General features: G+C 55.4%; 43 protein-coding genes, 1 tRNA gene and 1 pseudogene (1 of these 45 cut by a window edge). 29 read left to right on the top strand and 16 right to left on the bottom strand.

The genetic code is table 11. From position 1 onward, the window contains the following. The 7 genes in view from dpdF to dpdD are tightly spaced (at most 12 nt apart) and all read left to right on the top strand, a layout consistent with a single transcriptional unit that may run on beyond the window. A protein-coding gene (gene dpdF, locus IMQ56_RS12435; protein WP_023295843.1) for a protein DpdF crosses the window boundary here: on the top strand, positions 1-1,415 show its 3' portion. 1,066 nt of this gene lie to the left of the window's left edge; the window shows 1,415 of its 2,481 coding nt (coding positions 1,067-2,481); its start codon lies beyond the left edge, outside the window; the stop codon is at positions 1,413-1,415. After that, positions 1,399-2,271, top strand: a complete 873-nt coding sequence (gene dpdG / locus IMQ56_RS12430) for a protein DpdG (protein ID WP_023295842.1) — start codon at positions 1,399-1,401, stop codon at positions 2,269-2,271. Before dpdF ends, dpdG begins: the two co-directional genes overlap by 17 nt. After that, positions 2,268-5,423 (top strand): protein DpdH, encoded by a 3,156-nt coding sequence (gene dpdH, locus IMQ56_RS12425; RefSeq protein ID WP_023295841.1) that lies wholly within the window; start codon positions 2,268-2,270, stop codon positions 5,421-5,423. The genes dpdG and dpdH overlap by 4 nt, the downstream gene beginning before the upstream one ends. After that, positions 5,420-6,241: a hypothetical protein gene (locus IMQ56_RS12420; protein WP_023295840.1), complete on the top strand. Its 822-nt coding sequence runs from the start codon at positions 5,420-5,422 to the stop codon at positions 6,239-6,241. The genes dpdH and IMQ56_RS12420 overlap by 4 nt, the downstream gene beginning before the upstream one ends. Before the next feature lie 4 nt (positions 6,242-6,245). Then, positions 6,246-10,676 (top strand): protein DpdJ, encoded by a 4,431-nt coding sequence (dpdJ, locus tag IMQ56_RS12415; RefSeq protein ID WP_023295839.1) that lies wholly within the window; start codon positions 6,246-6,248, stop codon positions 10,674-10,676. Between the two features lie 12 nt (positions 10,677-10,688). Further along, a complete protein-coding gene (gene dpdK / locus IMQ56_RS12410; RefSeq protein WP_016538299.1) occupies positions 10,689-11,219 on the top strand; it encodes a phospholipase D-like domain-containing protein DpdK in 531 nt (176 codons plus the stop codon). Next, a complete protein-coding gene (gene dpdD, locus IMQ56_RS12405; protein WP_154054704.1) occupies positions 11,212-13,401 on the top strand; it encodes a protein DpdD in 2,190 nt (729 codons plus the stop codon). The genes dpdK and dpdD overlap by 8 nt, the downstream gene beginning before the upstream one ends. A 29-nt stretch (positions 13,402-13,430) precedes the next feature. Here dpdD and dbpB read toward each other — a convergent pair whose 3' ends face one another. The 7 genes from dbpB to rraB all read right to left on the bottom strand — a co-directional run bounded on the left by dbpB (position 13,431) and on the right by rraB (position 19,690). Then, positions 13,431-14,558: a DGQHR domain-containing protein DpdB gene (dbpB, locus tag IMQ56_RS12400; RefSeq protein ID WP_023295837.1), complete on the bottom strand. Its 1,128-nt coding sequence runs from the start codon at positions 14,556-14,558 to the stop codon at positions 13,431-13,433. After that, positions 14,555-15,805: a tRNA-guanine transglycosylase DpdA gene (gene dpdA / locus IMQ56_RS12395; protein WP_032682229.1), complete on the bottom strand. Its 1,251-nt coding sequence runs from the start codon at positions 15,803-15,805 to the stop codon at positions 14,555-14,557. Before dpdA ends, dbpB begins: the two co-directional genes overlap by 4 nt. Positions 15,806-15,878: 73 nt before the next feature. Beyond that, complete coding sequence (locus IMQ56_RS12390; RefSeq protein WP_023295835.1) at positions 15,879-16,835, bottom strand: hypothetical protein; 957 nt, start codon at positions 16,833-16,835, stop codon at positions 15,879-15,881. Positions 16,836-17,515: 680 nt separating this feature from the next. Then, a tRNA-Leu gene (locus tag IMQ56_RS12385) sits at positions 17,516-17,600 on the bottom strand. 106 nt (positions 17,601-17,706) lie between these two features. Continuing rightward, the gene (locus IMQ56_RS12380) at positions 17,707-18,429 is read right to left on the bottom strand and encodes a topoisomerase II (protein WP_196064033.1); all 723 of its coding nucleotides are present in this window, start codon (positions 18,427-18,429) and stop codon (positions 17,707-17,709) included. A gap of 30 nt (positions 18,430-18,459) precedes the next feature. Next, complete coding sequence (gene miaE / locus IMQ56_RS12375; RefSeq protein ID WP_047732909.1) at positions 18,460-19,218, bottom strand: tRNA isopentenyl-2-thiomethyl-A-37 hydroxylase MiaE; 759 nt, start codon at positions 19,216-19,218, stop codon at positions 18,460-18,462. Positions 19,219-19,264: 46 nt separating this feature from the next. Next, positions 19,265-19,690: a ribonuclease E inhibitor RraB gene (gene rraB / locus IMQ56_RS12370; protein ID WP_015572533.1), complete on the bottom strand. Its 426-nt coding sequence runs from the start codon at positions 19,688-19,690 to the stop codon at positions 19,265-19,267. A gap of 99 nt (positions 19,691-19,789) precedes the next feature. Here rraB and IMQ56_RS23010 point away from each other — a divergent pair, with 99 nt between their 5' ends. From IMQ56_RS23010 to xynR, 3 genes are all read left to right on the top strand, one after another. After that, positions 19,790-19,885, top strand: a complete 96-nt coding sequence (locus IMQ56_RS23010) for a hypothetical protein (protein WP_213014347.1) — start codon at positions 19,790-19,792, stop codon at positions 19,883-19,885. Beyond that, positions 19,855-20,859, top strand: coding sequence for an ornithine carbamoyltransferase (gene argF, locus IMQ56_RS12365; RefSeq protein ID WP_196064032.1), 1,005 nt, complete (start codon positions 19,855-19,857; stop codon positions 20,857-20,859). Before IMQ56_RS23010 ends, argF (IMQ56_RS12365) begins: the two co-directional genes overlap by 31 nt. A gap of 213 nt (positions 20,860-21,072) precedes the next feature. Beyond that, on the top strand, positions 21,073-21,831 hold the full coding sequence (gene xynR / locus IMQ56_RS12360) for a DNA-binding transcriptional repressor XynR (RefSeq protein WP_032652348.1): 759 nt from the start codon (positions 21,073-21,075) through the stop codon (positions 21,829-21,831). Between the two features lie 4 nt (positions 21,832-21,835). Here xynR and IMQ56_RS12355 read toward each other — a convergent pair whose 3' ends face one another. The 5 genes from IMQ56_RS12355 to IMQ56_RS12335 all read right to left on the bottom strand — a co-directional run bounded on the left by IMQ56_RS12355 (position 21,836) and on the right by IMQ56_RS12335 (position 28,646). Beyond that, positions 21,836-23,446, bottom strand: coding sequence for a glycoside hydrolase family 43 protein (locus IMQ56_RS12355; protein ID WP_047728157.1), 1,611 nt, complete (start codon positions 23,444-23,446; stop codon positions 21,836-21,838). A gap of 11 nt (positions 23,447-23,457) precedes the next feature. Beyond that, positions 23,458-24,840 carry an MFS transporter gene (locus tag IMQ56_RS12350; RefSeq protein WP_047728155.1) on the bottom strand — a complete coding sequence of 461 codons (1,383 nt, stop codon included), beginning with the start codon at positions 24,838-24,840 and terminating at the stop codon, positions 23,458-23,460. 226 nt (positions 24,841-25,066) lie between these two features. After that, positions 25,067-27,034, bottom strand: a complete 1,968-nt coding sequence (yagF, locus tag IMQ56_RS12345) for a xylonate dehydratase YagF (RefSeq protein ID WP_047728150.1) — start codon at positions 27,032-27,034, stop codon at positions 25,067-25,069. 14 nt (positions 27,035-27,048) lie between these two features. Beyond that, complete coding sequence (yagE, locus tag IMQ56_RS12340) at positions 27,049-27,957, bottom strand: 2-keto-3-deoxygluconate aldolase (protein WP_023302991.1); 909 nt, start codon at positions 27,955-27,957, stop codon at positions 27,049-27,051. Positions 27,958-28,193: 236 nt separating this feature from the next. Next, a complete protein-coding gene (locus IMQ56_RS12335; protein WP_032647053.1) occupies positions 28,194-28,646 on the bottom strand; it encodes a YhcH/YjgK/YiaL family protein in 453 nt (150 codons plus the stop codon). A gap of 675 nt (positions 28,647-29,321) precedes the next feature. On the opposite strand from IMQ56_RS12335, the gene arcA reads away from it, so the two are divergent. The 5 genes from arcA to IMQ56_RS12310 all read left to right on the top strand — a co-directional run bounded on the left by arcA (position 29,322) and on the right by IMQ56_RS12310 (position 34,598). Continuing rightward, positions 29,322-30,542, top strand: coding sequence for an arginine deiminase (gene arcA, locus IMQ56_RS12330; protein ID WP_017383903.1), 1,221 nt, complete (start codon positions 29,322-29,324; stop codon positions 30,540-30,542). 10 nt (positions 30,543-30,552) lie between these two features. After that, a complete protein-coding gene (gene arcC / locus IMQ56_RS12325; protein WP_039271906.1) occupies positions 30,553-31,464 on the top strand; it encodes a carbamate kinase in 912 nt (303 codons plus the stop codon). Between the two features lie 119 nt (positions 31,465-31,583). Further along, the gene (gene argF, locus IMQ56_RS12320) at positions 31,584-32,588 is read left to right on the top strand and encodes an ornithine carbamoyltransferase (protein WP_003863360.1); all 1,005 of its coding nucleotides are present in this window, start codon (positions 31,584-31,586) and stop codon (positions 32,586-32,588) included. 46 nt (positions 32,589-32,634) lie between these two features. Beyond that, positions 32,635-34,038, top strand: a complete 1,404-nt coding sequence (locus IMQ56_RS12315; RefSeq protein ID WP_003863365.1) for a YfcC family protein — start codon at positions 32,635-32,637, stop codon at positions 34,036-34,038. 80 nt (positions 34,039-34,118) lie between these two features. Further along, the gene (locus IMQ56_RS12310; RefSeq protein WP_003863366.1) at positions 34,119-34,598 is read left to right on the top strand and encodes an ArgR family transcriptional regulator; all 480 of its coding nucleotides are present in this window, start codon (positions 34,119-34,121) and stop codon (positions 34,596-34,598) included. Here the strand turns inward: IMQ56_RS12310 and IMQ56_RS12305 are convergent. Further along, positions 34,595-34,719 (bottom strand): annotated as a pseudogene (locus IMQ56_RS12305) (hypothetical protein). The gene IMQ56_RS12310 and the pseudogene IMQ56_RS12305 overlap by 4 nt on opposite strands. Here IMQ56_RS12305 and IMQ56_RS12300 point away from each other — a divergent pair. From IMQ56_RS12300 to gbpA, 5 genes are all read left to right on the top strand, one after another. After that, a complete protein-coding gene (locus IMQ56_RS12300; protein ID WP_071524139.1) occupies positions 34,699-34,803 on the top strand; it encodes a pyrBI operon leader peptide in 105 nt (34 codons plus the stop codon). The pseudogene IMQ56_RS12305 and the gene IMQ56_RS12300 sit on opposite strands and share 21 nt — an antisense overlap. Before the next feature lie 34 nt (positions 34,804-34,837). Next, complete coding sequence (pyrB, locus tag IMQ56_RS12295) at positions 34,838-35,770, top strand: aspartate carbamoyltransferase (RefSeq protein ID WP_003863368.1); 933 nt, start codon at positions 34,838-34,840, stop codon at positions 35,768-35,770. A gap of 12 nt (positions 35,771-35,782) precedes the next feature. Beyond that, complete coding sequence (gene pyrI, locus IMQ56_RS12290; protein ID WP_003863370.1) at positions 35,783-36,244, top strand: aspartate carbamoyltransferase regulatory subunit; 462 nt, start codon at positions 35,783-35,785, stop codon at positions 36,242-36,244. 73 nt (positions 36,245-36,317) lie between these two features. Further along, positions 36,318-36,704, top strand: coding sequence for a 2-iminobutanoate/2-iminopropanoate deaminase (ridA, locus tag IMQ56_RS12285; RefSeq protein WP_003863373.1), 387 nt, complete (start codon positions 36,318-36,320; stop codon positions 36,702-36,704). A gap of 137 nt (positions 36,705-36,841) precedes the next feature. Further along, positions 36,842-38,290, top strand: coding sequence for an N-acetylglucosamine-binding protein GbpA (gene gbpA / locus IMQ56_RS12280; RefSeq protein WP_196064031.1), 1,449 nt, complete (start codon positions 36,842-36,844; stop codon positions 38,288-38,290). Positions 38,291-38,375: 85 nt separating this feature from the next. Here the strand turns inward: gbpA and IMQ56_RS12275 are convergent, their stop codons facing one another. Both IMQ56_RS12275 and mgtA read right to left on the bottom strand, forming a co-directional pair. Further along, positions 38,376-40,760, bottom strand: coding sequence for a family 20 glycosylhydrolase (locus tag IMQ56_RS12275; protein WP_196064030.1), 2,385 nt, complete (start codon positions 40,758-40,760; stop codon positions 38,376-38,378). A gap of 202 nt (positions 40,761-40,962) precedes the next feature. Next, positions 40,963-43,671: a magnesium-translocating P-type ATPase gene (mgtA, locus tag IMQ56_RS12270; protein WP_032620944.1), complete on the bottom strand. Its 2,709-nt coding sequence runs from the start codon at positions 43,669-43,671 to the stop codon at positions 40,963-40,965. A 385-nt stretch (positions 43,672-44,056) separates the two neighbouring features. On the opposite strand from mgtA, the gene treR reads away from it, so the two are divergent. The 4 genes from treR to IMQ56_RS12250 all read left to right on the top strand — a co-directional run bounded on the left by treR (position 44,057) and on the right by IMQ56_RS12250 (position 49,138). Then, positions 44,057-45,004, top strand: coding sequence for a trehalose operon repressor TreR (gene treR / locus IMQ56_RS12265; RefSeq protein ID WP_017383908.1), 948 nt, complete (start codon positions 44,057-44,059; stop codon positions 45,002-45,004). A 127-nt stretch (positions 45,005-45,131) separates the two neighbouring features. Further along, entirely contained in the window at positions 45,132-46,550 is a 1,419-nt protein-coding gene (gene treB / locus IMQ56_RS12260; protein ID WP_020480548.1) for a PTS trehalose transporter subunit IIBC, read from the top strand. A 51-nt stretch (positions 46,551-46,601) separates the two neighbouring features. Further along, a complete protein-coding gene (treC, locus tag IMQ56_RS12255; RefSeq protein WP_047726452.1) occupies positions 46,602-48,257 on the top strand; it encodes an alpha,alpha-phosphotrehalase in 1,656 nt (551 codons plus the stop codon). A gap of 134 nt (positions 48,258-48,391) precedes the next feature. Then, entirely contained in the window at positions 48,392-49,138 is a 747-nt protein-coding gene (locus IMQ56_RS12250; protein WP_017694639.1) for an oligogalacturonate-specific porin KdgM family protein, read from the top strand. A gap of 8 nt (positions 49,139-49,146) precedes the next feature. Here IMQ56_RS12250 and IMQ56_RS12245 read toward each other — a convergent pair whose 3' ends face one another. Then, positions 49,147-49,806: a MurR/RpiR family transcriptional regulator gene (locus IMQ56_RS12245; RefSeq protein WP_015572516.1), complete on the bottom strand. Its 660-nt coding sequence runs from the start codon at positions 49,804-49,806 to the stop codon at positions 49,147-49,149. A 179-nt stretch (positions 49,807-49,985) separates the two neighbouring features. On the opposite strand from IMQ56_RS12245, the gene IMQ56_RS12240 reads away from it, so the two are divergent. From IMQ56_RS12240 to nrdG, 5 genes are all read left to right on the top strand, one after another. Beyond that, the gene (locus IMQ56_RS12240) at positions 49,986-51,383 is read left to right on the top strand and encodes a fructose-specific PTS transporter subunit EIIC (protein ID WP_150390774.1); all 1,398 of its coding nucleotides are present in this window, start codon (positions 49,986-49,988) and stop codon (positions 51,381-51,383) included. Between the two features lie 11 nt (positions 51,384-51,394). Beyond that, a complete protein-coding gene (locus IMQ56_RS12235) occupies positions 51,395-53,992 on the top strand; it encodes a glycoside hydrolase family 38 C-terminal domain-containing protein (RefSeq protein WP_196064029.1) in 2,598 nt (865 codons plus the stop codon). 1 nt (position 53,993) lies between these two features. Further along, positions 53,994-54,566: a PTS sugar transporter subunit IIA gene (locus IMQ56_RS12230; protein ID WP_017694643.1), complete on the top strand. Its 573-nt coding sequence runs from the start codon at positions 53,994-53,996 to the stop codon at positions 54,564-54,566. Between the two features lie 368 nt (positions 54,567-54,934). Next, positions 54,935-57,073 (top strand): anaerobic ribonucleoside-triphosphate reductase, encoded by a 2,139-nt coding sequence (nrdD, locus tag IMQ56_RS12225; protein WP_015572514.1) that lies wholly within the window; start codon positions 54,935-54,937, stop codon positions 57,071-57,073. Positions 57,074-57,178: 105 nt separating this feature from the next. Then, on the top strand, positions 57,179-57,643 hold the full coding sequence (gene nrdG / locus IMQ56_RS12220) for an anaerobic ribonucleoside-triphosphate reductase-activating protein (protein ID WP_023302982.1): 465 nt from the start codon (positions 57,179-57,181) through the stop codon (positions 57,641-57,643). The last annotated feature ends 28 nt before the right edge of the window (positions 57,644-57,671 follow it).

Here is a 57,671-nt window from a genome sequence, read left to right as displayed (position 1 = left end):
CCACCCCTGGTGCGCATCAGCAGCGCGTGGAGCAGTTGCTAATGACGCTCCCACGCCCGCTCATCCTCTATTGCACCACGAAGGAAGAAGCGGAAAACTGGCATCTCCGACTTCAGCAACAGCAATACCAGCGTGTTGGCCTGTTCCATGGCGACACGGAAACCCTAGCTCGCAAAAAACTGATTTCACAATGGGCAAGCGACCAACTGGACATCATGGTTGCCACCTCGGCGTTTGGGGTAGGAATGAATAAAAGCAACGTCCGTTCGGTCATTCATGCCGCCATTCCGGAAAATATCGATCGCTATTATCAGGAATGTGGACGCGCCGGGCGTGATGGCAAAGCCTGCCAGGCGCATCTGGTCTGGCATAGTGCGCAAATGGAGACGGCAGAAAGCCTTTCGGTTGAAAAACTTATCAGCGTCGAAAAAGGCTACCAGCGTTGGATGGCCATGTTTAAGCGGTACCAGCCCAGCGACATCGCCAGTTACAGCATCTCACTGGATACTAAACCCGATCATATCGACTATCAGGGCGATCGAAATCAAGCCTGGAACCGCAGAACCTTACTATTGATGCAGCGCACCGGGCTGATTGAGCTGGTGTTCGCAGCCCCTGAGCTGCCAGAAAACCTGCGAAAAGATGAAGAAGAAAACGCTCAGGCAGTTCACGACTGGTTTGCCCAGTATTACAACAAAGTGCATATTCGCCACTGCAACGACTCGCACCACTCTGAAGAGTATTGGAACACCTTTGTTGATAGGGCCCGCCAAGAAGAACTAGCTAAGCGCCGCGCGGCATTTACCTTGTTAAAAACGTGGATCCTCGACCCTCGACCTCCCCTGTGCCAGATACTAAGAAAATTTTATATTTATCAGCACCATGCGCCAGAAATCACTTGCGGCGGATGCCCGGGGTGTCGGGCTCAGGGTAAAGGCGCGTTCTCCCCAACAGTTGGGGCCGATGTGGAAATTATACGAGCGACGCCGAAGAAACGAGCGCGCTTCGCTGGTGCCGTCAGGAAAGTGTATTACACCGATGAACTGGAAATGAGGGCTCTTCTATCAGAACTCCGCGTACCGCTTCGTCAGTTGATCGGCTCTGGCGATTACGAGACCATCCGAGCAGATAAGGCCGATTTCAGGCATCTGGAACGCGCCTTGGATTCCATCTCTCGCTTCTGGTGCGTGCAAAAACTTGCTGCACCCACTTCGGACAGTGCGGAAATTGTGATTGTGTCTAACACTGCCACTGCGCTACCGGACCTACCGGCCTCGCGATATGAACGCATCATCATCGCCCCGCAGCACCTGGCCGATCCGCAGCATCCTTACAGAAAATGGTGGGAAAGCGCAGGCAACGCGCAACCCCTGGACACTTTTATCAGGCAACTACAGCATGTCAATCATCAATAACGCAAACCCAGGAAGCAGCCTGGTGCTGATCCCCTTATTTGATCGCATTGTACAAAATGCCCAGGCACCGCTTTCCCCGGAAGCGGTTGTGGCTCGCTATCGGCCCAATAACCTGCCCGCTAACGATAACGCTTGGGGAAAAATCAGAGAGAACCTCGCCTTTTGGTGCCGACTGGGACTCTGGCCTATGGAAGAAGAGAGGATTCTGCCGCAGCCCAATGAGACTCGTCCGCTCTATCAGCGCGTGCTGCAATGCACCATTGATGCCTGCAAAGAAAAAGGTATCGCTGAAGGTAAGGAATGTGAACCATTGTGGCGAGTGCTAACCTGTTTGATGAATCTTCAGCAGCACTCATTAGGCGGCAAGGAACCGCTGGCCCCAAATATCATCACTGAAAAACTGCAAAGATGGCTTCCAACCGAAACCGTTAACTCCAATACCGAAAAGCTGGTCAGGGAATATGGACGCTATTTGGGCTTTCTGGAACTAGCGCCGGACCAGAACTACTATACCGATCCAACCCGGGCGATTCAGTGCTTTTTGCCGCAGATTTTTGGCGAACAAAATAGCCTCTCCATTAAAACCTTCATGGCCAATATGGCTGAAGTGATGCCAATGATGGACGGCGGTGAATTCCGGGTAAAAATGCAGGAGATCATGAGCGAACGCAACTGGTCTGCTCCGGAAGGTAAAAATATCAGCACCAGCACATCACTTGCGCTGCGTCGCTTGGAAATCGACCAGAAAATTCAGCTGATCGTTGGGAGCGATGACGCCGCATCATTATCGCTACAATTGCCCAATGGTGAGATTCGCCCAGTCAGCCAGGTCCGTCTCAGGGAGGCCGCACAATGAGTATCATGAACTACTGGCCGTCACTTGAAAATATCGAGCAGTGCATCCGTAACGAAGCCGAAGAGTTGCAGGATGATGTACTACTAGCGGTACATGAGCCAATGGTGCTTACCCGTCGTGATGTTAACAACAATCAGGTAGCCCTCCGCGACGAAGACATGTTTACACAACTGCTCACCACCGAGCGGGCTATCCCACTCATCGGCCGTTCAGGGATGGGGAAATCACATCTGGTGCGCTGGCTTGACTGTCGTCTAAAAAGCCATCTGCATGCAAACGGCGAACTGGCACAGTGGGAAATTGTCCGTATTCCGAAAAACGCCAGCCTGCGTCAGGTTCTGCTGCTGATCCTGAAAAATCTGCACGGTGGAATTTTTGATGACGCGCGTAAGCGTGTTGATGATGTGGCTGAACAACACTCCGCTAAAGATCTCGCTGATCTGATGCTGACCATGATGTCTCATCAATTAGAAAGCATGTATAACGAAGCGATGAAGATCGGCCAAGATTACGAATCGCAAGGGAAAGAGATCCCGGCAGATCTTCTGAACCGACTCGAAGCCATCATTGAAGAAGTCGAAAACGGCATTGGCAACCTGATTACTGACCCTAACTTTAAGCTGAATCTGCTCAAACAAGATCATTGCCTCTATAAACGCGCCAGTCGAATGAGCGATGGGCTTAAAGAGGAGGATGAGGATCACGATAATTACGAACTGGCACCCGCCGATCTCTTTTTCCAAGACAACATAGATGACCTGTCGTCGCTTGCTCGTGAATATATTCGACACTCGCGTATTGATGAACATGATAATGAAAAAGCCCGCATTCAGGCTGTAAGCGTTCTGAATGAAGCGATGCATGCGGCGTTAAAATCACTATTTGCCAAACTCTTTACATTCAACGGCGGTAACTTCCAGGAGTTGTTCCAGCAGATTCGCCGTGAGTTGCTCGCACAAGATCGCCGCCTTGTGATCTTGGTGGAAGATATGGCAGCTATTTCGGCCATTGAAGATGTACTGATTGACAGTCTGATCGAAGAAGGCATGCGTGATGGAGTGAAAACACTATGCCCGGTGCATTCGGTTATTGCCGTTACCGATAACTATCCGGGCTACAAACGCCGTCAGGAAACGCTGATGACACGAGCGGGCTACGAGTGGATCATTGAGCACACCGACAGAGACAACAACGAAGGGCGTATTGTGTCACTGTGCGGTCGTTATCTGAATGCAGCGCGCCATGGCGCAACGGCGCTGAAGCAGTCGCGGGCGCAAAACCAGGCAAATTGGCCGACTGTCTGGCAAGACGAAGAAAAGCCGGAATGGTTGGCGGACTTTGGTATGACAGACAAACAGCAAGTTCCGCTGTTCCCGTTTAACCGCGAAGCTATCCGTGCGCTGGCTGATAAAAACTGCCGTGACAGCAGCGGCCAACTGACTTTTAACCCACGAATTGTGATTAACCGTATCCTGCTGGATATTTTGCGTGATTGCCGTGTTGAGGCAGAGCGCGGGCTATTTCCACCGCCGAACCTTGCAGGAATTGACGTTGGCACAGAAATACTTCACAACATCAATCAGTTAACCAGAAACAGAGTTACCAGTGCAGCGTCATTGACCGCACTTTGGAGCTATGGCTGCGACTCTTGGGAAAAAGTCTGCAATCAACTGCCGCCGGGAGTAGCAAAAGCTTTTGGTCTCACTGAGTTGGCCGAACGTATTAACGGTAAAATTTCTGCCCCACCAGCAGGAGGCAACGATGATGAAAAACTTAACAAACCAACCGGTATTACAGTTCCTGAACCTAAACCTGAACCGAAATCTGAGCTAGCTTTCATCAAACATCTCAAAGCCTGGGTCGATGAAAAAACCGTTTTACCTCAATTAATTGCCAGTGATCTGCGCGCAGGACTTAACAATTGCTATGAACTCTATGCCCAAGTGGAATTTTCCAGTATGGCAGAGCGACCTTCACTGATTGAGCGTAATCCTTTGATTAGCCTGCCACTGGCGGCTTCAGATCCCTCGAACGCTATTGTGAAATTCTATGAACTCAAAGACCTCAACGATCCGCTACGCAGGATAGAGATCTACAACGTGTCGCTGGCGATTTTGCGTATCCAGCATTACGCCAACTTAAGCGAAGGGCTTAGCTACCCTGAAGCTATGGAAGACTACGCCCACTATGAAAACTTTGCCAGTTGGTGGGTGCCGCAGACCGCGGAGATTGCAATCAACCATGCCCGGGCGCGGAAACTGAAGCCTGCGCTGCGTAATCATTACCAAAAAGCGCTGCTGTTGGGCCTGTTGACTGGCAAAGAAAATCCGACGGAGCTCATTGATGCACTTTGCCTGACGCAGAAAGGCGTCGGTCGAACTGAGGGTAAGAATCAAGGACGAACAATCAAAACAAGCCCATCCGATCTCTGTTTCTACGGACTCGAGGCCAACCAGAAACCACATTCCAGCATAAAAGTGGCTGAAGCCCGGCAGGCAGCACTTCAGGGGTGGGACGACGCCCGCGACGCATGGCTTTCTCTGGTTGCCGTCCCTGAATTAAGTTCCGGGCTCACCTCAGTCCGAGCACTTGAAGCCGAAGTGGTAACCTCCGCGTTGCGAGAGATCCAGAAGGAACCGCTTGGAGCGGATGTGCAGCGTGCGGCAGAGACAGCCCGCAAAGAGATCGCATCAACTATCGAAAATGCACAACTCTTTGAAAATATAAAAAATCAGGATGACTTCATTGCCCTTCTCGATGAGTGGCAGATGTTTATCGAAGCGGTACGCACCCAATATTACCCTTCGGAATCCGAGCAGATCAGAAACTCATCATGGTTGCTGGGTGAAATTGAAGCATTAAGAGTAGACGCAGAGGCCAGCCTGAACACGCTGCTCACGCTTAATTCCCTCGTCAGACAGAAAGATGCCTTCATGCTGTGGCATGACATTTCCCATCTGGATGGTGATTACGTCAGCCGTATCGGTAACCTTCTTGCGCAATGGCAGAATATTCAATCGAAAATCAGCTTTACGCTACAGCAGATAAACAGTAAGGGTGACGCACCGAAACTGAAAAATGCCTGCACGCTAGTAGAAGAGCGACTGAAAAATCTGGCGGCTGATATCAGCGCCTCTGGAGTGAATGAATGAGTACATTACGCCAACAGCTTGCAGAGATGCAGAAGCAACTGGATTTAAGCGTCCAAGCAAGTAAAGCCACGCAGATTATTGAGAAATGCGGCGTAGTGCTCTCAAAAACTGACACCGTCGCTGGGCATTATTGTCGCCTTAAATACCAGTACCCGGCCCTACAACTTCTGCCGCCTGAACTGAGGGTCAGTTGGAGAGAAGATCAACGAAATGAACTCAAAAATGTGGTTAACGGTGTCAATAACTTGCTGTCTCAGTGGAGACGCTGGCTGAATAATCAGACCCAAGTAGCTGCCGATACGCAAGCCTCGGATGAACCGCTGGATGGAGTGGTCGCAACGCAGGAACCTACAGCATATGACATCATTCAGAATGACTCCCTGACCAACTGCGTGAGCCAGGCGCTCAGCCTGCACCGCACTCTGAGCGACCAGCTGAAAAACGCATGGGAAGAGTGGCAACAAATCCTGCATCAGCAGATTCAGGTAGACAGCAAAACCCTCGATGCTCAGCAGAAACTCGAGAAACTGAAAGAGATTGCTGACGAATACCTAAGCCTGCGCGACAAGTTTGACACCTTGATCCAACCTTTGCCTGAGAACGGCGAGAGCGTGACAAAGATCCGGGCAATGGCGGAGCACCTGAACACCCTGCGCGGCATGATGAAAACTGACTGGCCAGAAGCGGTGCAGAACTTCCTTGATCGCATCAATGGCCCGCAGCGAAACAAACCAACGCTGAGCGCATTGACAACAGAAGTGTTTGAGTGGCTTCGAGATGAAGACATGTTGGAAGACTTTGTGATTACAAGGAAATAGTGACATGACTGTTGAGGATATAAGTCGTCTGCATGCGGCGCTGGACGTGCTCGAAGGGCGCGAAGCCGAGTTGCTAGTCTGGGGAGACACGGAAGGTGCCTTTACGGATGCGGATATTCTGTCCCTGTTTGCCCACCATTTTCCTGATGATAATGGCAAAGTGCTAATGCAGGATCTTCAAGACGCCGCGATGTTATTTAGCATCCCCAATACTCAGGGAATGAGGCTTTATCGCACTCGTATGGCGGAATCTGTTCATCTGTTTCGCCATCAGCGCCAGTGGTTTCGCGGCCAGCAGTTGAATCGCACGCGGTCGCTGGTGGCTGACTATCGTTTTATACGCCGCCCGCGCAGTTACCCGGCAAGGATACATCCGGCTGAAGAGGTACTGAATCAATGGTCCGACGTTGAGTGGATGAACGACATTAAACGTCAGGCCCTGCAAACGCTTATCGGTGATTTCTCCATAGCCGGTTTTCAGTCCAAGGCGACGGCGCGCATCCTGAGGGCATGGGATTTTCACAGCCGCCACCCACACGCCAAAGAAGCAACCGCCACCATCGTATGTGCTGGCACTGGCAGCGGTAAAACCCTGGCGTTTTATCTGCCTGCTCTAACGTCACTTATCAACGATCTGCAACGCGATTGCTCGGCGCGGGTTCGCTCACTGGCTCTTTATCCGCGTAAAGAGTTGCTTAAAGATCAGTTTATGGAGACTTGGGTAAAATGCCGTGAAGTGGATACCCAGGCACAGAAACTTTCAGGGCGAAAAATCCGCATTGGCTCATTCTTTGGCGATACGCCGTACAGCATCCAGTACGTTGATAAAGACAAAGATCTTCCTTTTGATCTGCTACGCTGCAGCACTCCAAAATGCCAAGGCGAAATGCGCTGGAAAGCGGAAGATATCCGTCAGGGCAAAGAGATCTTGCGCTGTACGCACTGCACGCACAGCGTGGGTGAAGATGAAGTGGTGCTCACCCGCGTCTCATTGATGAATAACCCACCGGATATTTTGTTTACCACCACTGAAATGCTCAACCAGCATCTAGGCAACAACAAGGCCAGCCATCTGTTCGGCGTCGGCATGAACGTAATTGCACCGCCGGTAGTTTTGCTCGATGAGGTCCATACCTATTCAGGCAACAGCGGCGCGCAAACTGCCTATCTACTTCGCCGCTGGATGCAACTGGCGCGCTGCCGCCCGCATTTTGTTGGCCTCTCGGCAACGTTGAGCGATGCTGAGCGGTTCTTCGCAGACTTGGTAGGAGCCAACAAAAAACATGTCATGCTCATTGAGCCCGCTTTCCAGGAGATGGTAGACGAAGGGGCTGAATATCTGTTGGCATTGCGGGGCGATCCCGTTTCGCAAACGGCTCTGCTCTCAACCACCATCCAAACCAGTATGCTGGCACGCCGGATTATGGATACCCGCAAAGCCGCGTCGCACGGCACCTGGGGTCGCAAAGCCTTCGTCTTTACCGACGATCTTGATATCAATAACCGCCTCTACCACCAGCTTTGCGATGCCGAAGGGTGGCGTACGCGCGGACAACAACTTCTGCCTAACGAAACTCCGCTCGCAGCTCAGCGTAACGAAAACAGTGGTGCTCTCGACGCATTGACCCTTGCCGGTCAAAATTGGCGAATGGTGATCGATATAGGGCATCCTCTTGATGGTCACGATCGTGCCATAGTGGCGCGGACATCCAGCCAGGACGCTGGAGTCAATCCTAAAGCCGACATTGTCGTAGCAACCGCCTCGCTGGAAGTCGGCTTTAACGATCCTTCAGTCGGGGTAGTGATTCAGCATAAAGCACCGCGCAATGTCGCCTCTTATCTGCAACGCAAAGGCCGTGCCGGGCGTTCAAGAACCATGCGCCCCTGGATGGTGGTCGTGCTGTCAGAATTCGGTCGCGATCGCGTGGTGTACCAACGTTATGAGGAGTTGGTGACACCGGAAATCAAGGGCCAGTCGCTTCCTCTAGGCAATATCCATATCCAGAAAATGCAGGCAGCGATGGCAACTCTGGACTGGCTAAGCATGAAGATCCCTGGCAGTAACATCTGGTCATTGTTGAACAATCCGCCCAAAAGCAAAGAGCAGCAAGGGCATCTAGAGCGCATACTCACTTTGATTTCCGCCGTGCTGGAAAAGAATGTCTCTCAGCAGGAACTGGAACAATACTTATTCTACGCGCTCAAAATAACCGAGCCGCAACTTCAGCGCGTTATGTGGTCTCCGCCGCGCTCTATCATGATGGAGATGCTCCCGACCTTGAAGCGCCAATTGACCACCCGGTGGTCGCTGATGGGTATTCCCGGCGCAGACAGATCGATGGGGCGTTCACCACTACCTTCGTTTATTCCAGCAGCCCTCTTCAGTGAGTTGAACTTGCCTGAACTGAGCATCCAGCTTGAACGCCGCTTTGCGAAATATGAAAATCTGCCATTTATTCAAGGCCTGAAGGAGTTTGCACCGGGCCGCATCTCCAAGCGCTACGCCATTTATTCGGATCTGGAAGCCGATTGGCTGGTGCCAAACAATTTTGTGCCGCAACTGAACCAGGTTTCAGACGTCGATTTCGAGATCAACGAGGCATTTGGTGATACCTGGCAGCCGGAGTGTCTGGTAACCCTTGCGGATGCATCGCAGCTAAAAGTCATTCGTCCTCTGCAAATTCTTACCCGAGCTCTTGATTTCAAACAGAATCTGACGGAGAAGAGTAATTCTCAGTTGACGTGGCACACTCACTTTTCCGCAGATGCCCATGCCGAAGCGATGGCGATCCCCGCGGGGCCATGGAGCACAGTGTTGCGGTCCGCCACGTTTTATACACATCAACATATGACCCCCCTTGAGCTGACGCGTTATGCCACCGCCGCCAGCGCTTCGCTGCGGAGTAAAAGCAAACAGCAGGCCTGGGTGAATTTTAGATGGGTCGAAAACGGTCACCCGGTCGCAGTTGGTGCCCGCCAGTGGGTGGATGGCATGAAGTTGAGTTTTACGCTGCCTTCCGCACTGCATCAGCAGGTCATGAATGATACAAAGTTAGCCGGGTCTCTCAGAACGCTCTATTTCCGCCACTGTATTAGCAGTGAAGCTCGTTTTGAATATGACAGTTTCACCGCGGACTGGATCTACGAGTGCTATATAGCGGCGCTGACCAAAGAAATTGTCAGCAGCACAGACCTCGCGGATGCAATTCACGCTCTGCGCACGCCGGAGGGCAGAGAGTCGCTGGCGACAATTGCCGATTCGCTGTTCCAGGCCGAAAATATTTTTGAAAACAACGAAGATGGAGAGGGCTCAGCGGAGCGCCAGGAGCTACAGCAGCAGTTGAGGAGCCTGTTCAACGAGCCGGAACTGCTTGCAATGCTTGATACGCATAGCGCCGTGTTAACTGACGACCTCAGCCAAAATGCCTCTTTTTGCCAGTGGCTCCAGACGTTGTTGATAAGCACCTTCTCAGGTGCCGTAAAACAGACCAGCCATATGTTGCTGCCTGAGGTGGACGACAGAGGATTGCTTGTTGACGCCGTTCTTGATGGGGAGCAACTCGATATCTGGCTCACCGAATCAGAGCCTGGGGGCTGCGGGATTATCACCCGCCTCGAAGAAGCGTTCCACGGCGATCCGGTCGCCCTGCTGAATCTGTTTATTCGTAGCTTTGCCGCCAGCGACTACGAGCAGATCGATGACGATCTCTTCGAACTGCTCTCGCGACTCCCTTCAAACACCACATTGCAGCAGACGCTGAACGATTTACGCTTGGCGGAGAGTCATCATGATCGTCGGGTTGCGAATGTAAACCTACGTACTGAGCTAAAAAAACAAGGATTTGCGCTTTCTCACAGCTTTATGTCTGTGCTGCATACCCGCATCCTTCGCCCTGGCAGCCAGCTTTCTCACGATCGGCGCTTGCTGGACTATCTGCGCGAATGGCGGGCGCTGGAGGCCAAAGCCGGTTATGAAATTAACCTGAACATTTTTGCCCATACTCAGGCAATTCAGGAACTTCCCGGAGCGAACGTCACAAAAATTTTCGAACGTTTTTGCCAGATTCAGGGCATGCTGTGGCAGCGTGGCAATACTATCCGCCAGTCGATACTCAGCTACTACAACCCCTTTGATAACGGGCCAAAACTCACGGAAAGGCTGCTGCTCAGCACCTTGTTCTGGCAACCTGCGACGCAGATTGATTTGACAGACAGCGACTGGCTTTCGCAGATCCACACGGCGATCTCTCGCGAAGGGTTTGCTGAATTACTGATCCCCCGGGAAGCCCGCCAACAGGTGGTACAGACCGTATCCGCGTTACAACTGGTACCTGTCGATTATTTCGGCCTGCACCTCTACCCGAGAATTGGGGCCGTCGACTATCGAGGCGGCAACATCGTGTTGCGAGTCGAACTGGCTGAAGCCCTGCAGTAAGGAGAACGATGAATGGAAGAGCAACGACAAATATTTCTCCATGGACCTCTCGGACAGCGACAACTGAGGGAAGTACTGAGTGCGCAGTTCAGTGGGCTTATCCTGTACCCTGAACTCATCTGGCTGATCTCGCCATGGATGAGCGATTTTGACGTCATTGATAATCGCGGGGGGCAATGGAGTTTTCTTGATCCGTCGTGGGGTGCCAGAATGGTCAGTTTCCAGGAGCTTCTGGCGACGGCAGTGAATAACGGCTGTCCACTCAGGATAGTCACTCGCCCGGACACGCTTAACAAAGTGTTCGTTGAGCGACTGCAGGCAAGACTTTCGCCGAATCATGATATGCAATGCTCCTATTATGAGAACCTACATGCCAAAGGCATGTTAACAAAGCACTTCTTTCTGAAAGGTTCGATGAACTATACCTGGAGCGGTGCGAACCTTAACGATGAGCATTTGCTGTTCTCCAGCAACAAAACCCTCATTTCTGACGCACTGATTGAATTCGGTGGACAATATACCTTCGGTGACAGTGATGAATAATATCCCCTCTTGGATTAGGGCCTTCTTTGGCGAAAGCAATTTGCTCAGCCTTGATAAACTGCTAAGCGACTCCCCCGGTGCTTACGCGCCTGAGCAGAAAAATGCGCTGTTGCCTCTTGTGGAGAGCGCGCTTGACGGTGAATGGCCCATTATTCTGCCTTGGTGCGACCGCCAACACTGGGTTTTCTTCGCGATGGCAGAAGATGAGCGCACCCTGCAGGAACTCACCAAAGTTATCAATGCCCGGCTTGGTTCAGCTGACGTTGAGCCCGACCGCCGAATTTACTTGAGTCCGACTTCTGGCCCGACTTTTACGGCAGAAACCGCATTGCTCGAACATAGCCCAGCAGGGTTTATTCGTATTGAGTTGCTGGAAGGTAAACGTGAGGATAAGCAGGCAAAAACGCGGGTTTTTGCCGCCCTGAAAGAGTTGATTGACCTGTTCCGAAAGCGTCCATCTCTCGTTCGCACCCGCAAGCGCCCGTTTGGTCGTATCCTTAGCGATTTCATGCTGGCAACAAATCAAAAAGAGGTGGAGGCCAGCAATGACTTTCTGCAAGAACTGCGTGATAACGGTCTGCTCTCCAAACGCAATCTACTGCTACTTGAGCTTCAGCAGGCCGGGAAATGGCAAAATTGGGATGCCCTGCTAAACCACCAAGACCTGCCAGATCTGATCAGAGGGCGCATTCCCTCGTCGCTGACCAGAATGCTACTTGCCGCTTATCAGCACCGCTATCTGGGCCATGATGCCCTTAGCTACACGCAGGAGACGCCATCGGCTTTGCGCCCAGCCTTCCTTGCCCTCCAACCGCTTTTTACGCAGGTTCCACTGCTAGGAAGCGAGGAAGGGGAAATTAACTCTTGGAGAAGTTGGGCGATTGGCGTGGCGCTGGTGGGTGAACAAAACCTGCTCAGCATGATACCTGACACGCTGAAATCAGGATGGCTTCAGGAATTACAGCACTGGGCCGAACTCAAGAGCACCGCGTACGATACTCCAGCCTCATCTCCTGTCTCGTTGTCGCTGCCGCCAACAACACTTGAATCTCTGGCCAGTTATCTACAAACGTCGTTGACAGCCACAGCCGAAACGCTAGGGAGCTATGCTGAGATGCTCAGCAAGATAGATCCACAACTGTATGAGCAAGCTCAGAAAACCCCTCTTCTAAAAACGCTGATTGAGAGCATCAACCGGCTTACTGCCGCGAGCATCACCGGCTGGGACAACTGGTTCTCGCGCCTGCGCGAACCCGATGCCGATAGAAACGCTCTGATGCAAATTGTCGCGCTGGAGAGCGAGCATTGGCCAGTCGCCTCCTTCCAAGAATCGGCTTTTGTTCACCTGCTGGCGCAGGATTTTCCGCCGCATGCCTTTTCAACACTACGCAACGCCATGCCCGCCTTTATCGAGTGGCTGGGGAAAAACCAGCTGCAATTGCAGAGTACAACATGGCTGAAATGGATGGATGTTCTGGCGATGGAACAAAGCGTCAGTCCGGCGGACATCAAACTGGCGACCCTAGCAACCGAATATTTCCTGCAAGGTCCTCTCACCCTGGCTGAATACCAGAATTTTGTTGCTACATTGCAACTCATTATTGAGCGCTGCAGTTCACTTAAAAATCTGACCTCGCTTGAAGAGATGATCGAACTGTTTCTTGATGCACCGGAGCACGATAACGCCACACGAAACGCGCTATGGATGGATATTCAGACTTTTGCCGTTGGTGTATGGCCGCGCCTCGATCACTCAACCCGAGCCATCATGCGTAGTCTGGCCATCAACGTATTGGGCAATGGTGCTGATTCAGCGTTTCCTCCGGAACCGGCACGAAGCGATGATAGCGAGCCTGAAACACTTCCGGATCTCTCGGGCAAACGTGTCGCCATTTATACCCTGACAGAAGGAGCTGCTCGCCGGGCCAAGGGGATGATTGAAGTGTTGTTTCAGGGGATCAGAGTAGATGTGAATCATGACCATAACGCAACGGATAAGCTGGTCAATTTAGCAAAACAGGCTGATTACTTTATTTTTGCCGCTGCGAGCGCAAAACATCAGGCACTGTATGCGATAACGCCTCATCGTCGCGATCTCATTTATCCTGAAGGTAAAGGTGCTGGTTCGATTCTCAATGCCTTTGTTGCACGTCTTCAACAACCCATGAGTATTGACGTATAAAAAATAAGGGGCATTCGCCCCTTATTTTTTTAGATGTTTGCGTTTGCCGTCTTTATATAGCTGGTTACAAGATAATCAGTAACCAAAGATATATCTTTTGAAAGATTTTGCAGTTCATTCCATTTACGAACAATAGGCTGACCATCAACATCTGTGCCGAAGTTCCACACGCCACTACTCCATGCACAAAGCGGCTTAATACGGTTTAACTCTTCGACAAAACGAGTATAGGAAGGGATCTCAGTCCAGCCTGGTTCACCTTTATAGTCCTGATGAACCTGATCGATTTCATCCATCAAACTGCCAAGCGCAAGAATACCAACGCCATGTAGCAAGCGGGAATAACGAGGCTTTTTATCCCAGTCATCAGTAAACACAGTTTCCACAGCCGACCAGAAGTTATTCAGCAGTTTCACCATCTTCCCTTCATCCCCCAACCCTGTCGCAGGGTCACGAAAGCGATACAATGCTCCCTCACGAAGACTGGCATCGATCATTTTGATCATCGAGTTGTCAGCAATAACCCCATCAGGGTTGGTCGCCGTTTTGATGCGCCCTGCAAGTGGACCTTCGCCGAAGTTCAGTCGTTGAGTTAGCAGTGAAGGAAACTTACGCATTTGCAGATCGGATGGCAAACGACCGTGGGTATGCGGTGCCAGTTCGTATAACAACGTTTTGGGCAACGGTTTTGTGGAGTTAACCAGCATGAACTGTTCACGCTGTTCTTCTGCATCATTAGCGATAAATGCAGATACCGGCATCATAAACGAGTCTATTTCCGCATCCCGCAAAGCAGCGGTACGTTGTTGACCATCCACTATAAATCCTGGCTTCTCAAAATCCTTATCTTCGGAGAAAGGTATTACCAGATGCCCCATGTCGCCATTATCTGTAAGTGGTTCAAAACGCACACGCTTATCAAAAGCGATAATCACCGGGTTTGGTATCATCGGGTTTGAGCTCTCAATATAGCGCTGAATTTCGCGAATATGGTTACGTACTTCTGGACGCTGATAGCCAACCAAATTCTCTTCGCCGCGACGAATACGCGAAATCGCTGCAATTTTGCTGATCTGTTTACCTTCTATCGCAAGGCTATAGAGTTGCCTCTCCTCACCCTGTCGGATTCGCAGGGCGGGAACACGATATTCACTCATGACAGTTCCTCTGAGCGTAATGACAATGTGTGCTGTAAACGGTTGTACAACACCTGAATATTATGGAAACCGCGGCGACGGTTACGTTCTGCTCCGCGGAAAATGATGACGTTGATACCGATAGCCTGGCAAATATTGCATTGGCACTGTTTCCAAGGACGTTCACCCAGTGTGCGTTCATAATCCGCACGGATTTTATCGGCCTCTTTTTCACCTGAATGCAGGCGTTCATAAGCCAGTACTGCCTCAAGAGTTTTCTCAAGGGACAAAGCCCCTTTATCGTATTCGAACAGGGCATTCATGGCATCCTTTTCCAGATGCCGAGCAATATCCTGATCGATCACACCAGATTTTATTTTGCGGCTTAAACTTGGATTCGCATCAAACTGAGGGACTCGCACAGCGGTATAGGCCGGGCCATCAGGCGTATGATAGTTATTTTTTCGATCTTTAAAGGCCTGCTGAAGCGGTGTAGTCGAGTCAATACTGGTCACACCAAACTTGATAAAGTCGGCGAAACTCTCTGGACGAGCAATACCTAACAAGTGAACACGTGTATCACTTTTCAGCAGTGGCTTAATCTCTTCGAGAGTTTCAAGGATCTGCGCCGTTTTCAACGGCACCATCCCCCCCATGGTGATATTTTTGTATCCCATGGCCAGCAGAGCCTCTACTGACTGACGGTAGGAGGTTTTGCTCCATCCATGTGCAACGCCAAAGGCGGTGAAACAGGACTTTTGAGACTTGTTTAAAAACTCTTGAGCCAAGGTCAGCGTGATATCCTGACGTCGACGACATTCAGCCAACACTTCTCCACTGAATATCTCACCAGGTTTCTCATAGCCAAAAACAATATGATCAAGAGAAACACCATGGTTAAATCGGGAGGTTTCGTAGAATTCAATGACCTCTTCCACTCGGTATGGCGGCACATCTTGGTTAACATAGGTGAAGGCTCCGCAATCACCCATAGTTTCCATACTTTCCGGCAAGCGGAAGAAGTGCTTCATGCCATTACGGAAGTAGCGTAAGCGCTGGGCTCGCGTATATTTACTTTCTCCACTGCCAAGGCCGTCAACTACTGCTTTCGAAACCAGCATGCCGTCATAAGGCCGAGAAAATACCTCATGTGGATAATGATCGTCACGCTGGCGAACGCGATGTTCGTTTCGCGTTTCATGGAAGAAGTCGAAACTAGGATCGATAAAATCCTGACTATCCGGGAAAAAATATTTAAGCTTCGACAACTTACTCTCCTGTGACGCCACTGCAAAGCCTCAAAAAACGGAAGATTCTATCATGAAAACCTGACCAGTGGCATCAAGCTTTACTACCCGTCAAACCCTTGAAAATCACACGGAACCGCTTTTCCTCGAATGAATTCCCTGAGTCACGAAACTCGCGCAGGGCCTGTGTTGCACTGATACTTGGTTGATGTTGCAAAATTTTCAAAATGTACAACTCAACTTCTTCAGAACTACGCCTAATTCCTTTTTTTACTTCTCGCGCAGGCAATTCGTTTAATTCTGTTGATAACCTCTGAGAAAAATCACTTAAATTATCTAAGCCTCTTTCAGTAAACTCACGAATAATATGCTTTGCCATACTAACATTTAGCATGAGCATATTGCACTTTAACCATTGAGCCATATCATGGTTAGTTTTAAATAAATAACTCATCAGCCTGTCGTTAATTACCTTTGATGTAATAATTAGCAATTGCTTTTTAGAATCAACCAGATACTCAAGACCATTAATGATATCTAATTCAATGGCATTGATATAATCAGGAGAACCACAAATAATATAATAGTGATCCTTGTTTTTTTTCATCAAATTTTTAATTGATGAAGGATGCTCAGAAATGAATGGAGATCTCTCTGTTAATTCTTTCCACCATGTTCTATGGAAAGATTTCCCTACATATTCACGAGAGTATAGCGGTATTGATTCATCGTACCCAATCGCAAATGTTGCTTTATAGGGTACGACTTGATCAGTATAGTGAAGCAGGCCAAGACCAGCAGAAACAACCCATAAATCAATATGATAGGATTTTAATATTTCTTTAGCAGTAGCCCAGTGCCCCCCCTTATACAGATCTACTGCGCATACTGTAGCAGATGTTTTTAGGGATTCATTTAAAGCATTACACCAAGAGTTCACCAATACATTTGAAGGGGTCTGCCCAGAGGTATACTGGGCTAAACTCAATATAGCCTTGCCATCACTGTTTTTACCATTTGTGCAAGTTGTTATTAAATTGATGTTACTCACAATCGCTCTCCTGAAACTGTGCAGCCAAAGCTACCTCAGAAAAAGGGATGTTGCAAGAAACGAATTGCTACTCACCGTGATTTTTTTGGTTGGTTATTGTTAGTGAGCAACATACTCAAAGTATTCATCTTGTGAGTTAGTGCATTTATGGCATCGTCTCAAAATTCCTTGCTCTTCCAATGAAAGGCAAAAAGCCCTACAACTCTCGAGTAATTTTGTTGAGTTTTCACTTTTATCCATTGAAATCAATGCTCTAGCAAGGGTGTCATAGCTAAATCCGCCAGTCGAATGCGAAACAATGCTCATAGCAAGTTGGGTATCGAAAGTCTTCATAGTGCATCTCTTAAAAGGAAGCCTGATCTATTTATAAAAAACAATTGGAAACTATTCAAGAATACATTATCGATTCTTGTTTTGTTTACCAAACACTCTGAAGATTTATGATAAGGGCAATCAGACTAATTCTTCTCAACCAACATGCATTTAGGAAGAACTCTCAAATCGATTGATTCATCTTCAAAAGAACAGCTTTAAGGATATAAGCAGCCTACGCAACTGGATTCATCTACCCCTAGAACAAAATTGTAAGTTTTTCAAAGGCAAAGAAACGGTAAAGCTTGTAGTAACTGGATTCCAGACACAAAAAAAGCCGCCCTTAAGCGACTTTGATTTGCATCTTTTGGTGCCGAAGGCCGGACTCGAACCGGCACGTATTTCTACGGTTGATTTTGAATCAACTGCGTCTACCGATTTCGCCACTTCGGCACTGAAGGGGATGCGGAAACGTTGTGGATTATACCTGTCGCGCGCCGCCATGCAAGCGACGACGCGCTAAACCCGCGCTAAGTGCCCAAAAAACCAGCGCCCTTCGTCACTCCAGCTCAGACACCGCCAGCCGAATCACCCCCGCCGCCTTCTGCTCCGGCAGCGCCAGCACCTTCGCCCACATGTCCTGCACCATATCGCAGGAGAGCTTTTCCTTGCCCACCGCCTTCTCCGGCATCTGCAACAGCTGGATGTCCTCGCCGTACTTATCGGCTAGTTGTTTCATAATCGGCCGCACATCTTCGACTGCCGCCTCGCGTTCGGCCGGGGTCACGGTGTGGCGGTTTTTGCCGTAGGCCGCACGCATCATGTCGGCGTCGGCCTGCATGCGCCGCGTCATCAGGTCTTTATCCAGCATGCGCATCGGATTCACGCCGCCCTTCACCGTCGGGTAGAGGAAGCGGAAGCAGGCGTCGTCGCTCACCTTCTGGATGGCGGCGGTCTGCTCCATATTGATGGTCATGTAGTTCACCACGTTGGCGTCCGGGGCGTTTTGCAGGCGCGACATCTGCAAATGCAGGATCTGCGGCTGGATGGTGTCGATAATCTGCTGCTCCGGCTCGCCGGCCTTTTGCAGGGCGGCCATCTGGTCGAGGATGCGCTGATGCAGCGCGGGCTCCTGCTCCTTAATCACCTGCCAGGCAGGCATCGCGTTGAGGGTGGTATCAATCTGCGCTTCCGGAGCGCGTTGCCTGTCAAAGAACACCCAGAACGCCACGGCGGCGGCCGCGACAATAACAACGACCGTACTGATCCACGTTTTTTTCATCTCGCATCCTTATCCTTGCGTTATGCCGGTTTACACCGGCACGCCGCTGTGGAAGCGAAACTCGTGGTCCGGTGTCGAGATAAGTGTGGCTTCAATTTCGCCAAAAAGCTGTATGCGCGGTGAGATATCGTCGTCGCTCACCTGCTGGGCCAGCGTCAGGTAGTCCTGATAATGGCGCGCTTCCGAGCGCAGCAGCGAGAGATAGAACTTCTGTAAGTCATCGTCGAGGAACGGGGCCAGCGCGGCGAAGCGTTCGCAGGAACGGGCTTCGATGTAGGCGCCGCAGATGAGCTTGTCGATCAGCGTCAGCGGTTCGTGGGTGCGCACTTCCTTCAGCATCCCTTTGGCGTAGCGGCTGGCGGTGATTTTGACGTACGGAATATCGCGGGCCAGCATCGCCTCACGCACCTGCCAGAAGTGGTGCAGCTCCTCTTTAATCAGCAGCACCATGCTGTCGATGAGCGTCTGGCCCCACGGGTCGTCGGTTTTGGGCATCACGCTTTTGCCAATCTGCCTGTGCAGGGCGATGAAGTCCGGCTCCGGGCCGTCGCGGAAGGTGAACTGTTCGTAGGGTTTGAGCCAGTCGAGCAGCGCGTCGGCACCGCTTTCGTCGGCGACGTATTTACGCACCAGCAGCAGCGCGGTCTGGGCGGCCTTGAGCTCGCACACCATGTGGTCGGTGAGCAGCAGCGGCAGGTTCGCCGGGTCGCGGGCTTTATCAATCCATGCTTGCGGGGTCGGGCACTGGAGGAAGTTAAGTACGGGGGCGAGTATCTGCGGGTAATCCATGGTTCTGCCTTGAAAAAGCGGTGGCGCGCGCCACCGCCTGAAACGCTTAGTGACGCACGCCGTCGTCGTCTTCGTCGACGTAATCTTCGTCGTCGCCTTCTTCGCCGTCTTCACCGTTCGGATCTTCGAAGTAGGTTCCCCAGCCGTCGTACTCCACTTCAAACTTCTCGGCCAGGTTCATCAGCTGTTCTACCTGCGCGTCGATCAGCTCCGCCTTCAGCGCGCCTTCGCTCAGGATGTCGCAGCAGATGACGGTGTCGCCCTCTTCCACTTCCAGCTCTTCCGGCTCGGTCACTTCGTAACCCAGCTTGAAGGCTTCCACGGCCATTTTTTCCAGCGCTTCAAAGTCGTCCGCAGAGAAATGGTGCTCGATGGTGTACAGCGCGTCCGGATCGCTACCGTCTTCCAGCAGTTCTTCAATAATCAGACGCGTCTCTTCGCGTTGCTCTTCCAGGTGTTCCGGGTTTGCCATGGGTCAATCCTCTTTAAAGTGCGGCAGATACTTCTATTTTCACACACGGACGGGTTTGCCTCCACCTTTGTTGGAAAGATTTGTGAAACGGGGTTGCAAATGAATAATTACACATATAAAGTGAATTTTAATTCAATAAGTGGCGTTCGCCATGTGAGGATAAAATGTCTGATCTGTACAAGAAACACTTTCTGAAATTGCTCGACTTTACCCCTGCACAGTTCACTTCTCTGCTGACCCTTGCCGCACAGCTCAAAGCCGATAAAAAAAATGGCAAGGAAGTACAAAAACTTACCGGTAAAAACATCGCGCTCATCTTCGAAAAAGACTCGACCCGTACACGTTGCTCTTTCGAAGTTGCCGCATTTGACCAGGGCGCGCGCGTTACCTATTTAGGGCCGAGCGGCAGCCAGATTGGGCATAAAGAGTCAATTAAGGATACCGCACGGGTGCTCGGGCGGATGTACGACGGCATTCAGTACCGCGGCCACGGCCAGGAAGTCGTCGAGACGCTGGCGCAGTACGCGGGCGTGCCGGTGTGGAACGGGCTGACCAACGAGTTCCACCCGACGCAGCTGCTGGCGGATCTGCTGACCATGCAGGAGCACCTGTCGGGCAAGGCGTTTAACGAGATGACGCTGGTCTACGCGGGCGACGCGCGCAACAACATGGGCAACTCGATGCTGGAAGCGGCGGCGCTGACCGGGCTGGATCTGCGTCTGGTGGCCCCGAAGGCCTGTTGGCCGGAAGAGAGCCTGGTGGCAGAGTGCAGCGCGCTGGCGGAAAAGCACGGCGGGAAAATCACCCTGACGGAAGACGTGGCGGCGGGCGTGAAGGGCGCGGACTTTATCTATACCGACGTGTGGGTGTCGATGGGCGAAGCCAAAGAGAAGTGGGCGGAGCGTATCGCGCTGCTGCGCGGGTATCAGGTGAACGCGCAGATGATGGCGCTCACCGGCAACCCGGACGTGAAGTTCCTGCACTGTCTGCCGGCGTTCCATAACGACCAGACCACGCTCGGCAAGCAGATGGCGAAAGAGTTCGATCTGCACGGCGGGATGGAAGTGACGGACGAGGTGTTTGAGTCGGCGGCGAGCATCGTGTTTGACCAGGCGGAAAACCGGATGCATACGATTAAGGCGGTGATGGTGGCGACGCTTGGGGGTTGAGTCCTCTGCGCGTTGGTGCCCTCACCCCGGCCCTCTCCCACAGGGAGAGGGAGAAAACCCAGCCCGTAGGCCCGTGCAAGCGCAGCGCCGCCGGGCAAATCAGGCGACGATGCGGCTGATGCCCTTTCTCCCACAACCCGCTCTACTCAATTGATTTTTCACCCCGAAAAAGGTACGTTTTCGCCTTAATTCCAGCGTGGACATACCAGCATTATGCCGATTATTCAGTCTGTTGAACGTGCGTTGCAGATCCTCGACCTGTTCAACGAGCAGGCCACCGAGCTTAAGATCACCGACATCAGCAAACTGATGGGGCTGAGCAAGAGTACCCTCCACTCGCTGCTGAAAACCCTCCAGCTTCACGGCTATATCGATCAGAACCCGGAGAACGGTAAGTATCGCCTCGGCATGAAGCTGGTCGAGCGCGGGCATTTTGTCGTGGGCTCGATGGATATTCGGCAGAAGGCGAAAGGCTGGCTGACGGAGCTGTCCCGGCGAACCGGGCAGACTACCCATCTGGGGATCCTGGACGGGCGTGAAGGGGTCTATATCGAGAAGATTGAAGGCAAGCTGGCCGCCATCGCCTATTCGCGCATCGGCCGCCGCCTGCCGGTTCACGCCACCGCCATCGGCAAAGTGTTGATTGCCTGGCTGGGCGAGGCCGAGCTGAACGCCCTGCTGGAGGGCTATCAGTACACCACCTATACCCCTTCTACCCTTGCCTCTCGCGAAGCCTTAATGAGTGCCCTGGCGCAGACCCGCGAGCAGGGTTACGCCCTGGATAGCGAAGAGAACGAGCAGGGCGTGCGCTGCGTGGCGGTGCCGGTGTGGAACCACGAGTCCCGCGTCATCGCCGCCCTGAGCCTGTCGACGCTGACCTCCCGCGTGGACGACGCCGAGCTGGCTAACTTCCGCGAGCAGCTTCAGCAGGCCGGGCTCCAGCTCTCACGCGCGCTGGGCTACCCGGCCTGAGCCGTCAGACCGGCTCGTAGGTGAAGTAGTCGAAGTCAGCGTGGCAGCCGTCGCCGCTGATGTCCTCGCAGTGCAGTCCCACAAACGCGCCGGTGAAGAAGCCGCGCCCGCCGATATAGTCATCCGACAGCTTCCACGCCTCATACGTCACCGGCACGGTGTGCCACGTCTCGCCGTCGAACGAGTAGCTGTAGCGGTAGACCAGCGCATCCACATCCACCCTTAGCCAGACGCTCTTCGCACTCTCCGGCACGGGAATGGGCTGCTCGTGCAGCGGCCACGACGGCACGTTGTGGTCGAGCTGAATAACCTTAATCGTTCTGCCCTGCCCCTCCTCGTAGTCCACAAAGCAGTAGCTCCAGTTTTTGCTGTTGTAGTAGCAGGTCAGCCCCGCGCTCTGCTGGAAGTGAACCGGCGAGAACTGCATCCGCGTCTCGGCCCGGAAGATGAAGTGCTGCCAGCGGCGCGCCACGGTCGACTGGGTAAAGGTCGAGTTGAGCGAGTCGTTGCCGTACAACCGTAAATAGCCGGGGCGCGCGGTGAGCGAGCCGAGGGTGTCGTCGAACGGAATGCGCAGAGTCTGCAATTCAGGGTCAAGCGTGCTGCCGTCGAAATCATCCCGCCAGCTACCCTGAGCGGCGCCAGGCTGCTCCGCCACCTGCGGGCCTTTCACGGTCAGCTGCGCGTGCTTACCGCCCTCCACGTACGGCCAGCCATCGCGCCATTCAATGCGGGCGATGCCGGTCTCGCGCCCCAGCGGACAGTAACCGCGTCCGCCTGAGGCCAGCAGCGGCACGCCGGGCAGGCGCAGCGGGCGGCTGGTAAGGTAGGCCATATACCACTCCCCGGTGTGGGTTTGCAGCAGCGAGCCGTGGCCGCTCTTTTGCAGCGGGTTCTCCGGCAGGTGCCAGCTGGTCATCATCGTCACATCCGGGTGAAGCTCGTACGGCCCGTCGATGGTTTTTGCACGCAGCACCACGACGGCGTGCTCGTAGCTGGTGCCGCCTTCGGCAACCATCAGGTAGTACCATCCCGCGTGGCGATAAAGATGCGCCCCTTCGGTGTAGCAGAGCGGCGTGCCGGTAAACAGCGTTTTGCGCTCGGGCGAGAGGGTGCCGGTCTGCGGGTCAAACGCCTGCATCACGATGGTGTTGTGCGGGTTGCTATGATGGCGCGGCCCCCACGGGCGGTAGAGGTAGTATTTGCGGCCATCGTCGTCGTGGAACAGGGACGGATCGAACCCGCCGTTGCCCATCGGGATCGGCTCGCTCCATGGCCCCTCAATGGACGGCGCGGTGACGAGGAAGTTGCGGCCGTTTTTCCACGGCGAGTCGACAATCTTCACGTCGGTGTAGAGCAGCCAGAATTTGCCGTCGGCGTAGCTCAGGCACGGCGCCCAGATGCCGCCGGAGTCCGGATTGCCCTTCATGTCCAGCATCGACACGCGGTCCAGCGGGGTGCTGACCAGCGACCAGTTTTTCAGATCGCGGGAGTGATAGATGCGCACGCCCGGGAACCACTCGAAGGTCGAGGTGGCGATGTAGTAGTCCTCGCCCTGGCGGCACAGGGACGGGTCCGGGTTGAAGCCGGTGAGTATTGGGTTGGTGATTTGCATAGTGCCTCCGGTTAATGGGATGCGGCTGTCGCGGCGTCGGGAACGGCCTCGCCCTGCGCCGCGCGGTGCTTGATCAGCTGCTGGCTGATGGCCTCCACGCGGGCGTCGGTGAGCTTATAGAACGACAGCATGATGAACATGCCCGCATAGAGCACCACCGGCACCACGCAGAACAGAATTTTGATGGTGGTCAGCACCTCGACCGGCTGCACGCTGCTGCTGGCGGAGTAGTTCACGTATGCGAGGATCCAGCCCACCACCGCCCCGCCAATCGCCAGGCCAATCTTCAGGCTGAACAGGTAGGTGGAGAACACCAGCCCGTCCAGGCGTCGCCCGCTGCGGCTTTCTTCGTAATCCACCACGTCAGAGGCCATCAGCCACTGTAGCGGCGTGGTGGTGTTAAAGACGAACAGGAACAGGATGTTGAGGGCGAAAATCAGGGCAATATGCTCCGCCGGCGTGAAGAAGATCAGCAGGCTAATCAGAGAGTAAGCGACGATGATCCACTTAAAGGCGGTGACGCGGTCGAAGCGGCCCAGCAGACGAGACGAGCAGAGCGAGCCGAACATGGTGGCGAGGCTGCCGTAGAGTAAAAACTGGGTCGCCATCTCCGGGTGATCCATCACGTATTTCACGAAGTAGAGCGTCGCCCCGCCGCGCACCACGTTGGAGCAGGTCGCCATCATCTTGAAGGCGCACATGATCCGCCACTGGCCGTTGCCCAGCAGCAGCTTAAGATCTTTCGCCACCGACGAACCCGGCTGCACCTCAAAGGTGTAGCGCTCTTTGGTGGTGAAGAAGCAGACATAAAGCAGGACTACACCGGTCAACCCCAGCACGCACATGGCGCCGAAATAGCCCACCTGCTCGTTCCCTTTGCCGATGATGCTGACCAGCGGCAGCGCGATGCCGCTGATGGCGAGCGACCCCGCGGCGGCGAGGAAGAAACGCCAGGACTGAAGGGCATGACGCTCTTTCGGGTCGGCGGTGATCACCCCCGGCATGGCACAGTACGGGACGTTAACGAAGGTGTAGACCAGAGTCAGCAGAATGTAGGTCACGCAGGCGTAGATGATTTTGCCCTGCGCGGAGAAGTCCGGCGTGTAGAAGGTCAGCATGCAGACGATGCCAAACGGAATGGCGCCCCACAGCAGGAACGGGCGGAACTGGCCGTGTCGCGTGCGGGTGCGGTCTACCAGCAGCCCCATCAGCGGATCGGTCACGGCGTCGAGCACGCGGGAAACTAAAAACAGCGTCCCCATTATGCCCGCGGAGAGACCGAACACGTCGGTGTAAAAATAGGCCAGCAGGAACATCGTGGCCTGCCAGACGAAGCCGCAGGCGGTATCACCCAGCCCGTAGCCAATTTTGTCTTTCATGGTTAATTGCGTCATCAGAATTACACCCTTATGTAGTGTGCTGAATTACAACATCGTGTTAATGGAGTGTAATGAGCTGTTCAATTAACCAGCAATGGTCATATCTTATTTCTGAATTACGTTATTTTGCTTTTGTGACGCCAACGATATATCGCAACTTATTGTTTAAATTAACAAATTACAGATGCGTAAAAGCCGCCCACGGAATATATTCCGTAGACGACAATCGCGTGAAAAATAATTAAATGCCGAGCGCTTTTTTACCGGCGTTAATTACCTCAATGATTTTATCGGTGTCATAAATACAGCCTTTCCAGGTGCCACCGCTCACGGACTGTAATGCCGCCCACAGCCGGGTATCGTCCGGCAAAAAGTCGTGAGCGTGCAGGTCCGGGTGCGTCTGCCGCCGCGCCAGCTCGCGCGCCCCCTCTTCCGGCGTCAGCGGGTTGTCCGCGGTACCGATGAAGTTCACGCTACCGGTCAGAGTCAGGCGGTCCACGGCAATCTCAATGATGTCGTTATCGCGCAGCTTACCAATCGGCCCTCCCGCCAGCGCCTCCGGCGATACGTGGCCGAAGCAGGCGCCCGTCGACACGCCCGAGAAGCGCGCATCGGTGATTAACGACACCGACTTGCCCCACGAGATGTGTTTGAGCGCGGAGGTGAGCTGGTAGGTCTCTTCCATGCCAGTGCCGGACGGTCCACCGCCGATCACCACCATGATATCGCCCTGCTTAATCTCTTCCCGCTTGATGGCCTTAATCGCCTGCGCCTCCGAGACAAACACCCGCACCCGGCCAGTGTGGCGGTAAACGCCATCTTCACCCACCACCGACGGGTCGATCGCCGTGGCCTTGATCACCGATCCTTCCGGCGCGATGTTGCCCGTCGGGAAGCAGACCGTCGAGGTCAGCCCTTTCGCTTTTGCCTTCTCCGGCGGCAGGATCACGTCATCCGGCTCCACGCCGTCCTGCTCGCGCAGGCACTGGCGGAAGCGCTTACGGCGCTCCGAGCTCTGCCACCAGTCGAGGTTCTCGCCCACTGTCTGGCCAGTGACGGTCATGGCGTCCAGATGCAACAGGCCGAGATCGCGCAGGTGGAGCATCACCTCCGGCACGCCGCCCGCGAGGAAGGCGCGCACGGTCGGGTGATAGTCCGGGCCGTTGGGCAGCACGCTCACCAGGCGCGGCACCTTGCGGTTGACGCGCGTCCAGTGCTCAACGTCCGGAATAGTGCAGCCCGCTGCGTGGGCGATGGCCGGAATATGCAGCAGTAAATTGGTGGAGCCGCCGAACGCCGCGTGGATCACCATCGCGTTTTCGATGGCTTTGTCGGTGAGGATATCGCGCGTGGTGATGCCGCGGTTATCCAGTTCACTGACCGCGCGTGCCGACTGGCGGGCGATCTCCAGCCACACCGCCTGCCCGGACGGGGCCAGCGCGGAGTGCGGCAGCGCCAGACCCAGCGCCTCCGCCACTACCTGCGAGGTGCCCGCCGTACCGAGGAACTGACACCCGCCGCCCGGCGACGCGCAGGCGCGACAGCCCAGCTCGGCGGCCTCCTGCAAGGAGAGTTCATGGTTGGCAAAGCGCGCGCCGATGGTCTGCACCTTGCCCGCGTCTTCCCCCACGGTTGGCGGCAGCGTCGCCCCGCCCGGCACCAGAATGGTCGGCAGATCGTGCATGGAAGCCAGCGCAATCATGGTGGCGGGCAGCCCTTTATCACAGGTCGCCACGCCGATCACCGCCCGGCGCGTCGGCAGGGAGCGGATCAGGCGGCGAAACACGATCGCCGCGTCGTTGCGGTACGGCAGGGAGTCGAACATGCCGTGCGTGCCCTGCGAGCGACCGTCACACGGATCGCTGACGAAGGCGGCGAACGGGATCCCGCCGTTGCGGGTGATCTCCTTCGCCGCCGCCTGCATCTGCATGCCGATCTCCCAGTGCCCGGTGTGGTAGCCCAGCGCGACCGGGCGTCCGTCTCCGGCGCGGATGCCGCCCTGGGTGCCGATGATCAGCACCTCTTTGCCGGTGAGCTTGTTGGCATCCCAGCCCATCCCGGCGTTCTGCGTCATACCGAACAGGTTGCCGCTGGGGGATTCCATCAGCATCTGCGGGGTCAGCGGCAGCGTGCCCTGCGGCCCCGCCGCGTGGGTGATCACCGCATAAAACGCATCGTCCTGTGGGGTGAAAATTTTCTCAATGGTCATCGTTATCGTCCGGCTCAGCAGAGTTTGAGCTGTTGTAACAGGGTTTTCAGCTGCGCCTTGCGCGGCTCGTCCAGCGGCGAGGCTGGCGGCAGGACGTGCGTAGAAATCGGACGACCGCAGAGCACGATCGCCTCTTTAATGACGTTCACAAACGGCGTATCCAGCTGATACATCTGCGGGATTTGCAGCAGGGTCTGATGATACTCAGCCGCTTTCGCCACGTCGTTATCCCGCCAGGCTTTCAGAAGATTTACCGACACCTGTGGGGCAAAGTTGCCGCTGGCCGAGATCGCCCCGTCGCCGCCGAGCAGCAGGGTATTAAACAGATGATCGTCGTAGCCGCACAGCACCGTGAAATGAGGATGGGCGCCTTTAACGGTGTGGATCATGCTGCGCAGGTGAGCGACGGAATCGATGGTGTCTTTGATGCCGACGATGTTACTGCGCGAGTCGGCGAGGGTTTTCACCAGCGCCGGGGTCAGATCCTGCCCGGTCAGCGCCGGGAAGTTATAGAGCATCACCGGCAGCGTGACACTGTCGGCCACCTGCTCGAAATAGCGGATCAGGTTCGCTTCCGACACTTTCCAGTAGTAAGGGTTGATCACCACGATGCCGTCCGCGCCCGCCTGCTGCGCGTGCTGGCTCAGCTCAATGGTTTCCCGGGCGTTGGTGCCGCCGGTGCCGATCAGAACCGGCACGCGACGATCGACATGATCGATCGCAAACCGGGCAATGGTTTTACGCTCTTCGGCGCTGAGCTGGGAGAACTCGCCGCCGCTGCCCAGGAAGAACAGGCCGTCGACGCCCGCAGCAATCAGATCGTCGATCAGCGCGGCGGTACCCGGTTTATCGAGCTGGCCATCGGCGGTAAAAATGGTGGAGACAGGGGGAATGATACCCGTGAACAACGCGGACTGCGGCATGAGATCTCCTTGCTGAATCATTTTGTTCTACATTATAGAACAGCGTTCATTAATTTAACGATCATACTATGACGCAGAAAAAGCGCAGGTAAATGGGAGATGAGGAGGGAGTGCGGGAAGTTTAAGCTGGATCACATTATGCGTGGGTGCGGTCTGGTTCCCTCACCCTAACCCTCTCCCAAGGGGAGAGGGAACTTTTACACCCTCTCCCCTTGGGAGAGGGCCGGGGTGAGGGGTTACTCTACCAGCATCTTCACCACAACCTTACGCACCTGCGCCGGTGCTCCCACCGCGCACAGCGGCTTATGCACTTCGCCCGGCCAGAACACCACAAAATCCCCTTCGCTCAGCACCACGGTTTTCTCCTGCTCGCCTTCCGGCAGGAACGCGATGTCTTTGTCCGCCAGCCAGTCGGTGTCCGGGGTGCCGTGAGGCAGGGTGCTGAAGGTCATCCCTTCCTGACCCTTCAGCACAATCTGAATATCCAGATAGCGTGCATGGTATTCAGCGCGCCGCTCGGCGAACGGCTGGGTCATGTCCTCCGAAACCAGATAAAACAGGCTGTTGCCATTGATGTCGTGCTTACCGGTCGGCGTTGCGTCGGTGACGTGGGCCTTAACGTGCTCAATGGCCTGGCGCAGCTCTTCTGGCAACCAGGACTGGAGATGATGAATATTGCCAATAATCATGATACAACCCTCAGATTAAAACATTGTTTCATTTTTATGTTTTATACGAGAATTGCCTCTTCCATACCAGCCCTTTTTTGACAAGATTTGCGTCAGCGCATGTTTATCGGGAAATGTGTTAATCCACTGTTAATTGCACACAGGCATTTATGCAGTGGTTATGCATAACCTCATTTCATGCACTTTGCACACAGGATCTAACTCACTGAATTTAAAACATAACTCACAAAACCTGTTGGTGTATCACACTTTATCACTTTGGTTATTTCCTTTAAAAATCCATAATTATTTATTGATTTCTCTTAAGTGAAAAATAGTTAACTGTCATTATTGCATAGCTATTCCCGTGACAACATTTTATCCATTAAAATCAACAACATAACCAAATATTTCAAAGCGTGTGATTCTACAAAATAATAACAACTTCAAATATTGCCACCCGTTCCTGCTTAGCTATTCATCCCTTAATAATATGAAATTAATCATTATCTGATACGAATCATGCAATTGAAAATAAACTGTTCAATATCGGTTTTCGCGTGAGCAATGTCACAATAACCATTATTTAAGCGCCTACTATAAATCACGAAATCAATTGAGCTTAGCCGCCATGAAATTAAACACATCACATGGCGCATGCCCTTTTTATTCTGAAAAAAAGTTAAAGGAATAATTATGGAAAAGCATTACGTCGGTTCTGAAATTGGTCAATTGCGTAGCGTTATGCTGCACCGTCCTAATTTAAGTCTGAAACGGTTAACCCCCTCAAACTGTCAGGAGCTGCTATTTGATGACGTGCTCTCGGTTGAACGGGCGGGTGAAGAGCATGACATCTTCGCAAACACGCTGCGCGAGCAGGGTGTGGAAGTCCTGCTGTTGACCGACCTTCTTACGCAAACGCTTGATATTGCTGAAGCAAAAGCCTGGCTTCTTGAAACACAAATCTCCGACTATCGCCTGGGACCAACCTTTGCCGCCGACGTGCGCGGCTGGCTGGCGGATATGCCGCACCGGGAACTGGCGCGCAGATTAAGCGGCGGATTAACCTACGGTGAAATTCCGGCAGCCATTAAAAATATGGTGGTCGATACCCACACGGCGAATGATTTTATTATGAAGCCGCTGCCGAACCACTTATTTACCCGCGATACCTCCTGCTGGATTTATAACGGCGTCTCCATTAATCCGATGGCGAAACCCGCCCGCCAGCGTGAAACCAATAACCTGCGGGCAATATATCGCTGGCACCCCGCATTTGCCGACGGCGAGTTTATTAAGTATTTCGGCGACGAGAATATTAATTACGACCACGCCACCTTAGAAGGCGGCGACGTATTAGTGATTGGTCGCGGGGCGGTACTGATCGGCATGTCCGAGCGCACGACGCCGCAGGGCGTGGAGTTCCTCGCCAACAGCCTGTTTAAACATCGCCAGGCCGAGCGCGTGATTGCCGTTGAGCTGCCGAAACACCGCTCCTGCATGCACCTCGACACCGTGATGACCCACATCGACGTGGACACCTTCTCCGTTTACCCGGAAGTGGTGCGCAAGGACGCCCAGTGCTGGACGCTCACCCCGGACGGACGCGGCGGCCTGCTGCGCACCCAGGAAACCGACCTGCTGCACGCCATCGAGAAAGCCCTCGGCATTAACCACGTCCGCCTGATCACCACCGGCGGCGACGCCTTTGAAGCCGAACGCGAGCAGTGGAACGACGCTAACAACGTCCTGACCCTCCGCCCGGGCGTGGTGATCGGCTACGAGCGCAACGTCTGGACCAACGAGAAGTACGACAAAGCAGGCATCACCGTGCTGCCGATCCCGGGCGACGAGCTGGGACGTGGTCGCGGCGGCGCGCGCTGCATGAGCTGCCCACTGGAACGCGACGGAATTTAAAGGAGCCATCATGGAACGAAAACCCACTCTGGTTGTGGCCCTTGGCGGCAACGCGCTGCTCAAGCGCGGCGAGCCGCTGGAAGCGGAGATCCAGCGCCAGAACATCGAGCAGGCCGCCCGCACCATCGCCGGCTTAACGGAACAGTGGCGCGTGGTGCTGGTGCACGGCAACGGCCCGCAGGTCGGACTGCTGGCGCTGCAAAACAGCGCCTACGACAAAGTCACTCCCTACCCGCTGGACGTTCTTGGCGCCGAAAGCCAGGGAATGATCGGCTACATGCTCCAGCAGGCGCTGAAAAACAATCTGCCCCAGCGCGAGGTCAGCGTCCTGCTCACGCAGGTGGAAGTGGACGCCGCCGACCCGGCGTTCAGCAACCCGACCAAGTACATCGGCCCGGTCTACAGCGAAGCCCAGGCCAAAGCGCTGGCCGCGGAAAAAGGCTGGGTGTTTAAGGCCGACGGCAGCTACTTCCGCCGCGTGGTGCCGTCGCCGCAGCCGAAGCGCATCGTCGAGAGTGACGCCATCACGGCGCTGATTCAGCGCGACCACCTGGTGATCTGCAACGGCGGCGGCGGCGTGCCGGTGGTGGAAAACGCCAACGGCTATCGCGGCATTGAGGCGGTGATCGACAAAGACCTCTCCGCCGCCCTGCTAGCGCGCCAGATCGAGGCCGATGCCCTGCTGATCCTCACCGATGCCGACGCGGTGTACCTCGACTGGGGCAAGCCAACCCAACGTCCGCTGGCGCAGGTGACGCCGGAGCTGCTCAGAGGCATGCAGTTCGACGCCGGCTCGATGGGGCCGAAAGTGGCCGCCTGCCGCGAGTTTGTTGAGGCCTGCAACGGCATTGCCGGGATCGGCGCACTGGCCGACGGCGCGGAGATCCTGGCGGGCGAGAAAGGCACGTTGATTCGTAACTGAGTCGTTTTCCCCTCACCCTAACCCTCTCCCACAGGGAGAGGGAATGTACGCCCCCTCTCCCTGTGGGAGAGGGCCGGGGTGAGGGCATCAGACAGCTAAATTTTAAAAAGGATTTCCCCATGACCATTAACCTGAAAAACCGCAACTTCCTCAAACTGCTGGACTACACCCCGGCAGAGATCCAGTACCTGATCGATCTCGCCATCGAGCTGAAGGCCGCCAAAAAAGCCGGACGCGAAAAACAAACCCTGGTCGGGAAAAACATCGCCCTGATCTTTGAAAAAACCTCCACCCGCACCCGCTGCGCCTTCGAAGTGGGTGCGTTCGACCAGGGCGCGCAGGTCACCTACCTCGGCCCAAGCGGTTCGCAGATTGGCCACAAAGAGTCGATGAAGGACACCGCGCGCGTGCTGGGCCGCATGTATGACGGCATCGAGTATCGCGGCTACGGCCAGGCCATCGTCGAAGAGCTGGGCGAGTACGCGGGCGTGCCGGTGTGGAACGGCCTGACCGACGAGTTCCACCCCACCCAAATTCTCGCCGACCTGATGACCATGCTGGAGCACTCTCCGGGCAAAACCCTGCCGGAGCTGAGCTTTGCTTATCTCGGCGACGCGCGGAACAACATGGGTAACTCCCTGATGGTCGGCGCGGCCAAAATGGGGATGGATATCCGCCTTGTGGCGCCGAAATCCTTCTGGCCGGAGGCGGGCCTGGTTGAGCAGTGCCGCGCCATCGCCAAAGAGACCGGCGCGCGCATCACCCTCACCGACGACGTGGAGGAAGGCGTGCAGGGCACCGATTTCCTCTACACCGACGTGTGGGTTTCCATGGGCGAGCCGAAGGAGGCCTGGGCCGAGCGCGTCAGCCTGATGAAGCCATATCAGATTAACGCGGACGTGATGAAGGCCACCGGTAACCCGAACGTCAAGTTCATGCACTGCCTGCCGGCGTTCCACAACGAGCACACCAAAGTGGGCCGCGAAATCGAAATGGCGTACGGCCTGAAGGGGCTGGAAGTGACGGAAGAGGTCTTCGAATCACCGAACTCCATCGTCTTCGACGAAGCAGAGAACCGCATGCACACCATTAAAGCGGTCATGGTGGCGACACTCGGCGACTAATCACCGCCCGGCGCGCCGCGGGGTGCGCCGGGTTCAGGAGAACATCATGGGCAAGTTCAAGTTTCCCTCCGCTTACACCATTCTCTTTTTTCTGATTGCCGTGGTTGCCGTGCTGACGTGGATTGTTCCGGCCGGGCAGTACCATATGGCAATGAACGAGGCGCTCGGTAAAGAAGTGCCGGTTGCTGGCACCTACGCGCACGTGGCAGCGCACCCGCAGGGGCTGGTTTCGGTGCTGATGGCGCCGATTGCCGGGCTCTACGATCCGGAATCCGGCCAGGCCGGGGCGATCGACGTGGCGCTGTTTATTCTGATCATCGGGGGATTCCTCGGGATCGTCACTAAAACCGGGGCGATAGACGCCGGGATCGAGCGCGTCACCACCCGACTACGCGGCCGCGAAGAGTGGATGATCCCGATCCTGATGGCGCTGTTTGCCGCAGGCGGCACGATTTACGGCATGGCAGAAGAGTCGCTGCCCTTCTATACCTTACTGGTGCCGGTGATGCTGGCGGCGCGGTTCGATCCGGTGGTTGCTGCGTCCACCGTGCTGCTCGGCGCGGGGATCGGCACCCTCGGCTCCACCATCAACCCGTTCGCCACGGTGATCGCCGCCAACGCCGCCGGGATCCCCTTCACCAACGGCATCATGTTGCGCATCGCGCTGCTGGTGATCGGCTGGATCATCTGCGTGGCGTGGGTAATGCGCTATGCCCGCAAGGTGCGCAAGGATCCGTCGCTGTCGATCGTGGCGGATAAGCAGGAAGAGAACCGCGCCCACTTCCTCGGCAACAAGGGCGAGCAGTCGCTGGAGTTTACCCCGGTGCGCAAACTCATCCTGGTGATCTTCGCCCTCGCCTTCGCGGTGATGATCTACGGCGTGGCGGTGCTGGGCTGGTGGATGGCGGAGATCTCGGCGGTGTTCCTCGCCAGCGCGATTATCGTCGGGCTGATCGCCCGCATGAGCGAAGAGGAGCTGACCTCAACCTTTATCAACGGCGCGCGAGATTTGCTGGGCGTCGCGCTGATTATCGGCATCGCGCGCGGTATCGTAGTGATCATGGATAAGGGCATGATTACCCACACCATTTTGCACAGCGCCGAGGGAATGGTCACCGGATTGTCGACGGTGGCGTTCATCAACGTGATGTACTGGCTGGAAGTGGTGCTGTCGTTTCTTGTGCCTTCTTCGTCCGGCCTGGCCGTTCTGACGATGCCGATCATGGCGCCCCTTGCCGATTTCGCTAACGTCAACCGCGACCTGGTGGTTACGGCTTACCAGTCGGCGTCCGGCATCGTTAACCTGATCACTCCCACCTCTGCCGTCGTGATGGGCGGGCTGGCTATCGCCCGCGTGCCCTACGTGCGCTATCTGAAATGGGTCGCGCCGCTGCTGGGGATTTTAACGGTGGTGATTATGGTGGCGTTAAGCCTGGGCGCCCTGTTGTAATTTGCCGGATGGCGCTGCGCTTATCCGGCCTACGGATCGGTGCAGTGCCACCGGTTATTTCGGGAACTGATATGGGAACTATGATGGATTACGAAGAGTACTCTCCCAAAGAGCAACTACAGCTAACGGTCTGCCAGCGTCTGATCGCGGAAAAGAGCTATCTCTCCCAGGAGGAGATCCGCCGCGACTTACAGGAGCGGGGTTTTGAGACCATCAGCCAGTCCACCGTTTCACGTCTGCTCAAGTTGCTCGGTGTCATAAAAATTCGCAATGCCAAAGGGCTAAAGATTTATTCGCTGAATCCCCAGCTGCGCCCGGCCCCCGACGCGGCGCGTACCGTCTCTGAAATGGTGGTGAGCGTGGAGCACAACAGCGAATTTATCCTTATCCATACCGTCGCCGGATATGGCCGCGCGGTGGCGCGTATTCTGGATTATCACCAGTTACCGGAAATTTTAGGCGTGGTGGCCGGAAGCAGTATCGTCTGGGTCGCGCCCCGCGTGGTGAAGCGCACCGCGCTGGTGCATAAGCAAATTAATTATTTACTCAGAACGCATTAATATTCATAAAGAACCGTTTGCATTGAGTAAAGCGTGCATTAAATCGCTTGATCCCAAAAGCGAGCTGCGTATAATGCCCGACAATTTGCCGGGAGGAAGCATGGTCAAGCGTGTACGACATATCGTCTTACCGCGTCTGAAATCAGACGCTGGCCTGCCGTTTTTCTTCCCGTTGCTAAACCTATTCCCAGAGCCCCTCATTTGAGGGGCTTTTTTTTGCCCGGCGTCAGGAGATAAACATGAATCCGCTTTATCAAAAACACATCATTTCCATAAACGACCTCAGCCGCGAAGAGCTGGAACTGGTTCTGGAAACCGCGGCAAAACTGAAGGCCAATCCGCAACCGGAGCTGCTGAAGCACAAGGTGATTGCGAGCTGCTTCTTCGAAGCCTCGACCCGCACCCGCCTCTCCTTCGAAACCTCCATGCACCGCCTTGGCGCGAGCGTGGTGGGCTTCTCGGACAGCAGCAACACGTCGCTGGGCAAAAAAGGCGAGACCCTGGCGGATACCATTTCGGTTATCAGTACCTACGTGGACGCGATTGTGATGCGCCACCCGCAGGAGGGCGCGGCGCGTCTGGCGACCGAGTTTTCCGGCGGCATTCCGGTGCTGAACGCCGGTGACGGTGCCAACCAGCACCCGACGCAGACCCTGCTGGATCTGTTCACCATTCAGGAGACGCAGGGCACGCTTGAGAACCTGAACATCGCCATGGTTGGCGACCTGAAATATGGCCGCACCGTCCACTCCCTGACCCAGGCGCTGGCGAAATTTAACGGCAACCGCTTCTTCTTCATCGCGCCGGACGCGCTGGCGATGCCGCAGTACATTCTCGATATGCTGGACGAAAAAGGCATCGCGTGGAGCCTGCACGCCAGCATAGAAGAAGTGATGGGCAACGTGGATATTCTCTACATGACCCGCGTGCAGAAAGAGCGTCTTGACCCATCCGAGTACGCCAACGTGAAGGCGCAGTTCGTCCTGCGCGCCAGCGACCTCGAGGGCGCGCGCGACAACATGAAGGTGCTGCACCCGCTGCCGCGCATCGATGAGATCACCACAGACGTGGATAAAACGCCGCACGCCTGGTACTTCCAGCAGGCCGGAAACGGCATCTTCGCCCGCCAGGCGTTACTGGCACTGGTTCTGAATCGCGAATTAGCTCTGTAAGGGGAGACGACCATGACACACGATAACAAACTCCAGGTTGAAGCCATCAAGCGTGGCACCGTGATTGACCACATCCCTGCGCAGGTGGGCTTTAAGCTGCTGACGCTGTTCAAACTGACTGAAACCGACCAGCGCATCACCATCGGCCTGAACCTGCCGTCGGGCGAAATGGGCCGTAAAGACCTGATCAAAATCGAGAATACCTTCCTGACCGACGAGCAGGTCAACCAGCTGTCTCTGTACGCGCCGGACGCCACGGTTAACCGCATCGACGATTACGACGTGGTGGGCAAATCCCGCCCAAGCCTGCCGGATCGCATCGAAAGCGTGCTGGTCTGCCCGAACAGCAACTGCATCAGTCATGCTGAGCCGGTTTCCTCCAGTTTCGCAGTGAAAAAACGCGCCAATGACATTGCACTCAAATGCAAATACTGCGAAAAAGAGTTTTCTCATTATGTGGTGCTGGCCAACTAATTGAGGTTGGTAATGAAATCCCGGCTGTTATAATGGCCGGGAACATTCTTAACGCTGTAATTCTGGAGAAAAAATGAGCAAAGTACTCGCGACGGAAAATGCACCAGCGGCTATCGGCCCATACGTTCAGGGCGTTGATCTGGGCAGCATGATCATCACTTCTGGTCAGATCCCAGTGAACCCAAAAACCGGTGAAGTGCCAGCCGACGTAGCGGCGCAGGCGCGTCAGTCGCTGGAAAACGTGCAGGCGATCGTCGAATCTGCCGGCCTGAAAGTGGGCGATATCGTCAAAACCACCGTGTTCGTGAAAGATCTGAACGATTTCGCCACCGTCAACGCCACTTATGAAGCGTTCTTCACCGAGCACAACGCCACCTTCCCGGCGCGCTCCTGTGTGGAAGTGGCGCGTCTGCCAAAAGACGTAAAAATTGAAATTGAAGCGATTGCCGTACGTCGCTAATTTATTTCAATAAAGAGAAGGCAGCTCAGGCTGCCTTTTTTATTGCGACCATTTTTACTCTCTCCAGGCAATGACGCATCCCCCACTCCATTAATAGACTGACGCTGCCTTGTTATATTCTAATTAATGGATGAAGAATGAAACTCTCTAAGATCGCGCTGGCCGTTGCCACATTAGCGGTTGCGTCTTCCGCACTTGCACACGGATATATAGAATCCCCCGCCAGCCGCGCTTATATGTGTAAGCTCGGCCAGAATATTGACTGTGGCTCTGTACAATATGAACCGCAGAGCGTAGAAAAGACCTCCGGCTTCCCGACGGGCGCAATGCCGCCTGACGGCAAGCTTGCCAGCGCCGGTATTGCCAGCTACTCCCAGCTTGATAAGCAGAGCCTGAACGCCTGGACTAAAAGCCCCATGACGGCAGGCCCGCATGAATTTGTCTGGCACCATACCGCGCCGCATAAAACCACCAACTGGCGTTATTACATTACCAAACAAAACTGGGACCCCAATAAACCGCTGACCCGTGACCAGTTCGAATTAACGCCGTTCTGTACTATTAACGGGAATGGTCAGGCACCGTCCATGACAAAATCCAAGACCTGTAATGTCCCGGAACGTACGGGCTACCAGGTTATTTATGGCGTGTGGGAAATTGCGGATACCACAAACAGTTTCTATCAGGCCATTGACGTTGATTTCGGTAACGGCGGCAACGTCACGCCGGACGATACCCCAGCGGTAATATCCCAGTGGAGTAAAACCCTGAGCGGACAGATTGCCGGGAATAACCTGAACGTGGGCGATAAAGTGATTGCACGCTTCTTCGACGCCAACGGGGAAGTTGCCGCCCTGCGTACTGAAATGACCATCGGCTCTTCAGAACAAGGCGACGCTAACCAGTGGTCCTACGATCTGGCGCAGAAGATCAACACCGCTCATAGCGATGTCCGCGTCGGTGTGAAAGATGAAGCCGGTGAAATTAGTCCGGTTCACGGCGCCAACAGCGTATTCGTGAAAGACGGCAGCACGCTGAAATCCGTTGCCATCTCTTATGAAGAGCAAAAAGCGCAGGTGAGCGAGACCATCGCCGTTTCCGATCTGCAATACAGCAAAATCGAACATGGCAATGTGATTGTAACCTTCCATGTGAACACGCAGGGTGACGTTAATTTTGAAGCGCACGTGATGAACCACCACGGTGCCGAAAAAGGTTACCTGAAGCAGGATATGAATAACGTCAATCAAAACGTGACCATGACGCTGACTGACGTCACGGCGGGCCACCATATGCTGAAATACTACGCCACCAACAAAGACGGCACCCTGTTCGCGCAGGACGTGCTAAACCTGATGCTGGAAAGCGACGCGGCGGACAGCAGCGGCCCGCATGACTTTATCTTCCCGGACAGCATTGCCTCTTACAAAGCGGGCACCGTGGTGTTACAGCCTAAAAACGGTAAGACCTACGAGTGTAAACCGTTCCCGTATAGCGGCTACTGCGTGCAGTACAGCCCAACCGCAAACCAGTTTGAGCCAGGCGTGGGCGCGCACTGGAGAGAGGCGTGGGTGCTGAAGAACTGAGTTGCCTTCACGCCCGGCGGCACTTCGTTTGCCGGGCCTACACGTCACGTAGGCCCGGTAAGCGTAGCGCCACCGGGCGCATTTGTTACTGATTCCGCGTCGCACGCAGCAGCGTTTCCAGCGGGTAAACCGCCGCAATCACCACCTCGTCCTGGATCTTCGCCGCATTATCCAGTTCGCTCTGGATCGACGCGATCTCGTTGTCGTCCAGCGTGCCCTGGCGCGCCACCAGATCCGTCAGCCTCAGGCCAATCGACGAAAGCTTGTCCACCTCCTGAATCACCGGCTTGATCGCCTTCAGCTGATAGCTGTTTTCGCTCAAGGCCAGCGCATCGCTGGTGTTGTTCTGCCAGCGGTTAAAGACGTGGCGCAGCGCGTCGGCGCTTTCCGTGTCTTCCGCGTCGCTCACCAGACGGTCCGCCCATTTATTCATCTGACGCACGGTCGCACTTTCCGCGTTTAGCGCGTCAGCGAGCCGGTTGAGCGGCTCAAACTGATGATAGTTTCCGGCCTGGAACTTAAGATGCTGGCGGGTGTAATACTGCGCCGGTTCAAGCGCCTGGGCGAGAATTTGCAGCGGCAGGGTATCCGCATTGTTGGCGAGGCGCGTGAACTGCACCTGCTGCTGGGTATGCTGCTGTAGTCCAGCCGACACCGTCGACCAGCTGTCCATCGCCTGGAGCCGGGTATACATGTTGTCGATGTCGTTGACGTCCTTCGCCGACCATAGCCGCTCCGCCACCGCAAAGGCGCGCGGCCACAGACGGATATCAAGCACCGGCGCGACCACGTTTTCCGCCCACAGCGCGGCTTCGCCGCCGAGCAGATTGGCCTCGTTCGCCGGGTCCGGCACCACCGGCGGTATGCCTTTTGGCACCGCGTCCAGACGCGTGCCGTCGATCGGGTAGCGGGCGTTACCCACCAGGAAATAGCCGCTGAGCTTATCGTTCTCAACAGAAACGACCGGACGCGTTTCACCCATCCAGGTATCAACGGTAAACGTTACCTGGTTGTCGTCCCGCCACTGAATGTTCTCCACCGCCCGACGCGATTTCCCGGCAAAATCAATAAATCCGCGCCACCCGGCATCGCCTTTCACCAGCGTAAAGCTGCCTTCCACCGGCTTGCCTTTCAGACGCGGCATGGAGAAAGCCCAGCTCTGGACGCTGTCGGTGTCCGCTATCACATCCACGCCGTTCAGCCCCTGCGGCACAATTTCATTGCGGTAGTGGTAGGCGGTGGATTGCGGCTGATCGAGGTAGAAACCGGTTGAGAGAATGCCCTTATAGCCGTTCTGCGCCACCTGCCCCAGCGCGTCCTGTCCCTGCCAGGACTGGATCAGAATGCTTTTCGGCAGATCGGGATGGTAGATCTCATCCCAGCCAACCATCTGCCGGTGGTGCTTCTCAAGGATCGTCTCCAGCTTGCGGTTGAAATACGCCTGCAACGCGTGGCTGTCCGCCAGTTTGTTGTCGCGCATAAACGTCTGGATCGCAGCGTTCGCTTTCCACTGGCTGTCGTCAACCTCATCGCCGCCAATATGCAGATACGGATCCGGGAAGATCGCCGCCAGTTCGCTGACCATCGCGTCGGCAAAGGTATAAGTTGCCTCTTTGGTTGGATCCAGCACCGGCTTTAGCACGCCCCAGTGGCGCTCCATGGCGTACGGCCCCGGCGCGCTCATCAGCTCCGGGTAGGCGACGGCAATCGCCGAGGCGTGGCCCGGCATATCAATTTCCGGCACCACGCGTATGCCCCGCTCGGCAGCGTAACGCACAATCTCGCGCATCTGCTCCGGGGTGTAGAACAGCCCATCGCTGGCAAGCTGGGTCAGCTTAGGGTAGCGCTTTGAGCTGAAGCGCCAGCCCTGATCGTCCGTCAAATGCCAGTGCAGGACGTTGAGTTTGGCCGCGGCCATGCCGTCGATCTGGCGTTTAATATCCGGAATCGGGAGGAAGTGGCGCGCCGAATCGAGCAGCAGCCCGCGCCACGGGAAGCGCGGCGAATCTTCAATGGTCACCCACGGGATCGAGGTGTTTTCGGCGCCGTTCTGCATCAGCTGAAGCAAGGTTTCCATGGCGCGCAGCGCGCCGAAGCGGGTGTTGGCAGAGATATTTACGCCGTTGGCGTCCACCGTGAGTTTATAGCTCTCATCGCTGTCAGGCAGCGGCTGCGGCTTCACCTTTTTGGCGATGGCGATGCGGATGGTCGGCTTGTCAGGTTTTTCGGCCTGCGGCTGTAGCGTCCAGCCGGTTTGCAGCGCAATGCGCTGGCGCAGGCGGTTGACCGCATCCCCCAGATCGTCGCCGCTGACGCTCACAGAGAGTTGATTGTTAAGCACCAGCGCGCCCTGAGTGGTCGGGCGTTCAACCTTCGCAGGCCAGGGCATTAAGGGAAGGTCGCCTGCCGGGGCGGCAAAGGCGGAGGCGCCGAGCATGAGCCCGGCGGTTAAGAGGCTGTACCGTAACATGAATGTTCCTTATCTGACGGGCCAAATACAGGCAAAACATTCTGTTAACATGCGCTCAAATTGTCGTCAAGCGAATGCGCCGACGGAGATCACAGGTTGTTGAATTTGGGAGGAAAGCTATTGCCCGGTGGCGCTGCGCTTACCGGGCCTACGTTTCGGGAGTAGGCCGGGTAAGGCGAAGCCGCCACCCGGCAAACATAATTTACTGCCACCCATACCGACGGCTATAGAACCCTTTCACCATCTGCGTCAGCACCATGTAGCCCGCGAGGATCGCCACCAGCCACGGGAAGTAGCTCAGCGGCAGCGCCTGAAGTTGCAGGTAGCTTGCCAGCGGCGAGAACGGCAGCGCGATCCCGAGCGCCATTACAATGCCCGTCATCACAATCAGCGGCCACGCGGCACGGCTCTGGATAAACGGAATGCGACGGGTGCGGATCATGTGCACAATCAGCGTCTGAGACAGCAGTCCCACCACGAACCAGCCGGACTGGAACAGCGTCTGGTGTTCTGGCGTATTCGCATGGAACACAAACCACATCAGGCAGAAGGTCAGAATGTCGAAGATAGAGCTGATCGGCCCAAAGAACAGCATAAAGCGCCCCAGATCGGCGGGGTTCCAGCGCTGCGGCTTCTGGATCTGCTCGTCGTCCACGTTATCAAACGGGATCGCCACCTGAGAGACATCGTACATCAGGTTCTGGATCAGCAGGTGCAGCGGCAGCATCGGCAGAAACGGCAGAAACGCGCTCGCTACCAGCACGCTGAAGACGTTGCCGAAGTTGGAGCTGGCGGTCATTTTGATGTATTTGAGCATATTGGCGAAGGTGCGACGCCCTTCGATGACGCCCTCTTCCAGCACCATCAGGCTCTTTTCCAGCAGAATGATATCCGCCGCTTCGCGGGCAATATCCACCGCGCCGTCCACGGAGATACCGATATCCGCCGCACGCAGGGCTGGCGCATCGTTGATGCCGTCGCCCATAAAGCCCACTACGTGCCCTTCGCGACGCAGCAAAGTGACGATGCGCTCTTTATGCATCGGCGTCAGGCGGGCAAACAGCGTGGTGCGTTGGGCAAGCTCGGCCAGCTCATCGTCGGACAGGTGCTCAATGTCGCTCCCCACGACGACGTCGCCCGCGTCCAGGCCGACTTCGTGGCACACTTTGGCCGCCACCAGCTCGCTGTCGCCGGTGAGGATTTTGACGGTGATACCGCTCGCTTTCAGCGCTTTTAGCGCCGGCGCGGTGGTCTCTTTCGGCGGATCGAGGAATGCGATGTAACCTTCGAGGATCAAATCGGATTCATCGATACGCTGGTAGTCACCTTCCCGCGCAGGCAGGAACTTGCTGGCTACTGCCACCACGCGCAGCCCCTGACGGTTCAGGTTATCGGTGACGCGTTTGATGCGGCGCAGCATGGTCTCATCCAGCGGCACGATCTCGCCGTTATGGCGCACCTGCGTGGAAACATTCAGGATCTCCTGCAATGCCCCTTTGCAGATCAGCTGATGTACGTCCGCCTGCTCGCTGACCACCACCGACATGCGGCGGCGCTCGAAGTCGAACGGGATTTCATCCACCTTCTGCCAGCGACCGGAGAGCGTGCGGGCAGACTCCTCGTCCACCCCTTCCAGCACCGCCACGTCGAGCAGGTTTTTCAGCCCGGTCTGATAGTGGCTGTTCAGCCACGCGCTGTACAGCACCCGTTCGCTGGTCTTTCCGGCGATATCGGTGTGGTTCTCCAGCACGATTTTGTCCTGCGTCAGGGTGCCGGTTTTATCGGTGCAAAGGATGTCCATCGCGCCAAAGTTCTGGATGGCGTCGAGGTGTTTAACAATCACCTTTTGTTTAGAGAGTTTGACCGCCCCGCGCGCCAGCGTGGAGGTGACAATCATCGGCAGCATTTCCGGCGTTAAGCCAACGGCCACGGAGAGCGCGAACAGCGCCGCCTCCCACCAGTCGCCTTTGGTGTAGCCGTTGATCAGCAGGACAATCGGCGTCATGACCATCATAAAGCGGATCAGCAGCATGCTGACGCGGCCAATGCCTTTCTGGAACGCATTCGGCTCGCTCTCCTGCTCGCTGACGCGTCCGGCAAGCTGTCCAAACCAGGTATTGCCGCCGGTGGCGGTGACAATCGCCTGCGCGGTGCCGCTGACCACCGTGGTGCCCATAAAGCACAGGGTGTCGCACTCCAGCGGGTTCATCTGCTGCGGATCGCGGGTCCGCGCTACCTTCTCTACGGGCAGGGATTCACCGGTGAGTGACGCCTGCGCGACGAACAGATCCCGCGCCTGGATGACGCGTAAATCCGCTGGGATCATGTCCCCCGCCGCCAGCTTCACCAGATCGCCCGGCACCAGCTGGTCAATGGGAAGCTCAATCCAGGCGTTCTCGCCGAGGTCGTTAATCACGCGCGACACGGTGGCGGTGTTGCTGACCATTGCTTTCAGGGCGTCCGCCGCTTTGGTGGAGCGCGCTTCCTGAATAAAGTTCAGCAGCGTGGAGATCCCCACCATCAGGGCAATCACGCCTGCGGCAAACAGATCTTCAGTGGCGTAAGAGATAATCCCGAGCACCGTCAGCAGCAGGTTGAACGGATTGCGGTAGCAGAGCCACAGGTGGACCCACCAGGGAGAGGGTTTCTGCGCCGGGATCTGGTTATCGCCATGTTCCGCGCGGATTTTTAACACTTCTTGCGCGTTCAGCCCTTCCGGGTGGCCGCCAAAGGCGCGCCAGACTTCGTTTTCATCCATCGCCGCCACGTTCAGGCAGCGCTCGGTCAGGGAAGCGGGGATTGCCGCTCCCGCCATGGTGTTGGCATTTGGCAGCGGATCGCGCGCAATCAGGCGATGTGGCAGGTGACGGCTCAGCAGCGCTTGCAGCTGCCGGGTGATATTTTTCAGCATAGTCATTCCCCCGCATCCGCAAAGGCGGACGCAGTTTTCCCGCAGGCGTGGCAAAGCCGTACCTGTCAGGCACTTAATTTATCAAGCAGGAACGTATGAACGTTGCTGCCTCACGCCGGTGAGACAGCAAAAGGCTGGCTTACCGGAAAGAAGGTTTTCTCCTGGTCAGGAGAGGTGTGGGATCGGGATCCATGTGGCCTCCGGTAAGTAAAAAGTTGGGTATCGGCACGCAGTATAGTGATTTATCCATACCGTTTGTGACTAATCGGGCGGTATTATAACGCCCTGCAAATAAACCGAACGTAAACCAGACTTTGCCCATAGCGAATTCGCAGGATAGCATTAGGCTCAATTGATTATTTTTCGTTGTTACAGGGAATACAGCATGCAGAACCGCCTTACGATTAAAGATATCGCGCGTTTAAGCGGCGTGGGGAAATCGACTGTCTCACGCGTGCTGAACAACGAAAGCGGTGTCAGCGAGCGCACACGCGAGCGCGTCGAGGCGGTGATGAATCAGCACGGTTTTTCCCCTTCCCGCTCCGCGCGCGCCATGCGCGGGCAGAGCGATAAAGTGGTCGCCATTATTGTCTCGCGTCTGGATTCCCTCTCCGAAAACCTCGCCGTACAGACGATGCTGCCCGCGTTCTACGAGCAGGGCTACGATCCGATCATGATGGAGAGCAAGTTCTCCGCGCAAATGGTGGAGGAGCATCTCGGCATGCTTCAGCGCCGTAATATTGATGGGGTGGTGCTGTTCGGATTTACCGGCCTAAAAGAGGACGTGCTTAAACCCTGGCAGCCGTCACTGGTGCTGCTGGCGCGCGACGCCAGCGGGTTTGCCTCTGTCTGTTACGATGACGAAGGGGCGATCGTGATCCTGATGCAGCGCCTGTATGAACAGGGCCATCGGCATATTAGCTATCTCGGCGTGCCGCATGCCGACATCACCACCGGCAAGCGTCGCCACGAAGCGTACCTGGCGTTTTGTAAAAAACACAATCTTCCCGCCGTGGCCGCGCTGCCCGGTCTGGGTATGAAACAGGGATATGAACAGGTCGCCAGCGTGCTGACGTCACAAACCACCGCCCTGGTATGCGCCACGGATACCCTTGCATTGGGTGCGAGCAAATATTTGCAGGAGCAGCGCATCGGGGAACTGCAATTAGCGAGCGTGGGAAGCACGCCGCTGATGAAGTTCTTACACCCGGAGATTATCAGCGTTGATCCGGGTTACGCCGAGTCTGGCCGGCAGGCTGCCGCGCAGCTGATCGAGCAGATTACCGGGCGTACCGAGCCCCGTCAGATCGTTATTCCAGCCCATCTCTCATAATTCTTTTGAATAGATTATTGTGATCTTCGCCCGATTTCGGGAACGTTCCCATTTTCGCCGTCACGTTGAAGGAGTAGGCTTGCGCACAGGTCATAACCACTATCACCATCTGTCATGAGGTTTCATGATGAGTAAAGTCAAACAAACAGATATCGATCAGCTGATCGTCCTGGTCGGCGGACGCGATAACATCGCCACCGTCAGCCATTGCATTACCCGCCTGCGCTTCGTGCTTAACGATCCGGCCAAAGCCAACCCGAAGGCCATTGAAGAGCTTTCTATGGTTAAAGGCTGCTTCACCAACGCCGGGCAGTTTCAGGTGGTGATTGGTACCGAAGTGGGCGATTACTATCAGGCTCTGCTGGCGACTACCGGGCACTCTTCCGCCGATAAAGAGCAGGCGAAGAAGGCCGCGCGCCAGAATATGAAATGGCATGAGCAGCTGATTTCCCATTTTGCGGAGATCTTCTTCCCGCTGCTGCCAGCGCTGATCAGCGGGGGCTTAATTCTGGGCTTCCGTAACGTCATCGGCGATGTGCCAATGAGCGACGGCAAAACCCTGGCGCAGATGTACCCGGCGCTGCAAAGCATCTATGACTTCCTGTGGCTGATTGGCGAAGCGATCTTCTTCTATCTGCCGGTCGGGATCTGCTGGTCCGCGGTGCGCAAAATGGGCGGAACGCCAATTCTCGGTATCGTGCTCGGCGTGACGCTGGTCTCTCCGCAGTTAATGAACGCTTACTTACTTGGTCAGCAAACGCCAGAGGTGTGGAACTTTGGCCTGTTTACCATCGCCAAAGTGGGCTATCAGGCGCAGGTGATCCCGGCATTGCTGGCGGGCCTGGCGCTGGGCTTTATTGAGACGCGCCTGAAGCGCATCGTGCCGGATTACCTCTATCTGGTGGTGGTCCCGGTCTGCTCGCTGATCCTGGCAGTGTTCCTGGCGCACGCCTTTATCGGTCCGTTTGGCCGCATGATTGGCGACGGCGTGGCCTTCGCGGTCCGTCACCTGATGACCGGCAGCTTCGCGCCAATCGGTGCCGCGCTGTTTGGCTTCCTCTACGCTCCGCTGGTGATCACCGGCGTGCATCAGACCACGCTGGCGATTGATATGCAGATGATCCAGAGCCTCGGCGGTACGCCTGTCTGGCCGATCATCGCCCTGTCTAACATTGCGCAGGCCTCGGCGGTAACCGGCATCATCATCGTCAGCCGTAAGCACAACGAGCGAGAGATCTCCGTTCCGGCTGCCATCTCCGCTTACCTCGGCGTCACTGAACCAGCGATGTACGGTATCAACCTGAAATACCGCTTCCCGATGCTCTGCGCGATGATCGGCTCCGGTCTGGCGGGCTTGCTGTGCGGCCTGAACAGCGTGATGGCGAACGGGATTGGCGTCGGCGGCCTGCCGGGTATCCTCTCCATTCAGCCCGCGTTCTGGCAGGTATTTGCGCTGGCGATGGCGGTGGCGATTATCATCCCAATGGCGCTGACTACTGTGGTTTACCAGCGTAAGTTCCGTCAGGGCACGTTGCAGATTGTTTAATTCTCTCTTTCGGGGCGCAGTTGCGCCCCTTCGCATTTGCAGGAACGTACTATGAATACCCTTCCTCACTGGTGGCAGAACGGCGTCATCTATCAGATTTACCCAAAGAGTTTCCAGGACACCACCGGCAGCGGCACGGGCGATCTGCGCGGCGTGACGCAGCGCCTGGACTACCTGAAAACCCTCGGCATTGACGCCATCTGGCTGACGCCGTTTTATATCTCCCCGCAGGTGGATAACGGTTACGACGTGGCGAACTACACTGCCATCGATCCGACCTACGGCACGCTGGACGACTTTGACGAGCTGGTTGCCCGGGCGCATGAACGCGGCATCCGCATCGTGCTGGATATGGTCTTTAACCACACGTCCACGCAGCACGCCTGGTTCCGTGAGTCGCTGGATAAAGCGAGTCCGTACCGCCAGTTCTATATCTGGCGCGACGGTACGCCGGATACGCTTCCCAACAACTGGCGCTCCAAATTTGGCGGCAACGCCTGGCGCTGGCACGCCGAAAGCGAGCAGTATTATCTGCACCTGTTCGCACCGGAGCAGGCGGATCTCAACTGGGAAAACCCGGCGGTGCGCGCCGAGCTGAAAAAAGTGTGCGAGTTCTGGGCCGATCGCGGCGTGGACGGCTTGCGTCTGGACGTGATTAACCTGATTTCAAAAGATCAGGATTTCCCGGACGATACCCTCGGCGACGGTCGCCGCTTCTACACTGACGGGCCGCGCATCCACGAATATCTCCAGGAGATGAGCCGCGACGTCTTTACGCCGCGTAATCTGATGACGGTGGGCGAGATGTCCTCCACCTCGCTGGAGAACTGCCAACAGTACGCGTCTCTTGACGGCCGCGAGCTGTCGATGACCTTCAACTTCCACCACCTCAAGGTAGACTACCCCGGCGGCGAAAAATGGACGAAGGCGAAGCCGGACTTCGTGGCGCTAAAAACCCTTTTCCGCCATTGGCAGCAGGGGATGCACAACAAAGCCTGGAACGCGCTGTTCTGGTGTAACCATGACCAGCCGCGCATCGTGTCGCGCTTTGGTGACGAAGGGGAACACCGCGTGGCGGCGGCGAAAATGCTCGGCATGGTGCTGCACGGGATGCAGGGCACGCCGTATATCTACCAGGGTGAAGAACTGGGTATGACCAACCCGCATTTCAGCCGTATCACCGACTACCGCGACGTGGAAAGCCTGAACATGTTCGCCGAACAGCGGGCTAACGGTCGCGATACGGATGAACTACTGGCGATTCTGGCGAGTAAGTCACGCGATAATGGCCGCACGCCGATGCAGTGGGACGCCTCGCATAATGCGGGCTTTACCGAGGCCGAGCCGTGGATTGGCGTCTGCGACAACTACGAAACCGTGAACGCCCGCGCGGCGCTGGACGACCCCAATTCGGTGTTTTACACCTATCAGTCGCTGATTCGCCTGCGCAAAACCTTGTCGGTACTGACGTGGGGGGATTATGAGGATCTCCTGCCTGACCACCCTTCCCTGTGGTGCTACCGCCGCCAGTGGCAGGGACAAACGCTGATGGTGGTGGCAAACCTGAGCCGCGCGCGCCAGCAGTGGCAGCCCGCCCCCGTAGAGGGAGCATGGCGGGTGGCACTCAGCAACTATGAAGAGGTTCCCTTCCGACCCGATACGTTGCTATTGCGCCCGTTTGAAGCTATCTGGTGGGTGCAGGAATAAACCTCAGGAGATACAGCATGCTGTATCTCTTTTTTTATGTTTAGCGATACGCTAAATGTACGACGATAACTTTTACAATATGGCGCACTCAAAATAAAAATAGCCTGCCAATTAAATAACCTCGGCAGGATATTATGAAAAAGATAATTATTAAAGCAACGTGTATTAGCGCATTATTATTGAGCACACAGGGATGGTGCGGGAATACGTCCGTCGACCTTCGCTTTGGTCATAATACGCGCTCAGACGTAAATGATTCACGCATTAAGGTCATGCATCAGGCGAATAACGGTTTTTACTTCTCCGTTGAAGCCGCACAAAACCATAATGATACGTTTTTTGGTGATACCGACAGATATAATCCCGACGACAAGGGGTTAACGGAAGCGGCACAGGAAATCGAAACGCGCTGGCGTTTTGATCTGGGAAATGGTTTCGCCGTTGCGCCTGGCATGGTGACGGTTTTCACCGCCAGCAATACGCATTACCGCCCCTTCATTCAGGGCTGGAAAGCCTTCGATAACGGTCTGAATCTCTCCGCCCGTTACCGCTATAACACCGTCAATGACGCGCATAGCGATAAAGAACTCGACGGCAGCGGTTATACTCGCCGCCAGTCACACCAGTTCGACATTTGGTTCGCGTATAACATCGGCAAATTCGGTATGTCCTATAACCCGCGCTTCCGCTGGCAGGATAACGTCGATCAGGGAACCGGGGATGACACCTACTGGGAGCATACCGTCGCGTTCAACTACAAGCTCGACGATGGCTGGACGCCATACGTCGAACTGGTTTCACTGGATAAAACGTACATCAATAATGACGGCAACCATGAAAATGATTATGCCGTACGTCTGGGAATAGTGAAGCAGCTCTGACGGCCTGACTACACCGTATCGTGCTGTAGCAGCCTACAGCCGATACGGTCCACGGCGCTTAACAGTTCAAGCTGCCCTTCCCGCTGATACAGCGAAACCGCGTTAATGTCGATTGGTAACGGCCAGCATAGCGTTGAGATCGACGCCAGTGTCGACCCCTGACGGGTAATCGCAATAATCTTCAACCCTTTGCGCAGCGCGTTACGCGCCATTTCAATCAGCGACTGCGTCTCCCCGGATTTACTGATCAACACCAGCGTCCCCTTCGATACGCGTGTCAACTGGTGCATGTCATTCAAAATAAGGTGCGGCAGGCTCGCCAGCGACAAAAAGCGCGACAGGTAGTTGAGGCTGGTGAGCGAGGCTCCCCGTGCGTAAAGATAGATATGGCTGGAATGCGTAAGCAACCTGGACACGTCTGTCACAATATCATCCGGCTGCGGCCCCACGTCGGGTGTAGCAGGTGCAGGTGTAAAATGGTCGCGTAAAAAACGGTACCGAAGCTCGGTATAGCTTTTATAGCCCATTTTTTTACATACACGATTAACGGATGTTGTCGTGGTAAAGGTATCACGGGCAATCTCTTTTGCCGATATATTAGAAATATTACACGCATGATGCTGAATGTATTCAAATATCAAACGTTCACTTCCCTGGAATGAATTCATCTATTACGCCCCGTTTAATCCCGAGATGATATTAACACAACAGAGAAATAGTCTCTGGAAGGCGCTTCACACATTGCATTTACGCGTATCACGATACGTAATTAGTATTAGCAAACATTAAAAACTGTTTTAGGTTCTCTTTATACTTCCCCTGTTTTCACATCCAGGGAATTATGACAATGACGAAACAAAAAGTTGTCGCGGTAACGGCCTGCCCGACAGGTATCGCACACACCTTTATGGCGGCGAATAAAATTATTGCATGGGCTAACGAGCACAATATCGAGGTAAAGGTCGAAACGCAGGGCAGCGACGGCGTTAAAAACCGCTTAACAAAACAGGATATCGCCTCCGCCACGGCCATTATTCTGGCAACCGACGTTCCCATTCAGGATGCCGAGCGTTTTGAAAACATTCCTCACCTTCAAACCCGCACACAAGAGCTGATCAAACATACCGATCGCTATCTGCGTCAGGCGCTGGCAAAGGAAAAAAACGTCACCACTGTCGCACAAGAAGACGATCTTCAGCGTTCGGCTTACCAGATTTTTATTGGCCATATTATGGCGGCCATCAGCTATATGCTGCCGGTGGTGGTGATGGGCGGGCTGATGATGGCGACGGCCAAAATAACCGGGCAGTTTATTAACATCGAACATTCGCCGTTCAGCGTGCTGGATAAAGTGGGCTTTATGACCATTAAGTTCATGTATCCCGTTTTTGCGATGTATCTGGCGTTTTCCATTGCCGGTAAACCGGCACTCATCCCCGGTCTTATTGGCGGCATCATGTCAGACGAAGTCTATAAGCGCTTCTTTGATATCGAAGGCTTTATGCCATCCGGCTTTTTCGGCGCCATTGGTATCGGCTTTTTTGTGGGCTATCTGGTGCGCTGGCTCAATGATTCGATTCACGTCCGCCAGCAGCTCACCACCATTAAAACCATGCTGCTCGTCCCGCTGATCACCGGCATTACGCTGGTGATGGTCATGGAATATTTGATTAACCCGATTTTTGGCTCGCTTAACCAGCTGATGGTGGTCTTTTTTACCTCGGCAGGTGACACCGGGCGCGGGTTCTATTCCGCGATGATTGCCGCGGGCACCGCGTTCGACCTGGGCGGTCCGGTCAACAAGGCGGCAGGCTCGGTCGCGCTCGGCCTGAATGGCATGAGCGAGACGTTTGATTTAACCGCCCGCGAACTCTCCATCGTGATCCCCTCCATTGGCGTTGGCTTTGCTGCGTTCCTCAACGGCCGCTTTGGATTACCGGATGTCTTTAGCCAGGAAGATAAAACCGTCGGTAGCACCTCGTTGTTGCTGGGCGTGATTGGGATCTCCGAAGGCGCGATCCCGTTCATCCTGAAAAACCCACGTCTGATCCCGGTGTTCATGACCGGTGCCGTCGCCGGCGCGCTGGTCGCCATTACCCTTGGCGTGAAGCAGACGCTGCCTCTGCCAGCCGTCTGGGGCTGGCCGCTGGCAACCAACGTGGCGGGCTACCTGGCGAGCGTCTTTATTGGCGCACTGATTTGCGCCCTGGGCGTGCTCTATGTCAGCCCAAAGAACGCCAGATAAGGGGAAACGTCATGAATCAGATCCACGTCATTGCCCATACGCACTGGGATCAGGAGTGGTATTTCACCCGTCAGGACAGCATGGTGCTGGCGTCATATAATTTTGCGGACGTCATCAACACGCTGGAGCAGGACTCCGCTTACACCTGCTATCACCTTGACGGACAGATGGCGGTAGTGGAGGACTTTCTCGCCATCAATCCTGATTATCGCGCCAGGCTGGAAAAGCTGGTCAGAGAAAAAAGGATCTTCGTAGGGCCATGGTATACCCAGACGGACACCTACAACGTGCATGGCGAATCGATTATCCGCAATCTGAAGTACGGCATTTTTGCTGCCCGGGCGCTGGGGCATGCGATGCAGGTCGGGTATCTTCCGGATACCTTCGGCCACAATGCGCAAATGCCCACAATTTTGCAGGGCTGCAATATCGACAATATCGTCTTCTGGCGCGGTATCGATCACGACAGGCACGCCAAAAGCAGCCAGTTCCTCTGGCGCGCACCGTCAGGTGCGACCGTCATCGCCTGTGCGATGGCGCTCGGTTATGGCGCGGCTAAAAACATGCGTTCGGAAGCCTCCCATCTCCAGGGAAAAATCTACCCGATGACCACACTATTGCGTTCACGGGCCGGTCTAAACGACCTGCTCCTGCCCTGCGGCGGCGATCAGGTCAGCATCGACCCGGCGCTGCCGAAAATTCTGGAGGTCGCCAGCGCGCAGTCCCCGGATCAGGACCGTTACTTCATCAGTTCTCTGGAGCGTTATGTAGAAACCCTTCGCGCGCAGCGTGAACAGTTTGAGCTCCTGGAAGGGGAGCTGAAATCGCCGCGCTACACCCGCATCCATAAAACGATCGGCTCCGTGCGCTACGACATCAAAAAGAAAAACGATGAGGTTGAACAGTTCATCCTGCGACAGCTGGAGCCGACAATCGCAATGGCGCGTCACCAGGGGATTCCGGTCAACCTCGCGGTAGTCGACACCCTCTGGAAAACGCTGTTGCGAAACCATGCTCACGATTCCATTGGCGGCTGCAATAGCGATGCCACCAACTGCGACATTCTGCATCGTCTGGAACAAACCGAACAGCTGTGCCATAGCCTGTGGAATCTGGTGGTGAAAACCCTGGCCGCCACCTGCGCTCAGGAAGGCGACCTGCTGATTTTTAACCCGCTGGCTACCCCAACGCAGCGCGTGCTGATAACCACCCTGTATAGCCGGGCAGATAATATCGCCCTGACGTATCAGGGGGAGCCCATCTCTTTCGACGTCCTGAAAAGGGACATTCTGCCCGGCGGAACGGCGATCTCACTTACCGCCGAGGGCGAGTGCGAGACGCCCCTTCCCCCTTATTACCGCTGGCACGTTGCGGTAAAGACACCGGTTCTGCCGCCGATCGGCTATCTCACCGTTAACGTTGAAGAAGACCCTGCGCCTTTCCTGGCGTCTGAAAAGATAAAGGGCAGCGAGATTGAGAATGCGCATTATCGACTGTCGCTGGACGCCGGAACGCTTACCCTGCATGACAAACGCAGCGGCAGACGTATCCCCTCTTTCTTTACCTTTGAAGACTGCGCGGACGCGGGCGACAGCTACGATTTCTCACCGCTTGCGGGCGACGCGCCGACGCGCTGTTCGCATTTTACGCTCGTCGACGGCGTAAAAACGTCGCTTGTCGAAAAGCTGACCGTCGAGGCCACAATGCGTCTTCCGCAGGATCTCGCCAGCCGTCAGGATACGGCCCGAACGCCGTTATCCATTCGTCTGGTCTGCGAATTACGCCACGACGATCCGAATCTGTATGTCGAGGCTTCGCTGGAAAACAGCCACTGCGATCACCGGCTACGTTTACTGATCGGCAGCGATATTCACACCCGTCACGCTATCGCCTCACAGCCCTTCGCAATCATCCAGCGCGAAACGGGATATGACGGTGAACACTGGCAAGAACGCTATCGCGAGAAGCCCGTGGATATCGAAACCAGCGAGGGCATTATCGCTGTCACGGAACCGGGTAAAGCGCTGGTTGTGACTAGCCGTGGCATGAAAGAATTTCAGATTATCGGCAGCGAACCCGCTGCTATTGCCCTGACGATGTTTAAATCGACGGGCGTGCTCGGACGCAGCGATCTCGAATGGCGACCGGGTCGGGCCTCCGGCATCAATAATACGGTGGTTGAGACTCCTGATGCCCAGTTGCTGAAACCGTTGCGCTTTTCATTCACCGTCGCGCTGGCCGACAACGCCGACCACCTCACGCTGCGCCAGCTGGAAAATCAGGCGGCTGGACAGCCCTTCACCTACCAACGGCAAACGCTACACACGCTCGATCACCGTCTTGAGCGCTTTTCGTTGCGTCTGCCCGAGCGCAGGCTTCCGGCAGAGTTCTCGCTACTGACCGTGCCGGAGCCGCTCATCCTTTCCGCTCTGCCCCATGCGCAGCTGCTGCATGGCACCGTCTTACGCGTATTTAACGCCGGGACACAACCGGCTCCCGTCCCGGAAAGTCTGGCAGTGTTACGGCAGATCAACTATCTGGAAGAGCCGATGCAACCGGTAACGGCGATCCTCCCCTCCGCAACCTGCGATTTTTTGATTGAGGCTTAATATGAACTTGCTGGCATTGACGCATCCCGATCTGGTGTTTATCAACCCGCCCCAACGCACGCCGGAAGCAGTGATCCGTTGGCTCACCGAGCCGCTCGCCAGGCGGAAGGTCATCAACGATCGAGAGGCATTTATCGAAAGCGTTTTACAACGTGAAAGTGAAGGCCCTACCGCGCTGGGTGAAGCGCTCGCTGTCCCGCACGGTAAAACCGAGGCGGTGCAACAGGCGGCATTTTGTCTGGCGCTCTTTGACGATCCGATATGCTGGCCGGGACTGGAAGGTGATGAAGAGGTGAGGATGGTTTTCCTGCTCGCCATTCCGCCAGCGGAAGCAGGCAGTACGCATATGCACCTGCTGACGACGCTGACCAGCAGACTCACGGATGAGCGGGTGCGTGAGCAATTGCTGGCGGCGCGTACGCGGGAAGAGGCGATGTCTGCGCTGAGTAATGAAGGTTCTCAAAAACAGGACGATGCCCCCGAAAACTCTCTTCTCATCCCGTTGGTACTGGGCTGCATCGTTACCGTAGCCTTTTTGCAGGCAGGGTTGAGCTGGGCCTGCGGGGTGAGTTAATCGAGCAGCGCTCAGCACAGGCTCTGCTGAGCGCTTGTTTTTGTTGAATAATTAATCAGATTTTTCCTTCGAGTCTTTACAATTGCCCCAGCGCCCGCCGTTTGTACTCTCGTCTTTTTACTTTGTTCTGCATCAAAAAAATCGCAAACTTGTTTGATGCAAATCACTATATGTAGCACTTAAAATGCACGCCAACCCAACATCTTGTATTTATCGTCTACTATTCCAACAACAAGACGGCGCAAACGCTGGCCGGAATTGTGGATAACACGAGCTGGGCACGCGGGAAGTCTTTGCCGCGGCGAGGAATACGTCCGGTGAATACTTCTCCACCTTTGTGGATAACCTGTTTTTAAAATGGAGTGATCATGACACCGCATGTGATGAAACGTGATGGCTGTAAAGTGCCGTTTAAATCAGAGCGCATCAAAGAAGCCATTCTGCGTGCAGCTAAAGCAGCGGGAGTCGATGACGCAGATTACTGCGCCACCGTCGCAGAAGTCGTTAGCAGCCAGATGCATGAACGCAGCCAGGTGGATATCAACGAGATCCAGACCGCGGTTGAAAACCAGCTGATGTCAGGTCCGTACAAGCAGCTGGCGCGCGCCTACATTGAGTATCGTCACGACCGTGACGTCCAGCGTGAGAAACGCGGTCGCCTGAACCAGGAGATCCGCGGCCTGGTAGAGCAAACCAACTCGTCGCTGCTCAATGAAAATGCCAACAAAGACAGCAAAGTGATCCCAACCCAGCGCGACCTGCTGGCCGGTATCGTCGCCAAGCACTATGCCCGCCAGCACCTGCTGCCGCGCGACGTGGTGTCTGCGCACGAGCGCGGTGAGATCCACTATCACGATCTCGACTACTCGCCGTTCTTCCCGATGTTTAACTGCATGCTGATCGACCTGAAAGGCATGCTGACCCACGGTTTTAAAATGGGTAACGCCGAGATTGAGCCGCCGAAATCCATCTCCACCGCGACGGCGGTCACGGCGCAGATCATCGCCCAGGTGGCGAGCCACATCTATGGCGGCACCACCATTAACCGCATCGATGAAGTACTGGCCCCGTTCGTGGCCGAGAGCTTCAACAAACACCGTAAAACGGCGGAAGAGTGGCAGATCCCGGATGCCGACGGTTACGCCCGTTCCCGCACCGAGAAAGAGTGCTACGACGCGTTCCAGTCGCTGGAATATGAGGTAAACACGCTGCACACCGCCAACGGCCAGACGCCGTTTGTGACCTTCGGGTTTGGCCTCGGCACCAGCTGGGAATCACGCCTGATCCAGCAGTCTATTCTGCGCAACCGCATCTCCGGCCTCGGTAAAAACCGTAAAACGGCGGTGTTCCCGAAACTGGTGTTCGCCATTCGCGACGGCCTGAACCACAAGTTTGGCGATCCGAACTATGACATCAAGCAGCTGGCGCTGGAGTGCGCGAGCAAGCGTATGTACCCGGACATCCTCAACTACGACCAGGTGGTGAAAGTCACCGGTTCGTTTAAAACGCCAATGGGCTGCCGCAGCTTCCTCGGCGTGTACGAAGATGAGAACGGCGAGCAGATCCACGACGGGCGCAACAACCTGGGCGTCATCAGCCTGAACCTGCCGCGCATCGCGCTGGAAGCTAAAGGGAATGAAGCGGCCTTCTGGACGCTGCTGGATGAACGTTTACAGCTGGCACGTAAGGCGCTGATGACCCGCATCGCCCGTCTTGAAGGGGTGAAAGCCCGCGTCGCGCCAATTCTCTATATGGAAGGAGCCTGCGGCGTGCGCCTGAAGGCGGACGATGATGTGTCGGAGATCTTCAAAAACGGTCGCGCATCGATCTCTCTTGGCTATATCGGCATTCACGAAACGATTAACGCGCTGTTTGGCGACAAGCACATCTATGACAACGACGCCCTGCGTGAGAAAGGTATCGCGATTGTGCAGCGCCTGCGCGATGCGGTAGACCAGTGGAAAGAGGAAACTGGCTACGGTTTCAGCCTGTACAGCACGCCGAGCGAAAACCTCTGCGATCGCTTCTGCCGTCTGGACACCGCCGAGTTCGGCATCGTGGAAGGCGTGACCGACAAAGGTTACTACACCAACAGCTTCCACCTCGATGTGGAGAAGAAGGTGAACCCGTACGACAAGATCGACTTTGAAGCGGCCTATCCGCCCATCGCGAACGGCGGTTTTATCTGCTACGGCGAGTACCCGAACATTCAGCACAACCTGAAGGCGCTGGAAGACGTGTGGGATTACAGCTATCAGCACGTGCCGTACTACGGAACCAACACGCCAATTGACGAGTGCTACGAGTGCGGCTTTACCGGTGAGTTCGAATGCACCAGCAAAGGCTTCACCTGCCCGAAATGCGGTAACCACGACGCAGCCCGCGTCTCCGTGACCCGCCGCGTGTGCGGCTACCTCGGCAGCCCGGATGCCCGTCCGTTTAACGCCGGTAAGCAGGAAGAGGTGAAGCGCAGGGTGAAACATCTGGGGAATGGGCAGATCGGGTAATCCGCTGCCACGTTAATGCCCGGTGGCGCTGCGCTTACCGGGCCTACGGACCGCTCTCTTTTGTAGGCCGGGTAAGCGCAGCGCCACCCGGCGTGGTTATTCGCGATGAACTATCACCAGTACTACCCCGTCGACATCGTCAACGGCCCCGGCACCCGCTGTACCCTGTTTGTATCAGGCTGCGTTCACGAGTGCCCCGGCTGCTACAACAAAAGCACCTGGCGCCTGAACTCGGGTATGCCGTTTACCGCTGAGATGGAAGACCGCATCATCAACGACCTGAACGACACGCGCATCAAACGCCAGGGGATCTCGCTCTCCGGCGGCGACCCGCTCCATCCGCAAAACGTGCCGGCGATCCTGAAGCTGGTAAAACGCATCCGCCGCGAGTGCGCAGGAAAAGACATCTGGGTCTGGACGGGCTATAAGCTGGATGAACTGAATGCGCAGCAGATGGAAGTGGTGGATCTGATTAACGTCCTGGTCGACGGCAAGTTCGTGCAGGATCTAAAAGATCCTATGCTTATCTGGCGCGGCAGCAGCAACCAGGTTGTGCATCATCTGCGTTGAATGAAGGCGGATATCCTCTGTCCGCCTG

The organism is Enterobacter sp. Res13-Sevr-PEC09-46, assembly GCF_015672585.1.
Classification (GTDB): Bacteria; Pseudomonadota; Gammaproteobacteria; order Enterobacterales; family Enterobacteriaceae; genus Enterobacter; species Enterobacter hormaechei_C.
This window is presented reverse-complemented; position numbering and strand designations above follow the sequence as displayed.

Coding starts and splice junctions, on each gene's coding strand:
- dpdG (WP_023295842.1), top strand. CDS start 1,399: ATGTCAATCATCAATAACGCAAACCCAGGAAGCAGCCTGGTGCTGATC.
- dpdH (WP_023295841.1), top strand. CDS start 2,268: ATGAGTATCATGAACTACTGGCCGTCACTTGAAAATATCGAGCAGTGC.
- IMQ56_RS12420 (WP_023295840.1), top strand. CDS start 5,420: ATGAGTACATTACGCCAACAGCTTGCAGAGATGCAGAAGCAACTGGAT.
- dpdJ (WP_023295839.1), top strand. CDS start 6,246: ATGACTGTTGAGGATATAAGTCGTCTGCATGCGGCGCTGGACGTGCTC.
- dpdK (WP_016538299.1), top strand. CDS start 10,689: ATGGAAGAGCAACGACAAATATTTCTCCATGGACCTCTCGGACAGCGA.
- dpdD (WP_154054704.1), top strand. CDS start 11,212: ATGAATAATATCCCCTCTTGGATTAGGGCCTTCTTTGGCGAAAGCAAT.
- dbpB (WP_023295837.1), bottom strand. CDS start 14,558: ATGAGTGAATATCGTGTTCCCGCCCTGCGAATCCGACAGGGTGAGGAG.
- IMQ56_RS12380 (WP_196064033.1), bottom strand. CDS start 18,429: ATGAAAAAAACGTGGATCAGTACGGTCGTTGTTATTGTCGCGGCCGCC.
- miaE (WP_047732909.1), bottom strand. CDS start 19,218: ATGGATTACCCGCAGATACTCGCCCCCGTACTTAACTTCCTCCAGTGC.
- rraB (WP_015572533.1), bottom strand. CDS start 19,690: ATGGCAAACCCGGAACACCTGGAAGAGCAACGCGAAGAGACGCGTCTG.
- IMQ56_RS23010 (WP_213014347.1), top strand. CDS start 19,790: ATGAATAATTACACATATAAAGTGAATTTTAATTCAATAAGTGGCGTT.
- argF (WP_196064032.1), top strand. CDS start 19,855: ATGTCTGATCTGTACAAGAAACACTTTCTGAAATTGCTCGACTTTACC.
- xynR (WP_032652348.1), top strand. CDS start 21,073: ATGCCGATTATTCAGTCTGTTGAACGTGCGTTGCAGATCCTCGACCTG.
- IMQ56_RS12355 (WP_047728157.1), bottom strand. CDS start 23,446: ATGCAAATCACCAACCCAATACTCACCGGCTTCAACCCGGACCCGTCC.
- IMQ56_RS12350 (WP_047728155.1), bottom strand. CDS start 24,840: ATGACGCAATTAACCATGAAAGACAAAATTGGCTACGGGCTGGGTGAT.
- yagF (WP_047728150.1), bottom strand. CDS start 27,034: ATGACCATTGAGAAAATTTTCACCCCACAGGACGATGCGTTTTATGCG.
- yagE (WP_023302991.1), bottom strand. CDS start 27,957: ATGCCGCAGTCCGCGTTGTTCACGGGTATCATTCCCCCTGTCTCCACC.
- IMQ56_RS12335 (WP_032647053.1), bottom strand. CDS start 28,646: ATGATTATTGGCAATATTCATCATCTCCAGTCCTGGTTGCCAGAAGAG.
- arcA (WP_017383903.1), top strand. CDS start 29,322: ATGGAAAAGCATTACGTCGGTTCTGAAATTGGTCAATTGCGTAGCGTT.
- arcC (WP_039271906.1), top strand. CDS start 30,553: ATGGAACGAAAACCCACTCTGGTTGTGGCCCTTGGCGGCAACGCGCTG.
- argF (WP_003863360.1), top strand. CDS start 31,584: ATGACCATTAACCTGAAAAACCGCAACTTCCTCAAACTGCTGGACTAC.
- IMQ56_RS12315 (WP_003863365.1), top strand. CDS start 32,635: ATGGGCAAGTTCAAGTTTCCCTCCGCTTACACCATTCTCTTTTTTCTG.
- IMQ56_RS12310 (WP_003863366.1), top strand. CDS start 34,119: ATGATGGATTACGAAGAGTACTCTCCCAAAGAGCAACTACAGCTAACG.
- IMQ56_RS12300 (WP_071524139.1), top strand. CDS start 34,699: ATGGTCAAGCGTGTACGACATATCGTCTTACCGCGTCTGAAATCAGAC.
- pyrB (WP_003863368.1), top strand. CDS start 34,838: ATGAATCCGCTTTATCAAAAACACATCATTTCCATAAACGACCTCAGC.
- pyrI (WP_003863370.1), top strand. CDS start 35,783: ATGACACACGATAACAAACTCCAGGTTGAAGCCATCAAGCGTGGCACC.
- ridA (WP_003863373.1), top strand. CDS start 36,318: ATGAGCAAAGTACTCGCGACGGAAAATGCACCAGCGGCTATCGGCCCA.
- gbpA (WP_196064031.1), top strand. CDS start 36,842: ATGAAACTCTCTAAGATCGCGCTGGCCGTTGCCACATTAGCGGTTGCG.
- IMQ56_RS12275 (WP_196064030.1), bottom strand. CDS start 40,760: ATGTTACGGTACAGCCTCTTAACCGCCGGGCTCATGCTCGGCGCCTCC.
- mgtA (WP_032620944.1), bottom strand. CDS start 43,671: ATGCTGAAAAATATCACCCGGCAGCTGCAAGCGCTGCTGAGCCGTCAC.
- treR (WP_017383908.1), top strand. CDS start 44,057: ATGCAGAACCGCCTTACGATTAAAGATATCGCGCGTTTAAGCGGCGTG.
- treB (WP_020480548.1), top strand. CDS start 45,132: ATGAGTAAAGTCAAACAAACAGATATCGATCAGCTGATCGTCCTGGTC.
- treC (WP_047726452.1), top strand. CDS start 46,602: ATGAATACCCTTCCTCACTGGTGGCAGAACGGCGTCATCTATCAGATT.
- IMQ56_RS12250 (WP_017694639.1), top strand. CDS start 48,392: ATGAAAAAGATAATTATTAAAGCAACGTGTATTAGCGCATTATTATTG.
- IMQ56_RS12245 (WP_015572516.1), bottom strand. CDS start 49,806: ATGAATTCATTCCAGGGAAGTGAACGTTTGATATTTGAATACATTCAG.
- IMQ56_RS12240 (WP_150390774.1), top strand. CDS start 49,986: ATGACGAAACAAAAAGTTGTCGCGGTAACGGCCTGCCCGACAGGTATC.
- IMQ56_RS12235 (WP_196064029.1), top strand. CDS start 51,395: ATGAATCAGATCCACGTCATTGCCCATACGCACTGGGATCAGGAGTGG.
- IMQ56_RS12230 (WP_017694643.1), top strand. CDS start 53,994: ATGAACTTGCTGGCATTGACGCATCCCGATCTGGTGTTTATCAACCCG.
- nrdD (WP_015572514.1), top strand. CDS start 54,935: ATGACACCGCATGTGATGAAACGTGATGGCTGTAAAGTGCCGTTTAAA.
- nrdG (WP_023302982.1), top strand. CDS start 57,179: ATGAACTATCACCAGTACTACCCCGTCGACATCGTCAACGGCCCCGGC.